This is a genomic window from Staphylococcus massiliensis CCUG 55927, from assembly GCF_000298075.1.
GTDB lineage: Bacteria > Bacillota > Bacilli > Staphylococcales > Staphylococcaceae > Staphylococcus > Staphylococcus massiliensis.
Window position 1 is genome coordinate 1 of record NZ_JH815594.1, and the last position, 57,671, is coordinate 57,671.

Annotated in this window: 64 protein-coding genes and 1 pseudogene (1 of these 65 running past the window's edge); 8 read left to right on the forward strand and 57 right to left on the reverse strand. The window is 36.4% G+C overall.

Features of this window, described 5'->3' with window-relative positions; genetic code table 11:
• Window positions 1–344: 344 nt before the first annotated feature.
• The 7 genes from A33S_RS0108645 to A33S_RS0108675 form a co-directional block, all read right to left on the reverse strand.
• Entirely contained in the window at window positions 345–1,409 is a 1,065-nt protein-coding gene (locus A33S_RS0108645) for an Mrp/NBP35 family ATP-binding protein (RefSeq protein WP_017176748.1), read from the reverse strand.
• A 447-nt stretch (window positions 1,410–1,856) separates the two neighbouring features.
• Entirely contained in the window at window positions 1,857–3,305 is a 1,449-nt protein-coding gene (locus A33S_RS0108650) for an MDR family MFS transporter (RefSeq protein WP_017176749.1), read from the reverse strand.
• Window positions 3,306–3,381: 76 nt separating this feature from the next.
• Window positions 3,382–3,846, reverse strand: coding sequence for a SepA family multidrug efflux transporter (locus A33S_RS0108655; RefSeq protein ID WP_009384825.1), 465 nt, complete (start codon window positions 3,844–3,846; stop codon window positions 3,382–3,384).
• 69 nt (window positions 3,847–3,915) lie between these two features.
• A complete protein-coding gene (sdrM, locus tag A33S_RS0108660) occupies window positions 3,916–5,244 on the reverse strand; it encodes a multidrug efflux MFS transporter SdrM (RefSeq protein WP_017176750.1) in 1,329 nt (442 codons plus the stop codon).
• A gap of 131 nt (window positions 5,245–5,375) precedes the next feature.
• Window positions 5,376–6,065, reverse strand: coding sequence for a PAQR family membrane homeostasis protein TrhA (gene trhA, locus A33S_RS0108665; protein WP_009384830.1), 690 nt, complete (start codon window positions 6,063–6,065; stop codon window positions 5,376–5,378).
• A 16-nt stretch (window positions 6,066–6,081) separates the two neighbouring features.
• Window positions 6,082–7,269 carry a UTP--glucose-1-phosphate uridylyltransferase gene (locus A33S_RS0108670; protein ID WP_009384831.1) on the reverse strand — a complete coding sequence of 396 codons (1,188 nt, stop codon included), beginning with the start codon at window positions 7,267–7,269 and terminating at the stop codon, window positions 6,082–6,084.
• A gap of 92 nt (window positions 7,270–7,361) precedes the next feature.
• Window positions 7,362–7,877 carry a metal-dependent hydrolase gene (locus A33S_RS0108675; RefSeq protein ID WP_009384833.1) on the reverse strand — a complete coding sequence of 172 codons (516 nt, stop codon included), beginning with the start codon at window positions 7,875–7,877 and terminating at the stop codon, window positions 7,362–7,364.
• Between the two features lie 177 nt (window positions 7,878–8,054).
• Between A33S_RS0108675 and A33S_RS0108680 the strand changes: the two genes are divergently transcribed.
• Window positions 8,055–8,315: a SunI/YnzG family protein gene (locus A33S_RS0108680; protein WP_009384835.1), complete on the forward strand. Its 261-nt coding sequence runs from the start codon at window positions 8,055–8,057 to the stop codon at window positions 8,313–8,315.
• A 319-nt stretch (window positions 8,316–8,634) separates the two neighbouring features.
• Here the strand turns inward: A33S_RS0108680 and A33S_RS0108685 are convergent, their stop codons facing one another.
• From A33S_RS0108685 to A33S_RS0108710, 6 genes are all read right to left on the reverse strand, one after another.
• Complete coding sequence (locus A33S_RS0108685) at window positions 8,635–9,597, reverse strand: FecCD family ABC transporter permease (RefSeq protein WP_009384837.1); 963 nt, start codon at window positions 9,595–9,597, stop codon at window positions 8,635–8,637.
• Complete coding sequence (locus A33S_RS0108690; RefSeq protein ID WP_026048990.1) at window positions 9,594–10,625, reverse strand: FecCD family ABC transporter permease; 1,032 nt, start codon at window positions 10,623–10,625, stop codon at window positions 9,594–9,596. Before A33S_RS0108690 ends, A33S_RS0108685 begins: the two co-directional genes overlap by 4 nt.
• A 5-nt stretch (window positions 10,626–10,630) precedes the next feature.
• A complete protein-coding gene (locus A33S_RS0108695; protein WP_009384840.1) occupies window positions 10,631–11,617 on the reverse strand; it encodes an ABC transporter substrate-binding protein in 987 nt (328 codons plus the stop codon).
• Between the two features lie 63 nt (window positions 11,618–11,680).
• The gene (locus A33S_RS0108700; protein WP_009384842.1) at window positions 11,681–12,745 is read right to left on the reverse strand and encodes an alanine racemase; all 1,065 of its coding nucleotides are present in this window, start codon (window positions 12,743–12,745) and stop codon (window positions 11,681–11,683) included.
• Between the two features lies 1 nt (window position 12,746).
• Window positions 12,747–14,507 carry an IucA/IucC family protein gene (locus A33S_RS0108705; RefSeq protein ID WP_009384844.1) on the reverse strand — a complete coding sequence of 587 codons (1,761 nt, stop codon included), beginning with the start codon at window positions 14,505–14,507 and terminating at the stop codon, window positions 12,747–12,749.
• Complete coding sequence (locus A33S_RS0108710; protein ID WP_009384846.1) at window positions 14,491–15,675, reverse strand: MFS transporter; 1,185 nt, start codon at window positions 15,673–15,675, stop codon at window positions 14,491–14,493. Before A33S_RS0108710 ends, A33S_RS0108705 begins: the two co-directional genes overlap by 17 nt.
• A 103-nt stretch (window positions 15,676–15,778) precedes the next feature.
• Here A33S_RS0108710 and A33S_RS0108715 point away from each other — a divergent pair, with 103 nt between their 5' ends.
• Both A33S_RS0108715 and A33S_RS0108720 read left to right on the forward strand, forming a co-directional pair.
• The gene (locus tag A33S_RS0108715; protein WP_009384847.1) at window positions 15,779–17,749 is read left to right on the forward strand and encodes an IucA/IucC family protein; all 1,971 of its coding nucleotides are present in this window, start codon (window positions 15,779–15,781) and stop codon (window positions 17,747–17,749) included.
• Window positions 17,750–17,997: 248 nt separating this feature from the next.
• A complete protein-coding gene (locus A33S_RS0108720) occupies window positions 17,998–19,143 on the forward strand; it encodes an MFS transporter (protein ID WP_009384850.1) in 1,146 nt (381 codons plus the stop codon).
• Window positions 19,144–19,376: 233 nt separating this feature from the next.
• Here A33S_RS0108720 and A33S_RS11815 read toward each other — a convergent pair whose 3' ends face one another.
• Window positions 19,377–20,900, reverse strand: coding sequence for a BCCT family transporter (locus tag A33S_RS11815; protein ID WP_017176752.1), 1,524 nt, complete (start codon window positions 20,898–20,900; stop codon window positions 19,377–19,379).
• Between the two features lie 134 nt (window positions 20,901–21,034).
• On the opposite strand from A33S_RS11815, the gene A33S_RS0108730 reads away from it, so the two are divergent.
• Window positions 21,035–22,027, forward strand: a complete 993-nt coding sequence (locus tag A33S_RS0108730; protein ID WP_017176753.1) for an MsnO8 family LLM class oxidoreductase — start codon at window positions 21,035–21,037, stop codon at window positions 22,025–22,027.
• A 122-nt stretch (window positions 22,028–22,149) separates the two neighbouring features.
• On the opposite strand, the gene A33S_RS0108735 is transcribed toward A33S_RS0108730, so the two are convergent.
• From A33S_RS0108735 to A33S_RS0108935, 40 genes and pseudogenes are all read right to left on the reverse strand, one after another.
• Complete coding sequence (locus A33S_RS0108735) at window positions 22,150–23,481, reverse strand: RNA-binding domain-containing protein (RefSeq protein WP_009384856.1); 1,332 nt, start codon at window positions 23,479–23,481, stop codon at window positions 22,150–22,152.
• Window positions 23,482–23,600: 119 nt separating this feature from the next.
• A pseudogene (locus tag A33S_RS0108740) lies at window positions 23,601–24,374 on the reverse strand (ATP-binding protein); the annotation flags it as partial.
• 698 nt (window positions 24,375–25,072) lie between these two features.
• Complete coding sequence (locus A33S_RS0108750; RefSeq protein ID WP_009384859.1) at window positions 25,073–25,909, reverse strand: hypothetical protein; 837 nt, start codon at window positions 25,907–25,909, stop codon at window positions 25,073–25,075.
• 840 nt (window positions 25,910–26,749) lie between these two features.
• Window positions 26,750–27,142, reverse strand: coding sequence for a 30S ribosomal protein S9 (gene rpsI, locus A33S_RS0108755; RefSeq protein ID WP_009382744.1), 393 nt, complete (start codon window positions 27,140–27,142; stop codon window positions 26,750–26,752).
• Window positions 27,143–27,161: 19 nt separating this feature from the next.
• Window positions 27,162–27,599: a 50S ribosomal protein L13 gene (gene rplM, locus A33S_RS0108760; protein ID WP_009382745.1), complete on the reverse strand. Its 438-nt coding sequence runs from the start codon at window positions 27,597–27,599 to the stop codon at window positions 27,162–27,164.
• Between the two features lie 213 nt (window positions 27,600–27,812).
• Window positions 27,813–28,616 carry a tRNA pseudouridine(38-40) synthase TruA gene (truA, locus tag A33S_RS0108765; protein WP_009382747.1) on the reverse strand — a complete coding sequence of 268 codons (804 nt, stop codon included), beginning with the start codon at window positions 28,614–28,616 and terminating at the stop codon, window positions 27,813–27,815.
• A gap of 3 nt (window positions 28,617–28,619) precedes the next feature.
• Complete coding sequence (locus A33S_RS0108770; protein ID WP_009382748.1) at window positions 28,620–29,426, reverse strand: energy-coupling factor transporter transmembrane component T family protein; 807 nt, start codon at window positions 29,424–29,426, stop codon at window positions 28,620–28,622.
• Entirely contained in the window at window positions 29,416–30,282 is an 867-nt protein-coding gene (locus tag A33S_RS0108775) for an energy-coupling factor transporter ATPase (protein ID WP_009382749.1), read from the reverse strand. Before A33S_RS0108775 ends, A33S_RS0108770 begins: the two co-directional genes overlap by 11 nt.
• The gene (locus tag A33S_RS0108780; protein WP_009382750.1) at window positions 30,279–31,088 is read right to left on the reverse strand and encodes an energy-coupling factor transporter ATPase; all 810 of its coding nucleotides are present in this window, start codon (window positions 31,086–31,088) and stop codon (window positions 30,279–30,281) included. Before A33S_RS0108780 ends, A33S_RS0108775 begins: the two co-directional genes overlap by 4 nt.
• A gap of 378 nt (window positions 31,089–31,466) precedes the next feature.
• Window positions 31,467–31,835 (reverse strand): 50S ribosomal protein L17, encoded by a 369-nt coding sequence (rplQ, locus tag A33S_RS0108785; RefSeq protein WP_009382752.1) that lies wholly within the window; start codon window positions 31,833–31,835, stop codon window positions 31,467–31,469.
• Between the two features lie 16 nt (window positions 31,836–31,851).
• Window positions 31,852–32,796, reverse strand: coding sequence for a DNA-directed RNA polymerase subunit alpha (locus A33S_RS0108790; protein ID WP_009382754.1), 945 nt, complete (start codon window positions 32,794–32,796; stop codon window positions 31,852–31,854).
• Between the two features lie 75 nt (window positions 32,797–32,871).
• On the reverse strand, window positions 32,872–33,261 hold the full coding sequence (gene rpsK / locus A33S_RS0108795; RefSeq protein WP_009382756.1) for a 30S ribosomal protein S11: 390 nt from the start codon (window positions 33,259–33,261) through the stop codon (window positions 32,872–32,874).
• A 23-nt stretch (window positions 33,262–33,284) separates the two neighbouring features.
• Window positions 33,285–33,650, reverse strand: coding sequence for a 30S ribosomal protein S13 (gene rpsM / locus A33S_RS0108800; protein WP_009382758.1), 366 nt, complete (start codon window positions 33,648–33,650; stop codon window positions 33,285–33,287).
• 22 nt (window positions 33,651–33,672) lie between these two features.
• Window positions 33,673–33,786 (reverse strand): 50S ribosomal protein L36, encoded by a 114-nt coding sequence (gene rpmJ, locus A33S_RS0108805; protein ID WP_002482634.1) that lies wholly within the window; start codon window positions 33,784–33,786, stop codon window positions 33,673–33,675.
• A 31-nt stretch (window positions 33,787–33,817) separates the two neighbouring features.
• Window positions 33,818–34,036, reverse strand: coding sequence for a translation initiation factor IF-1 (infA, locus tag A33S_RS0108810; RefSeq protein ID WP_001118443.1), 219 nt, complete (start codon window positions 34,034–34,036; stop codon window positions 33,818–33,820).
• A 217-nt stretch (window positions 34,037–34,253) separates the two neighbouring features.
• Window positions 34,254–34,904, reverse strand: a complete 651-nt coding sequence (locus A33S_RS0108815; RefSeq protein ID WP_009382762.1) for an adenylate kinase — start codon at window positions 34,902–34,904, stop codon at window positions 34,254–34,256.
• A gap of 18 nt (window positions 34,905–34,922) precedes the next feature.
• Window positions 34,923–36,218, reverse strand: coding sequence for a preprotein translocase subunit SecY (gene secY, locus A33S_RS0108820; protein WP_009382764.1), 1,296 nt, complete (start codon window positions 36,216–36,218; stop codon window positions 34,923–34,925).
• Entirely contained in the window at window positions 36,218–36,658 is a 441-nt protein-coding gene (gene rplO, locus A33S_RS0108825) for a 50S ribosomal protein L15 (protein ID WP_009382766.1), read from the reverse strand. The genes secY and rplO overlap by 1 nt, the downstream gene beginning before the upstream one ends.
• Window positions 36,659–36,674: 16 nt before the next feature.
• Window positions 36,675–36,854, reverse strand: a complete 180-nt coding sequence (gene rpmD, locus A33S_RS0108830; protein ID WP_009382768.1) for a 50S ribosomal protein L30 — start codon at window positions 36,852–36,854, stop codon at window positions 36,675–36,677.
• Between the two features lie 16 nt (window positions 36,855–36,870).
• A complete protein-coding gene (gene rpsE / locus A33S_RS0108835) occupies window positions 36,871–37,371 on the reverse strand; it encodes a 30S ribosomal protein S5 (protein ID WP_009382770.1) in 501 nt (166 codons plus the stop codon).
• Between the two features lie 20 nt (window positions 37,372–37,391).
• A complete protein-coding gene (rplR, locus tag A33S_RS0108840; protein ID WP_009382772.1) occupies window positions 37,392–37,754 on the reverse strand; it encodes a 50S ribosomal protein L18 in 363 nt (120 codons plus the stop codon).
• A 31-nt stretch (window positions 37,755–37,785) separates the two neighbouring features.
• Window positions 37,786–38,322 carry a 50S ribosomal protein L6 gene (gene rplF, locus A33S_RS0108845; protein ID WP_009382774.1) on the reverse strand — a complete coding sequence of 179 codons (537 nt, stop codon included), beginning with the start codon at window positions 38,320–38,322 and terminating at the stop codon, window positions 37,786–37,788.
• A gap of 28 nt (window positions 38,323–38,350) precedes the next feature.
• Window positions 38,351–38,749 carry a 30S ribosomal protein S8 gene (gene rpsH / locus A33S_RS0108850; RefSeq protein WP_009382776.1) on the reverse strand — a complete coding sequence of 133 codons (399 nt, stop codon included), beginning with the start codon at window positions 38,747–38,749 and terminating at the stop codon, window positions 38,351–38,353.
• Window positions 38,750–38,781: 32 nt separating this feature from the next.
• Entirely contained in the window at window positions 38,782–38,967 is a 186-nt protein-coding gene (locus A33S_RS0108855; protein ID WP_009382778.1) for a type Z 30S ribosomal protein S14, read from the reverse strand.
• 22 nt (window positions 38,968–38,989) lie between these two features.
• On the reverse strand, window positions 38,990–39,529 hold the full coding sequence (rplE, locus tag A33S_RS0108860) for a 50S ribosomal protein L5 (RefSeq protein WP_017176754.1): 540 nt from the start codon (window positions 39,527–39,529) through the stop codon (window positions 38,990–38,992).
• A gap of 22 nt (window positions 39,530–39,551) precedes the next feature.
• Complete coding sequence (rplX, locus tag A33S_RS0108865; protein ID WP_009382784.1) at window positions 39,552–39,872, reverse strand: 50S ribosomal protein L24; 321 nt, start codon at window positions 39,870–39,872, stop codon at window positions 39,552–39,554.
• 36 nt (window positions 39,873–39,908) lie between these two features.
• Window positions 39,909–40,277, reverse strand: coding sequence for a 50S ribosomal protein L14 (rplN, locus tag A33S_RS0108870; RefSeq protein ID WP_009382786.1), 369 nt, complete (start codon window positions 40,275–40,277; stop codon window positions 39,909–39,911).
• A gap of 29 nt (window positions 40,278–40,306) precedes the next feature.
• On the reverse strand, window positions 40,307–40,570 hold the full coding sequence (gene rpsQ, locus A33S_RS0108875; RefSeq protein ID WP_009382788.1) for a 30S ribosomal protein S17: 264 nt from the start codon (window positions 40,568–40,570) through the stop codon (window positions 40,307–40,309).
• 25 nt (window positions 40,571–40,595) lie between these two features.
• Window positions 40,596–40,805, reverse strand: a complete 210-nt coding sequence (gene rpmC / locus A33S_RS0108880) for a 50S ribosomal protein L29 (RefSeq protein ID WP_009382790.1) — start codon at window positions 40,803–40,805, stop codon at window positions 40,596–40,598.
• On the reverse strand, window positions 40,795–41,229 hold the full coding sequence (gene rplP, locus A33S_RS0108885) for a 50S ribosomal protein L16 (protein WP_009382791.1): 435 nt from the start codon (window positions 41,227–41,229) through the stop codon (window positions 40,795–40,797). The genes rpmC and rplP overlap by 11 nt, the downstream gene beginning before the upstream one ends.
• 2 nt (window positions 41,230–41,231) lie before the next feature.
• Window positions 41,232–41,885: a 30S ribosomal protein S3 gene (rpsC, locus tag A33S_RS0108890; protein WP_009382793.1), complete on the reverse strand. Its 654-nt coding sequence runs from the start codon at window positions 41,883–41,885 to the stop codon at window positions 41,232–41,234.
• Window positions 41,886–41,908: 23 nt separating this feature from the next.
• On the reverse strand, window positions 41,909–42,262 hold the full coding sequence (gene rplV, locus A33S_RS0108895) for a 50S ribosomal protein L22 (RefSeq protein WP_009382794.1): 354 nt from the start codon (window positions 42,260–42,262) through the stop codon (window positions 41,909–41,911).
• Window positions 42,263–42,290: 28 nt separating this feature from the next.
• Window positions 42,291–42,569 carry a 30S ribosomal protein S19 gene (rpsS, locus tag A33S_RS0108900; RefSeq protein WP_009382795.1) on the reverse strand — a complete coding sequence of 93 codons (279 nt, stop codon included), beginning with the start codon at window positions 42,567–42,569 and terminating at the stop codon, window positions 42,291–42,293.
• Window positions 42,570–42,633: 64 nt separating this feature from the next.
• Window positions 42,634–43,467, reverse strand: coding sequence for a 50S ribosomal protein L2 (gene rplB / locus A33S_RS0108905; RefSeq protein ID WP_009382796.1), 834 nt, complete (start codon window positions 43,465–43,467; stop codon window positions 42,634–42,636).
• 29 nt (window positions 43,468–43,496) lie between these two features.
• Entirely contained in the window at window positions 43,497–43,772 is a 276-nt protein-coding gene (gene rplW / locus A33S_RS0108910; RefSeq protein WP_002484859.1) for a 50S ribosomal protein L23, read from the reverse strand.
• Entirely contained in the window at window positions 43,772–44,395 is a 624-nt protein-coding gene (gene rplD, locus A33S_RS0108915; RefSeq protein WP_009382800.1) for a 50S ribosomal protein L4, read from the reverse strand. The genes rplW and rplD overlap by 1 nt, the downstream gene beginning before the upstream one ends.
• Before the next feature lie 26 nt (window positions 44,396–44,421).
• Window positions 44,422–45,084 (reverse strand): 50S ribosomal protein L3, encoded by a 663-nt coding sequence (gene rplC, locus A33S_RS0108920; protein ID WP_009382801.1) that lies wholly within the window; start codon window positions 45,082–45,084, stop codon window positions 44,422–44,424.
• Window positions 45,085–45,111: 27 nt separating this feature from the next.
• Window positions 45,112–45,420, reverse strand: coding sequence for a 30S ribosomal protein S10 (gene rpsJ / locus A33S_RS0108925; RefSeq protein WP_001118667.1), 309 nt, complete (start codon window positions 45,418–45,420; stop codon window positions 45,112–45,114).
• 385 nt (window positions 45,421–45,805) lie between these two features.
• A complete protein-coding gene (locus tag A33S_RS0108930; RefSeq protein ID WP_017176755.1) occupies window positions 45,806–47,140 on the reverse strand; it encodes an NCS2 family permease in 1,335 nt (444 codons plus the stop codon).
• A gap of 80 nt (window positions 47,141–47,220) precedes the next feature.
• Complete coding sequence (locus tag A33S_RS0108935) at window positions 47,221–49,356, reverse strand: DNA topoisomerase III (RefSeq protein WP_009382803.1); 2,136 nt, start codon at window positions 49,354–49,356, stop codon at window positions 47,221–47,223.
• Window positions 49,357–49,495: 139 nt separating this feature from the next.
• Between A33S_RS0108935 and A33S_RS0108940 the strand changes: the two genes are divergently transcribed.
• From A33S_RS0108940 to mspA, 3 genes are all read left to right on the forward strand, one after another.
• Window positions 49,496–50,374, forward strand: coding sequence for a GNAT family N-acetyltransferase (locus tag A33S_RS0108940; RefSeq protein ID WP_009382805.1), 879 nt, complete (start codon window positions 49,496–49,498; stop codon window positions 50,372–50,374).
• 84 nt (window positions 50,375–50,458) lie between these two features.
• On the forward strand, window positions 50,459–50,632 hold the full coding sequence (locus tag A33S_RS12420; protein WP_009382807.1) for an SE1832 family protein: 174 nt from the start codon (window positions 50,459–50,461) through the stop codon (window positions 50,630–50,632).
• 64 nt (window positions 50,633–50,696) lie between these two features.
• Window positions 50,697–51,017, forward strand: coding sequence for a membrane stabilizing protein MspA (gene mspA / locus A33S_RS0108950; protein ID WP_009382809.1), 321 nt, complete (start codon window positions 50,697–50,699; stop codon window positions 51,015–51,017).
• Window positions 51,018–51,155: 138 nt separating this feature from the next.
• On the opposite strand, the gene A33S_RS0108955 is transcribed toward mspA, so the two are convergent.
• The 3 genes from A33S_RS0108955 to A33S_RS0108965 all read right to left on the reverse strand — a co-directional run bounded on the left by A33S_RS0108955 (window position 51,156) and on the right by A33S_RS0108965 (window position 57,227).
• Complete coding sequence (locus A33S_RS0108955) at window positions 51,156–54,773, reverse strand: efflux RND transporter permease subunit (RefSeq protein WP_017176756.1); 3,618 nt, start codon at window positions 54,771–54,773, stop codon at window positions 51,156–51,158.
• Between the two features lie 95 nt (window positions 54,774–54,868).
• Entirely contained in the window at window positions 54,869–56,119 is a 1,251-nt protein-coding gene (locus A33S_RS0108960) for a lipid II:glycine glycyltransferase FemX (RefSeq protein WP_009382811.1), read from the reverse strand.
• Window positions 56,120–56,462: 343 nt separating this feature from the next.
• Window positions 56,463–57,227 carry a VOC family protein gene (locus tag A33S_RS0108965; RefSeq protein ID WP_017176757.1) on the reverse strand — a complete coding sequence of 255 codons (765 nt, stop codon included), beginning with the start codon at window positions 57,225–57,227 and terminating at the stop codon, window positions 56,463–56,465.
• Window positions 57,228–57,397: 170 nt separating this feature from the next.
• Here A33S_RS0108965 and A33S_RS0108970 point away from each other — a divergent pair, with 170 nt between their 5' ends.
• Window positions 57,398–57,671, forward strand: partial view of a MarR family winged helix-turn-helix transcriptional regulator gene (locus A33S_RS0108970; protein ID WP_009382814.1) — the 5' portion only. Its footprint extends 155 nt past the window's final position; only the first 274 of its 429 coding nucleotides appear in the window; it begins with the start codon at window positions 57,398–57,400; its stop codon lies off the right edge, out of view.

Here is a 57,671-nt window from a genome sequence, read left to right on the forward strand (position 1 = left end):
TTCTTAAGTGATATATATTATATCACATTTACAATTAATTTACAAAATTAATAGCACGTTTATTAATATAATATATATTTAATATTAATGCAAGGGTTAATTTTACACCCTTTATTAAGTGAGTCGTTTGAAAAAAGCGACTTTTATATCGTAACAACTTTGCAATACAAAGTCAATAACTTTTTTAAAACTTATTAAAGCAACTCATTAGCGAGTTATGCTTTCTTTAGCTCACAAGAAATTATTCTATCAGATAATCATAAAAAATCAAGGGCTTATTTTAATTTTTTCAAACTAAAATAAACCCTTGTCTATAACAAAACGATTAACTTGTAATTCAAGCGTTACTTAGTAGTCGCTTTAATCACTTTTTTCGCGATATCTTGATAAATACCACCTAAAGTATCTTGAGGTTGGTAAACAGATGGAGAGAAATCTTTAGGATCCCATGATGGTTGTTCTAATGGCAGTTCTCCTAATAAATCCGTACCAAGTTCTTTTGCTAACTTAGCACCCCCACCTTTACCAAAGACATATTCTTTATTGCCAGTTTCTTTACTTTGGAAGTAAGACATATTTTCAATAACACCAATAATTGAGTGATCTGTATGTCTTGCCATCGCGCCTGCTCTAGCTGCTACAAATGCAGCAGTAGGATGCGGTGTCGTAACGATAATTTCTTTACTTGATGGTAGCATTGTATGAACATCTAGCGCCACATCACCTGTACCTGGAGGTAAATCAAGGATTAAGTAATCTAATTCGCCCCATTTAACTTCTGTGAAGAAGTTTGTAAGCATTTTACCTAACATCGGGCCTCTCCAAATAACTGGAGCGTTTTCTTCAACGAAAAATGCCATTGAGATGACTTTAACGCCATGTCTTGTTACTGGTAGGACTTCTTTTCCTTCAATTTCAGGTTTTTCATCGATACCCATCATATCAGGCACGCTGAACCCGTAAATATCTGCATCGATTAAACCAACATTTTTGCCTTCGCGAGCTAATGAAACAGCTAAGTTAACTGCAACTGTTGATTTACCTACGCCACCTTTACCAGAAGCAATCGCAATAAATTCAACTGGATTGTCTTTTGATAAAAGTCCTTCTATCGTAAGGTTTTCATCTTTAATGTTACCTCTATAGGCTTCAACCTTTTCGGCTGGTAATTCTTCAAAGCGGATACCTACTGTTTTAGCACCGTTCTCTTTAAGTGTATCTACAATCTCCATTTGAAGATCTAATTGTAATTGACCACCTAGTTGCGCCATTGCAACTTTGACACTTACGTGTTCTTTTTCTTCCTTTACGGAAACTTCTAATATACCTTCAGTTTCTTTTAAAGGGACCTCTAGGATTGGATCTTTGATTTCGCCAACAAGCGATTTCACTTGTTCAACTGTTAACACTTTGCAACTCCCCTTTTCATATGTAAATCGTATTTCAATTTTAACAGAATACCCACTATATGACTAAACATTGATTTTTAATTTAATCACCATTTATAAATATATCATAAGTTTTACTCAATCGTGTCATTTATTCCCATGAAAAGCCCTTTGTATCCATATATCTTTTCAAAGCCCTTTGGACCCATACATCTTTTTGAAAGACCTTCAGAACGAATTGTCCTTTATAAACCCTCTTTGAATGATACGCCTTAAAAATAAACGCTTAGTATCAAAGTGTATTTTATAAAAGCCCTTAGTATCGTACCGATATATCTTTTAGAAAATTTATGACCATGATGCTTTTTTACCCAATTAGGCATGTTTGATTGAAAGGGCTTTTCAAAAGGGATAAAAAAAGGCCCCGAATGATTCATCAGTAAAGATCATTCAGGGCTTTAAAGCTTATTAAATTTGACGCGTATTCACATTTGTTTGGTTAGGATCACGGTCTTTAATATAGAACGACATGATGAGACCGATCGTAACAAGTATTGATGTAATAATAAACGCGAGACTAATACCGGAAGAGACCGCTTCACGGTATGCCATGTGTTCTGAGATTTGACCGTTGTGATCGGGCTTTGCTAACTTCATACCAATCGACATGATTGTAACCATAAGTGCTGTACCAATCGAACTTGAAATGATACGCGCTGAGTTCATGATAGCTGTACCATGCGAGATATCTTTACTTTCGAGTGCATTAATACCTGCTGTGTTGAGCGGCATCATGAGTAATGCAATCGAGAACATACGGATACCGTAAATGACAACTAAATACCAGAACGGTGTATAAACATCTAAGAAGATGTGCAAGATGGTTGTTATAGTTAAAATAACGAAACCAGTAATGACGAGTCTACGTGCCCCGTATTTATCAAAAATCTTACCTGTGACGAGTGACATTGCGCCGTTAATAATCGCGCCTGGTAAAATGACGATACCTGAAAGCATGGCTGAAAGTCCTAATGAATTTTGAACGTACATCGGTACGAGTAAGGCTGGACCTACCATAGCTGTAAATACAATGACGGACGTGATTGTCGTAAGCGTGAATGCGCGATTTTTGAAAACGCGCAAGTTTAATAAAGGATTACGTATACGTAATTGTCTTTTCACGAAGATGTAAATAATGATGATACTTATAACGAGTGATATCAGTACGATTGGGTTGAAGAACCCTAAGTTACCGGCACTACTGAATGCATAAAGCATGATACCGAAACCTACAGTTGAATAAACCACTGAGATACGATCAAGTTTAGGGTCTTTGGTTTCACTATAGTTTGTTATAAACAGTGCACCTAGGATATAACAAATTGCGGCTGTAATCACGACCACGAAGAATGGTGTTCGCCAACTGTATTGATCGACTAAAAAGCCTGATAACGTAGGACTTATAGCAGGTGCGAATTGGATAACTAAACCTGCTAGACCCATGGCAAAGCCGCGTTTGTCTCTAGGGAATAGTGTAAATAATGTGAACTGCATGAGAGGCATTAGGACGCCCGCACCCATAGCTTGAATAACGCGCGCTATCATTAAGATTAAAAAGTTAGGTGCAAATGCGGCAATGACTGAACCGAGTAAGAATGCACCCATTGATAAAAGATATAAGGTCTTCGATTTAACTTTATCCATTAAATAAGCTGTAAGTGGAACCATGATACCGTTTACCAGCATAAATCCAGTAACAAGCCATTGCGACGTGTTCTCGTCAACATGCAAGCCTTTCATAATTGCTGGTAGTGCTGTATTGAGTAAAGTCTGGTTGAGTATAGCCACAAACGCACTTAATAACATAACCCCAACGATTAAATTTCGTTGCTTTGTAGAAATGGAATGAGCGTTCATGAAAGTCACCCCTCCGAATGTGTGTCTATAAATATCTATTCTAAGTAATTAAAGTTAGCATATCAAAGTTTTGGCTTTATTTACGTTTGCGATTGAGATTCTCACTATCTGGATAAAAGATTTCCTTGAATATATACAGTAGTCCGGATATGACAAGAATTACCCAAAAGTCGATATCAATGTCTTTATAATGTATATGGATGATAAAGAAAAACATCGTCGTACTCACAACATAGGCAAGTAAATGGAAGGTAAGCCCTTGGAAATAAGGGCTATGAGATAACTTCTTACGAAACGTTTCCATTAAATATTCTATTGAATAAAACACAATATATCCAAATACAATATAACTACCATAATAGTAAAGGTTCTGATAGAAGCCTTTATTAAAGCTAAACTCTGCCAGTTTAAAATAAATCAATATCCTACTTAAACCATACAATCCAAAGCCTAGAAAAGTTAAAAAGATGGCTCCGGAAATCAAAAATATTAAACAGATAATGAGCGTCGCAATTAAATCATGCATATTAAACCTTCTCATTATCATTCTCCTTTTACATTTCACGTGTTCTTAAGTACTTATCATTATACCTTAGTTATATGAATTGGATTAATGTTTTGTATCTAATTTTACAAGTGACCATATCACGATTAAGAAGATGCAGATTAAGATCACTGTAGCCGCGATATTCTGCATGGAAAGTGAAAACAACATTAAAGGTATACCATACACATACCCCATTAGCGTCGAACCAATGGCGTTACCTAAATTTTTTGTCAGAATATATAAAGACATCATACGTTTCATTTGTGATTTCGACGATTCTTCTTGGATGATCACGCTATCTTTCGTATAAACCGTACCAAAACTTGCACCTGATAACGTGAGTATAGCAGCTACGAGTAATGGATAATGCGCTGAGAAGATAAATAGCACAGAACATATAATCATTGTGGTGAAAGCACCTAAATATAAAGCTTTAAGCGTTAACTTCGCCTCAATTTTATTTAATACGAATGTGATGGTCATCCAAGCTAATGAAATTGGGAAGACGGTTAACCCACTTTGAATGGGTGATAACCCTTTATCTTCTTGTAAATAGATCGGCATATACACTGAAAAGCCCATTAAAACAATCGAGAACACAAAGTCTGTAAAGAACGCTAAGTTAATACGCTTTGAAAACTCTTGAACTGGTATAAATGGCGCATGGTGTTTCTGCTCCGTTTTAACTAAGGCGATAAATGTTACTATAAATAGGATAAAACCTAAGATATTAAGCCATAACATACCTGTTGTTAGGATAGCCATAAGTAAGAAACCGATTAATGCGTAAAGTAAAATGATACCTTTATAATCAAGTTTATTCTTAACGATGGTTTCATTTTCAAAATGGTACGTAAATAAAACGATGATAAACGCGATGATTGCGATTGGAATATTAATGTAGAAGAGCCAATGCCATGAAGCGATTTCTAAAATAAAGCCTCCGAGTAAGGGTCCAACTAGACTTGCGACACCCCACATACTGCCAACGACACCCATTACTTTATATCGAAGTGGAATATCAAATGCTAATTTCGGAATGATTTGCGTCAGTGACATGAGTACGCCGGAACCTAGACCCTGGATAAAGCGAGAAAGAATTAAAATCGCAAAGTTAGGACTTAAGCCCGCAAATAAACTACCGAGTGTGAACAAGATCAAACCACCGATTGTGACGTATATAACTTTAGATCTTGAGAAGATTTCACCTATGATAGGTGTCGCTAATACCATGGCGATAAAGTAAACCGCAAAGACTAGCGATATTTGACCTTCAATATGTAAATATTCTTTCATAGATGGCAACGCTAACGTAATGATTGACGTTTCAATCGCAGCCATAAACATGATGAGTAATAATGAAATAACGATTAATAACGATCTTAACTTCATCATTCATACCCCTAACTTCAAAATTTTACTTAACCTTATGTAGCTTATCATTTTAAAAGTCCTAATAATATAGGAAAATGGTATGATTTTTAAAATCATACCATTTAAACAATTGCTTATTATATTGACGCTTACATGTAATACATGATTGCGATGTAATGAAATGATGAGGCTACAACGATAAATAGGTGCCAAATCATGTGGAAATAGGCACGGTGCTTTTGCGCATAAAACCAAGCACCTATCGTGTATGCGACACCACCTAATAAGATGTATATCAGAAATGCTATCGATGCTTTCTGAATAATAATTGGAATTAGTATGATCGACATCCAACCCATAACCATGTACATCGCCATACTAAATTTAGGGTTCACGTGAGTCGCTAATACCTTGTATAGAATACCAAATATCGTAATACCCCATAATATCGCGAGTACAGTCCAACCGAGCCAGCCACCTATCATAATGACAAGTATAGGTGTGTAAGTGCCGACTATTGAAATGAAAATCATACTGTGATCAATAATCCTTAACACATATTTATGCGTCGTTCTATTCTCCATCGTGTGATAAACCGTGGATGATAAGAACATTAAGAATATACTAATGACATATATTGATAAACATACGGCATGGGCTGTACCGCCATGAAGGTAGCTTTTAACAGCTACGTAAGGTAACAGACATAGGGCTATACATGCAAATACACCATGTGAAACGGAGTTCGCAACTTCTTCACCAAATGATAATTTGACCGTATCTTTAAAGTTTTTACGTTTTACTTTAATTTGCTTTTGTGTATTTACATGTTGTGTCATTCTGTAACACCTCGAATTAGATAATGTTCATGCGTTTTAAGTCATTTGTAGCAGTTTCAACACTATCTTTACCTTCTTTATTCTTAAGCGGACTGAATTCTTCTTCACGAGGTACTTGTAATGTTACGAATGATTTCGCATATTTAAAGATATCGAAATAGAACAATTCAAATTTAAGAGTAGGTTGTTTTACAACACCGAAATCTTCATCAAGTTGTTCTAATTGTTTGACTGCTAAATGATAAGGTAAAGGCTCTTGAACCGCGTCCTTAATGAACGATACTTTAAATGCATGGATACCTATGTTTGCATTATCAAATGAATTAGCAACAGATTCTTCTAATTCTGAGTATTCAAGTACAGTATCTTTGCCATCTTTTTGAACAAGACGTCCAACGCTTTCATTCTCTTTAGGTTTAATAGATTTCGTCGTAACATCTTTATTTTGTTCTGCCGTAAATCCAGCGAATACCGGATCTAGTACTTTGACTAAGACGTTATCGATATTGTTAACGAATAGGAATTCATTGCCATTATCAATAATTTGATCTAATAAACCTGCTTTTTTAAGCGCTTTGAAAATACCACCGTTACCATTAGGTGTTTCCATAATTTCGCCGTCTTTACTTAGAACAAGTTGACCTTCTTCACTTAACGCAACAATACTTTCTTGTTTAAAGAAATGAATATGCGCACTATCATAACCGAAATAGTTTTGTTCTTCAAAGAATTTCTTCGTTTCAATATCATTAATATCACTTGTCATAATGTACCAATCAAGTGTGTAACCTGATTCTTCACGTAGTTGAAGTAATTGTTTCGCTTGAAGTTCAAATAAGCTAACGCCTTCAATCGTAAATGAACCTTTAGGACCTTTATATCCTAAGCGTGTACCTTGACCGCCGGCCATAAGAATAACCGCAAATTTACCTTCTTTAATGGCTTGAAGTCCTTTTTTGTAAAAGTCCTCTTGAGTGGCATCGTCCATTTCAGCTTTAACATCATAAGCTACTTCATTAATTTCAGATACATCATCAATTGTACGTCGATTTACATATACGTCTTGGTATAGCTCTTGAATGCCTTCTAAATCAAGTTCTTCTAATTTATGATGTAACGCATCTTTTTCTTTTTGACTCATCATTTTTTCAAATTCAACTAAATGTTGTTGGTTATATTTTTCTAAATCTTCTACATTTACCATGTATAAACGCCTCCACACTTTTATATGTGATTTTATTGATACCTTAACAAAAGTATCATATCAGAATACTAAATAACAACTATCAGACTATTTTATGAGAAAAAGATATGTTGAATATTCAGATATTGGTGAATATAGTCTTTAAAGAAAATATATAACGTTACAGCTGAAAATGTAGACGCTAAAGATAAGTCCACCGTGCCACCCGTCTTAAATTGAAACGGAAATTTGACCGAAATGGGTATTGGATATAAAAGCTTTACTCCTCTTTTCGTTAACATATCCAATATGATATGCGAACAAATTCCACCAATAATTGGAAAGACATAGTAATTTGGTGTATGTATGAAATTAAGTAAAACATAGATAATCCCCATAAATAAGAGGGAATGCGTAAATGTTCGGTGACCGAACACTGTTCGAATCACAAAACTTAACAGTTTAAATTTACGACCAACCTTGCTACTTGCGTGACAAATGTCTGGTAGTAAGCTCGACAAAGCAGCAAGTGTCATAATAGTTGTTGATACAAAGATGTCTTCTTTAAAATATTGAATACTAAGTGCGCCTACGAACATACCGCAGGCTAAATGTGTTTTTCCTGTCATATCACTTGCTCCTTTACGCTAGAGTATAACATAAAATATACGAACAAGCGAACGTATTTTCGCTTTTAAATAGTATGACATATTTTCATAATATGGTAACACAATTATCTTGAATAGATGCGTAACTATGGGGTATCATAAAAGTATATTCAATATTTATTAAAGGATGTGTCTTTAATGGCAATGACAGTAAAGAAGAACGATAAAGAAGTTCGTATTCAATGGAGAGTAGCTGACATTCGTATCCCTAATGAGGATATTGTTAATGTATCTGAAGACCAAGACATTCACGCAACACCGGACTTAGATGATGAACAAATCTCTCGTATCGGTACTACTTTTGGCAAAACGAATCGTGTAATTATTGATACTAAGGATCATGAATATATTATTTATACTTTAAACGATAAGAAAGTGTATAACGAAGTGACGAAATAGTTATCTAAATAACTTTGGTTGCTCTTACTTTCCTTTAACAGCATGCTTTCCTGTAAAGTCCAACTCGTATTTTTAATACGGTAGCTGGACTTACTAAGAAGCTCAGGCTTCTTTGTTCATGAGAAAGAGCCCCGGCTTCCTTAGCTTGATAATTTGCTTGCGCAAATTTCTGTGCCGGGGCCCCACCCCTAGGAGTCAGCTGTTAGGAAATTAATTTATGTTAAATAATTAGCAACTGAATAAGGCACTTCTTCATAATTTAAGGGTCTGTACAAATACCGACTGTTTCGGATTTGTACAGACCCTTTTTTTAATTGATTTACATTTTTCTTAAGATATATAAGAAATATGGTGCGCCGACGATGGCGATAATAACACCAACAGGTATATCTAGTGGTGGATGGATACCTCTGGCTAAAGCATCCGATACGATAATGAGTAATGCACCGATTAATCCTGACATCGTAACAATATGAATATGACGATGCCCAACAATACCACGTGCAATATGAGGTGCAATTAAGCCTAGGAAACTAAGTCCACCGACAACTGCAATAGATGCACCTGAAAGCATAACAGCAAGTAATAATAAGACCATCTTAATTTGACGTGTTTTAGCACCGAGACCAATAGCAACTTCATCACCTAGATTTAATATATCTAGCTTTTTACTAAAGTAAATGATGAGCGGTACCGTAATAATGAACCATGGCAAGATGGCATATACATAATCCATAGAACGTCCAAACAAGCTACCTGTTAACCAAACAAGCGCGATGTTTGCTTCCATAGGATGACGAATCAGAAGGAATTGTACGATTGCCATCGCAATAGCCCCTATTGCCATACCGATAAGTGCTAACCTTGATCCATTAATACCTTTCCACGAAATTAGAAATGATAATAAGATACTGACGAGTAACGCGCCAATAAACGATGCAACTGGTAACGCAAATAACGGTGCAGCTGGGAATAAGATAATGACGATAACTGCTGTTAAACTGGCACCTTTCGTAATACCGATGACATCAGGTGATGCGAGTGGATTTCGAACGACACCTTGAATCACTGCACCTGATATCGCAATCGCAGCACCAACTATGAATCCAAGTAATAATCGCGGAATGCGATACTCTTTTAAGATAAAACTAGAATTATTAAATAACTCTTGAATCACCTTAACCGGTGACATATAAACGGCACCGAAACCGAGTGATAGTAATGAGAAGATTAATAACAATGTGATGACAACGATATATTTAAACTTTAAGCTATGTGTCATTTTTGCTTCACTCCTCTCATTGTAATACCTAAGAAGTACAACGCTCCGATGAATGAAGTCACGATACCTACAGGTGATTCAAATGGGAAAGCGATAAGACGACTAAGCACATCTGATATTAAGAGTAAATCAGCACCCATAACCATTGATAAAGAGATAATCGTGAAATAGTTATGACTGACGTAATATTTTACAATGTGCGGCACGATTAATCCGATAAACCCAATTGGACCAGCTATCGAAACAGACGTACCTGCTAAAATCACAACTAAAATACCGATTATAATACGAATCACTTTTGTATTTTGACCAAGACCTCTTGATAATTGGTCACCAAGTTCTAAGATCGTGATTTGTCGACTGAAAAGTAACGTGAATATTAAAGCGATTGCCATCCATGGTAAAACGGATAATAATGCTGGCCATTTAATCGTATATAGAGAACCAACGAGCCAGAACATAATATCAAACGTGGCATCTTCATTTAATAAAATAATACCTTGAGTCAAGCTTGAGAAGAATAAATGAATCGTCATACCTGCTAATGCAAGTTTTATTGGAGTCATACCTTTAGTAGTATCAGATAATAAATACACAGCTAAACCACCAAGAAATGCACCAATAAATGCGAACAGTACTTTACCTGTAGCTAGTGACGGTAATAATGTACTGATTAATACAACAACAAATGAGGCACTCGCGTTAACACCGAATATTTGTGGTGAAGCAAGCGGGTTTCGTGTTAATGCTTGCATCAGTACCCCAGCTACAGCTAATGAAGCACCAATACATATACCTGCTAACATTCGAGGCATTCGAACATTATGTATTAAAAAGGTTGATTTATTTTGTGCACCATTTGTAAAGTATTGCCAAAAGTCATTAAACGTAATACTAGAAGAACCAATACTTAAGTTTAAATAAATGGCAACAAAAAGAAAGCACACACTCACAAGAAATGTGAGTGTCGTGCGTCTTTTTTGTTTTATTTCTATTTGATTGTGAATGTGAGGATGTTTCATAATCATTCACCTTACTTTTCTTTTTTAGAGATTTCAACTAACTCTTTCGCAATTTCTTCAGAAGAGATTAAACCTCTGAATTTAGACCATGTTTGACGATCTACAGTATGAACATTGTCGTTTTGAACAGCGTCTAAACGCTTCCAAACTTTGTCTTGTTCCATTTTCTTAAGTGCTGGATCGTCTTCACCTTTAACCATTAAAAACATTCTCTTAGGATTAACTTCAGAAAGTTGTTCTGAATTCATTTGAAGGTATGGTGAATTTAAATATTCAGGTAATTTATCAGATACGTCTTTATTTAACGCTTCTTTAAATCCAAGTTCACGTAAGAATTCACCTACGTATGATTTATCTGAATGCGCATAAACACCTGACTCAGTAACAGTACCTGGAAGGACTGTCTTTTCTTTATCCATTGTAATTTGTTTTTTCAATTTGTCAATTTTAGCTTTGTGGTCTTTTAAGCGTTGTTCAGCTTTGTCTTCTTTAGATAAAGCTTTACCAATTGTTTTGAACGCTTCTAAGTTTTGTTTATAGCCACTATCTAAACTTGGTAACATGATTGTAGGTGCGATTTTGTTTAATTCTTTATAAACGTTCTTATGTCTATTGCTGTCTGCAATAATTAAGTCCGGTTTTGTTTCACTAATCACTTCTATGTTAGGTTGCTTTCTTGAACCTACAGACTTATAGTCACCTACTTTATCACGAAGCGGTTCGATAATATTTTCTTTCTTACCGTCATCAGCAATACCTACAGGTTTTACACCTAAAGCCACTAATGCATCTACGAAAGAATATTCTAATGCGACAACTTTTTTAGGATTTTTAGGTACTTTAGTTGTACCACCATCGTGCTTGATTTCAACACCTTCTTTAGGTTCTGCTTTTTTAGAGCCACCTTTAGAACCTGAATCACTCACACTTCCGCAAGCTGTAACGAAAGTAAGTAAAAATACTAATGAAATAATACCAATCAATTTCATCTTATTCATTTGTCTATCTCCTTGCTATTATATTTACCTACACTCTTATCTTATTGATAACGATTATCAATGTCAATAGTTATTTTTATTCAGGATTGGACTTTGCTCTAATTGTTCATTTAATAAAGCAAGTCCTCTATCTCTTAAGTAGACTTTATCAATGAGATTCGTATTCATAAGTTGTGCCATCGCTTGATAATCTAGTCCGAACTGAATCGTGTCTCCAACCTGATAACTGTCATCGTGATGTAAATCAACCATGAGATGATCACTTGTCGCGCCAATAATCGAAATATTGTGGTGCAGCGGGTGTATGTGATTCATCCACGTATCTATCGTGCCAATATCTAGAATCGCTTGTAGAAATTGCTGACGTTGTCGATTGATTCTGGGTTTAATTTCTATAATTTGTGCATTTAAAGTTATCGTGTTCTGATACAACGTTTGAATCGGTTTATCAGTATTTGTATCTACACCTCTAAAGAGCGTCTCACCTACACGAAGTTCATTAATGCGGCCTAAATCACCTTGTTCGAGTAATGGTAATACACTCGAATTACCACCTGATATGACCTTCATATGAAGTCCAGTTGCTTGTTCAAGTTGGTCTATAAACTGGTGCATCATTTCAATATCATGCATATCGGCTTGTATAGGGTTAAAGCACATGAAATTAAATGCTAAACCACTAAGTTCGATATGCGACATGCGCTTGATCTCTTCAATATAATGTAACACGTCGTAGGTATGTACACCTTCACGTCCATCTTTCCAGTCTACCATTAACAATATACGATGTTTCTTATTTAATCGCTTAGCAGCTTCATTGAGCTTTTCAATGGTAGATAACTCAGTTTGAATACTCATTTCACAATGTTCAATCGTTTCTTTATATTGAAAAGCATTGGGTGAACGCAACAGAATAAAGGATTGATACGGTTCCTGCTGCTTGATATTAGATAACCTCGATTCAGCAAAATGACTTAAACCAACTTGGTTAAGTGCCTGAATAATTTCTTGATCGCTACCAACACCTTTAACAACAGGCGTGAAATGGATGTGATTCTGTTCAAGTTTCTGCTTGATGACATGTGCATTATATTGAATTTCTGATAGATTTATCGATATATAGGCCATATTAAGTCACCTCTTTTCGTATCGGATTCGCTATATCTACAGTAATGTATTTCTTAACTTTACCTTCCATACGCATATTCATTAGTGCTTTAACCGTTATGACGTCACCGAATAAAATATCACTTAAAGCTTGAGCATGTTGTTGATCAAAGTCGATGGACTGTTCAACGACATCACGAACAATATCAAACAGTGCTTGTTCATTTACATCATCGTACTGACTGAAGTGGTGAATCAATTCCCCAAGCTGATTTTGAATGACAGCATGTTGGAATTTATGAACAACACCCTCAATATCTTCAGATAATAATGAAGTATTCGTAATTTCAATGGAAGGAACACGGTTTTGTAAAGTAGGTAAATGAATTCTTGAACCACCTAAATCCCTAACAATAAACGTCATGTCCCCATTTTGTTGTAAGTTAACGATTGTATTCTGCATATGCGCTTCGAGTGCGATACCGTACGTTTGAATATATGAAATAAGCGGTGGAATTAATGTTTCAGCGTATGTTTGGATAAAGTTTGCGATCGTATCTTTGTTCAGAGCGTCCTCGCACCATTTAATGAAACTATCAACTGTAACCGCTTCGTCAATCGGATTCTCATTCACTAGTGCTGCCGTTACCATAGTAATACCCGCTTCACCAAGATCTGGACGCTTTCTTATGATATAACCTAAGCTTTTCGCGATATCTTCTTCTGCATCCGCGTGTAAGCCGTATGGTTCCATAGCAACTTTTAAATTTGGATAAATATCTAACATGTCTTGGAGTTGATAACTGAGATGCGGCCCGTCTACAGTCGTCACTGTTGATACAGTTCGAATGGCACTCGTCGCTTGAACTTTAACGGGTAACTTCACATGATAAGGCTTTCCAATTAAATCCATCGTTCTGAACGATAGCGTTGCCTTAGAATCAACCGTAAATGGTGTTGGTACTAGTTGTTTCTCTTTTATCCAGTTTGAAAAGGCATCTATAATGACATGCTCATATTGCCAAGGATGCACAAAGACAATATGATAATCTGAAAGTTCTAATTGAAGCGGTTCAAGAAACGTCTCTAGCGGCTTTTTATATTCTGGAAGCACCTGATCTAAAATAAATGATTCATGGCCTTCGATATTCGTTTCGGTCGCTTTATCTTTAGCAATTAACATTAACTTTAAAGGAATAACCTTTTCAAACTCAGGCGCGTAAGCTCTGATTTCATCTTCAGTTAACGGTAATTTCGTCTTAGACAGCGGGTGTGTTGTATGGCCTTCAAACACAAGACTTTCTGAATACGTTAGTGGGTCGAAGTCTGTTGAATGTGCCATGTGTTGTAAGTAGACAAAGAAGTTAATACCCATTGGTAGTTGAGAGAATTTCAGCGTTGACGTAAATAAAGATTTACGATTATAAAAGGATTCATAAGTAAGTTCAAATGCGTCTCGACCATGTTTCAATTCTTTGATAAAACGTTCATTGAATGGAATATCGAATTTGGTTTGTAAGCATAAAATGAAAGCTTCTAGCTGATCAATTTGAATACTTTCATCATCATGCTGATATACAGGCACTGATGTAAAGACATATCGCTTAAACTGAGAACGATAGTTATAGGCTACCTTTAGATGATGTTGTTGATATGAAATGGTAAGCATATGGTCATCATCTCGAATGACCGTTCCCTCTTGATAGATTGATTCTTTTACAAGTGCATTTATAATTCGATAAATCACATTTAAGTTAGCTTGTAATTTAATATCCGCTTTCATGCTTTCGTCCTCCAAGGAATTCTTTATTTCTTAAACTAAAGGTAACCGCGATGATTAATGTGAGCAGTCCCATAATAATAAACGTATACGTGATGCCAATCCATTCTGTAGATAAACTCATAAGTAAACTACCGAGCGGAATCATACCACGGTCCATCATAACGACGCTTAATAATTTACCTCGATTTTCTTTAGATACTTGATTTTGAAAGTAGATGCGATTTGTAGTTCTCGCCCACTGACTAAATAATCCAGCTAAAAAGATACATCCAAATAAAATAATTGGATTCGGAAATACGACCATCATTAAACTGATACCGAATATCGCTGAACTCACATAATAAACAAATGAAGTGTGCACATTTTTAAGTAATTTTGGTAACACTAAAGTTGCCAAGATGCCACCTACAGCGCTAAACGTCATCGCAATACCAAATATTGAAGCACTATCTGGGAAGTTTTTATCAGTTAAAATTGGTAATAATGTGGTATAAGAAAAACCAGTTGCCATTATTAATAATGATGTCACGAAAATGGATCGTGCATTGGCATGATCTTTAAAGTATTGAATCGTATCTTTAAATGAAAATGGATTCTTCTTAGCAATTTCTTTATTAACAGTAAAGCTTAATGGTAAACATAACATCACCGCCGCAAAGTAACAGACTGCTTGGCATAAGAATGCGAGGGTCGCATCATGTGACGCAATAATAACCCCTGAAACTGCCGGTCCAATAGAACGACAGATATTTATAATAAAAGAGTGATAACTCACTGCTTTAGAAACAGGTAACGTAGTGGATAAATCTGGTAATACAGCTTGTCTAACGGGTGTTTCAACTGCACTTAGCGTACCGCGTAAAAATGAATAAATAAGCAGTATGGTCATTGGGACCTTATCCATACTCATACTACAAATAAATAACAATGCGGTAACGACAAGAGACGATGTAATCGTAATCTTAATTAAGTTTCCCCTATTGTGTCGGTCAGCAAGCTTGCCAGCCCAAATACTTAATAGAAGTATGGGGGCGAGTCGAAATAAGTTTATGAGTCCTAGGTAAACTGCATTTTCATAGGTATCAAAGACGTACCAGTTTAATGCAATTTGCCCAATCCAATTCCCTAGGAAAAGGAAAAAGGACCCTGTAAAAAACCATTTTGTCATGTAGTTATCACCTATCTTTTTAATTGATAACGATTCTCATTTTCGCTAATATGGATTATACAAATTTTAAATTAATTTGTAAAACAAATAATCGAGGTGCTTTATGAAAAATATAGACAATCCACAACAAACCGAACAAATTGACGTTTTTGATGAAGAATTACATACATATAACTATTTGAATTCATTTAATGTTCAATGGGCACTTTCTTTTTGTGAACATCTTAAAACGGCTAGAGATAAAATTAACCAACGCTTGATAACGTCTATTTATCGTGAAAATCTCGTTAAAGGTTACGACAATAGTCAGATTAAAGCGACTAAAGATACAGACCTGAACGATCTTGTTTCTCAAGATGATGTATTAATTATAGATTTCCCGAAAAGCGATATTTTACTACATGCGCCCATTAGAGGTGAATTTGCGTTTAACAGAGTGGAAGTAGAGGGACCTTTCTATATACAAAGTAAGGATAATCACCAATTTACACGTGTCCTGCATCCTGAAGTCGTGCTGAACTTTATTCTCACTGAAACGCCAGAACTTAAGAATGATGCGAGTGCACAATTTAGAAGTGATATGGAGAATAGTGTCGCGAACCTCGCGCTTGCTATAAGTTATCGTGACCTTAACTTTAAAGATCAAGATGAGACATTACTCACTATTTTAAAGGCCTCGGAAGATAGTTACCTAAAATCAGAACAATTCGTCTATGAAGGTCACCCGCTTCATCCTGGTGCGAAGTTGCGTAAAGGTATGACTCCAGAAGCAGTTATCAAATATTCATCAGAATTTAATCAACCTATCCCATTAAAGTTTTTACTTGTCAAAGACACACATACGCGTAAACAAACGTATGAACAAAGCTTCAACGACTATGTCTTTAGTATGTTTGATGGCTTGAAAGAGCAGGCACTTGAAGTAATAAGCGAGGATGAGTTGTCACATTATGACGTTATGGTCGTGCACCCTTGGCAGCACGCGCACATCCTTGAAAAGGACTATCAAAGAGAACTCGAACATCACGACATACTTGAAGTACCTTACGAGGTAACGTACTATGCCGGATTATCATTTAGAACATTAATGCCAAAGTACCCTATTACAACGCCTCATATTAAATTATCGACTAACGTGCATATTACAGGTGAAATTCGAACGATGTCTGAACAAACGACGTATAACGGACCACTTGTAACAGAAATTATCAATCAAATCATGGAAGATGAACAAATTTTTCATAACATTAACGCCGAACCAATTAACGAGGTAGCGGGTATACATTTTTATGACAAAGAAGATCAAGGTGAGCATCAGACGATACGAAGCGAGCAGCTCGGTAGTTTATTTAGAGAAAACTTATATCACCAAGTTTCAAAAGATCAACTGCCTATTATCCCTTCAGCACTTGTATCCTATCAACCGAATCAACCTGAAACGCTTATCGTGTCTTTAGTTAAAACCTATCAGAATCAACAAGGTATTGAAGATTATGATAAAGCAAGTATTGAATGGATGCGCACGTATGCCAAACCACTAATTGATATGGTAATTCCGCTATTGATTAAATATGGGATTGCCCTTGAAGCCCACTTACAAAACACGATTGCAGTATTTAATTCGAAAGGGCTTTTAGATAAGATGCTTATTCGTGACTTTGAAGGACTACGTATTGATAGGAAGCAACTCAATGATATGGGATTTGATACGAGTCATTTCCACGAAGCATCACGTATTCTAACTGATAGTAAAACATCGGTATTTAACAAGGCCTTCTACTCAACGATTCAGAATCATCTAGGTGAACTTGTTTTAACGATTGTCGATGAAGTCAATGATAAAAAGGCGCAACAAACATTGGAGTCACAAATTTGGCGCGAAATTAGCCAGCAAATTGAAGCGAAATTATCAGAGATTGAGACGCTTGATCCATCCTTCTCAGAGGAACGTTTAACGCAGTTTCGTGAGATCTTCTTTAATGACGTCATTGATTATAAATGCGTAACAACAATGCGTTTAGAGGATCAATCACATGAATATTCGTATGTGAAAGTTGATAATCCGTTAGCTTAGGCTATCTATAAAAATAAGAACTCAGGTCTTGGACACTTGTTCAATCATAGCAAGTGTTCAAGGCTTTTTTTATGAATAGCTCACGGATGTGCACAGTTGACCTACACCCTTTCCAAAAGAAATCGACTTTATTGAAGCGGTTCGCGGGCGTGGCTTTTCAAGAAGACGTGGCATGTTCGCTATCGCTTTATCATATGGAATATACTACAATATGTTTTGGGACATTCAAGTATAAGGAGATACATAATATGACATTAATGCGTACAATTACCTTTATATTAAGTATCTTTCTCGTTGGAATGGTCGAAATGGTAGTCGCAGGCATCATGAACTTGATGAGCCAAGACTTACATGTATCAGAAGCGCTCATCGGGCAACTCGTAACGATTTACGCGCTCACATTTGCGATTACTGGACCATTTTTAGTCAAAGTTACAGAAAAATATAATCCGAAGACCGTACTTTTATGGACGTTAGGTTTCTTTATCCTAGGTAATTTAATTATTACGATTTCACCAAATTTCTACATCTTAATTATCGGACGTATCTTATCTTCCGCAGCGGCAGCACTGATTGTAGTGAGGATTCTAGCACTCACAGTCGTACTCACTACTCCGAAAAATCGCGGTAAGATGTTAGGTATTGTTTATACCGGGTTTAGCGGTTCGAACGTCTTTGGCGTTCCAATTGGTACCGTTATTGGAGACGCGATTGGTTGGCGCTTCACGTTCCTACTAATCGTCGTCATCAGTATGTTAACGAGTATATTATTACTCATTTACCTTCCCGCAAACCTTAAGACGAAGCCTGAAACAAATCATGAACACGGCACCGTGATTAAATCTAAGTCTGAAATTGCGAAGTATATCTTAATTACATTCTTAGTGTTAACCGCGAACGCTGTAACATACATTTATATTAACCCACTGATTCATTCAGGCGGTCACGATATGAACTTTATTTCACTCAGCTTATTTATTATCGGTATTGCAGGTATTCTCGGAACTGCATTAGGCGGTTTCTTAACAGATAAGTTATCGAGTAAGTTGTGGTTACTCATTGCGATGGTCGGCTTTACGCTTGCGATGATCGGCGTGCACTTTGCGCTCGAAACATCTATCTTGTTAATGATCATCTTCTTCATTTGGCACATCACCGAATGGAGTACGAACCCTGCCGTACAAACTGGGTTGATTCAACAAATTGAAGGCGATTCAAGCCAGGTTATGAGTTGGAACATGTCGAGCTTGAACGCAGGTATCGGCTTTGGTGCGATGCTTGGCGGTTTCGTCGTAACGACATTCGATGTACACACGACCATCTTCGTTTCAACAGCGATAAGTATTCTATCCGTTTTATTAATCCTCTCTTTGAAAAGCCCTAAAAAAGCATAAGTTCATTTATCGAGACGTGTCTACTTCCGAGTAGGCACGTTTTTTCTGCCCTTTCTTGAAAAGCCCTCTAAGCAAACGGCGCGTATCGAATGAAGAATAAGTTTTTTGGGCTCTACGTCAAATTCGGTTGGTGACCTCATTCGAGGTCATTAGCCGAATTTATTATAGAGCCGTTTTTTGTCGCAACTAAAAATAGCAGGAACCTTGTTGAAGATTCCTGCCATTACGATACATTATGATTTATATTTTTCTCGTTTTTGTTTAGAATAGCGCGGTCGTTCTTCATTTAAAGCCCTGAGTAAGGACCACATCATCAGTATAATGATAATTGAGAATGGTAATGCCGCGATAATGAGTAAGTTCTGGATAGCAGTGATACCACCTGTATATAACATAATAAGTCCGAATAAAGCGAGGATAATACCCCACGTGACTTTTACAAGAGAAGATGGTTGAATGTCACCTTTAGAACTTAACATACCGAGTACGTACGTTGCGGAGTCGGCCGATGTGATAAAGAATATCGCGATAACAGCGAGTGTGATGATACTTAGAATCATACCCATCGGTAACTCTTGGAACATCGCGAATGTCGTTGTTTCTGTCGCTTGTTCAGATAGCTTAACGTGTTTTTCCTTCTGAAGATAAAGGGCTGAAGCACCGAATACCGTAAAGAACATGAAACAAACGAGTGATGGTACGAATAATACGCCGACGATAAATTCTTTGATTGTGCGACCTCGTGATACGCGGGCGATAAAGATACCTACGAATGGTGCCCAAGATATCCACCAAGCCCAGTAGAAGATTGTCCAAGAACGTACCCATTTAAGCTTCTCGCCACCGTTAATTGGAATACGTAAACTCATGCCAAAGAAATTCGCAATGTAGTCACCTAACGTATTCGCAAACATGTTTAGGATATATAGTGTCGGGCCTAATAAGAATACGAGAATGAGCACTACGAAGGCAAGGACCATATTAATATTACTTAAGAATTTGATCCCTTTATTAATGCCTGACCATGCGGACCATGTGAAAAAGATTGCCGCGATGACAGTTATGATGAGTTGTACCGTGAAGTTCGAAGGAATATCGAATAAGAACTTCAGACCTTCGTTGATTTGAAGAGCACTAAAGCCAACTGTTGCTGCTACACCGGTAATGGTTGCGATAATCGCTAGAATATCAATGATACTACCGAGTGGACCTTGCATAAGCTTCTTACCGAATAATGGTGTTAACGTTGCACTTACAAGTCCTGGATAACCACGGTGGAAACTAAAATAAGCAAATACTAAAGCAACAATGCCGTATACAGCCCAAGCATGAATTCCCCAATGAAAGAATGAGAATCTTAAGCCGTCGTTGATTGCTTCTTGCGTACCTGCTTTATGTAGTGGCGTCATTTTAAAGGCGTGACTTAATGGTTCAGCTGTCGTCCAGAATACAAGTCCTATACCCATTCCGCCACTGAATAACATCGCAAACCATGAGCCTAGTGAAAACTCTGGTTCTTCGCCTTCCTTTCCTAAAGTGATGGAACTATATCTTGAGAATAGTAAATAGATACAAACGATTAGAATGACTAACATGAGTAGTAGGTAATACCAACTAAAGTTAATCGCGATAAATTCTGTTACTGCAGTGGTACCCTTCTCAAGTTGTTTCGGCATGATGATACCTGCAATAACGAAAATTAAACAAATTAAAGCAGAAATCCAAAACGTAACCGTTAATGATTTCTTCTTCGTCATAATCCATACACGCTCCTTTTCTATATAGGTCACATACCCTTCTGACGCGATATTAAGCCTTTTCACAACCTTTATAACTCGTAGAAATACACTTATCGTGATATGCTTTAAACAACATGTAAAAAGGAGGTCTTATGGTGATATTAAATATACTAGATTATGCGCCAGTGTTTGAAGATCGCACGTCGCGTGAAGCGATCGATCATAGTATTGAACTTTCGAAACATGCGGATACTTTAAAGCTTAAACGCTACTGGTTTGCAGAACATCATAAGGTCTATTCGGTAGGTTCAAGTGCACCTGAAATGTTGATGATGGCTGCATTAGAACAAACGAAACGCATTAAAATCGGTTCAGGTGGCATTATGTTGCCGCACTATAGTCCTTATAAAATTAGTGAAATCTTTAAGACGCTTGAAGCGCGTCATCCAAATCGAACGGACTTAGGTATTGGACGTTCACCGAGCTTTAAGAAGGTGAATCAAGCTTTAAACGAGCATAAGGCACAAACCATTAACTTCTCGCAACAACTGATTGATGTGCAAAAATTCCTAACAGATGATACGGAGACGAAACACCGCTTCAAGCAATTGATTGCAACACCGAAAACTCATACGATGCCTGAGATGTGGTTACTTGGACAAAGTAAAGAAAGTGCAAAGCGTGCTGGTGAACTAGGTCTTTATTTCGCTTCATTCCATTTTAGAAAGCATGACCTAGGCTTACGCCAAACAATTGAAACGTATAAGAAACATTTTAGACTTCATCATCCCGATCGTAAGCCGTGTGCGATGATTGCGACATTTGTGATTGTGAATGAAGATTTAGACAAAGTTAAGGCTTTAGAGGAACCCTTTCACTTATGGTTACAACGTATTAATTATCTAGACCAACCTGAATTTTATCCTTCTATGTCGTATATGGCTGAGCGTGGCTTTTCAAATCGGGAAATTGAGAAAATGAAACAAAATGCAGAACGCGTGGTTACGGGGAATAAGGCGCAGGTTGAAGCGGAACTTAAGGATATGGAACAATTTTATGGCGTTGATGAATTGTTGATCTTGCCGCATATTTATGGTGAGGAGAATCGTTTCGAAGCTTTAAGTTTATTAGATGAGATGATGTAAAGAAAGCATATATCGTGTGTGACAGTGGTCATGACATGGTATATGCTTATTTAGATGTTAGAGGATTTGTATGTAAAATGCATGATTCATATAGCGTCGCAAAAGGAAGTATGTTTCTTCGTTTAAAACTTACTCAAATGCATTTTGAGCTTGTTTACTATTTTGTTTATAGCTCCAAAACGTACATATCCATCATTCTTGAGTAGCGATGATTTAAGATCAGATTTGGTTGTTAGAGTTAATTTAACTCGATCTGGTGTGAAGGACTCTTCTATGACAGGATCTAACCATTGATGTTTATGCCAAACTTGATGAATAAATTCTAAACCATATCCAGCGCGTTCTCCATAGCCAATTAAACCGAACATCCGAGCTAACGTTTGATTTCTAATGTCGCTCGTACCTCCTCGAATAGCCTTTTCAAGGGGGATGCGAAAGACGCCATGATTGATGAATGTAAAGGACGTATCGTTCTTCTCTATAATGATGTTCCCATTCTGGTTGAAATCGGCGTGGATGATTGTATTCAGCAGTGCCTCGCGGATGGCTATGTGAACGTCGGTTTCGAGTTTACGGCTCAAACAATCATCGTTGAGCTGAAATGGAACTGGAAGATTGTCTAATAATTTCGGTGCCACTTTATGAAAGTAATCGAAGAGATTTCCTGACCAATCACCCGTTTGTGAGGTGATACGATTATCCCAGCGTTGGTTAGTACCAATTCTGACATGCTCTCTATAATCCATAAAGTAGTGACTGAATTGAGTTACGATATGGTACTCTTCACCAAACATCAATAAACCTGCCGCAGTAAGTCCCGCTTCATGCGTTTCTTGGTTCTCACGATAACCTCCGATTCTTTTAAGAAACTCCAAATCCGTTAAATCATTCCAAATATGGGTTGGGTTAAGGTTTGTGAATCTTTGACGATAGCGCTTTAAGCTTTCATCGTGAACATGCGTTAAGTTGAAGCCATGGATAATTTGATGGTCACGTACTAAATTCGTTGATTCAGCAATCATCGTATCGATTTCTTGTTTGGTACATCTGTAATCCCCTTCAAAGTTACGGCGGTATGTACCAATATACGGATTAGGATTAATTGAAACCGGCTTTTGTTGTCTAAGGGCACGAGGTACATGAATAATCAATAAAGATTTGCCATTTATTCTTAAAGGATACACATCGTCACTTTGTAAGATATTTAAACTTACGTGACTACTATTGATGTGATCCCAAAATTGTTTCTGTAGCTTAACCACGTCTATACCATCTACATTTTCATAGGATTGATTCACTTCTTTAAGTCCAATGATGATTATACCTCCATTAGAATTCGCAAACGCTGAATACGTTGGCCAAATATCTTTTGGTAAACCACCTAAACCAAGTTTGCATTCTAGTTCCGCACCCTCGCCTCTTTGAATGTACTTTAATAATTGTTTCTTGTTCATCACGGCACCCCCCCTTTTTTGAAAAGTCATTTTAAATATTATAGCATGAAATAAAATAATTATATTATATAAAAGAGGTCTCTAAATGAAAAATCCTCCCTGGAATTTTAAGGGAGGATTTTTCTTAATTTACGTTCCTTAATATTATTTCTAAGAGTCAGACATACTGAATTGTGATATGGCTCAGAATATATGGGTTCATTCATAAAGTTTTCTTTCATAACACTATATATACGTTCTACTCCATTTTTAGATTCTCGATCCCCCTTATTTAAACGAATTGAAGCAGCTAACTTAGGATTGCGAGAATAGCGTTCATCTCTGATATTTGCTAATGAAATAGCGTCTGGAAATGCTCCAGGACTAATAATTTCCAACCTATCATCGAACATTTTTATACGAATATGATCACCAATATTCTCATATTTGCGATGAATGATTGCATTAATCATACCTTCAAACCATGCAAATTCTGGGTACTCAACAAGCGTTACGAATTTACCTTCTTTACCTAAGAACGTGTAGTCACGAAGTTGCGTTTTTATAAATGCTTTAGCTTCTCTAATTGCAGTTGGCAATGCTTTGTCGAAAGTCACATCTTTTACAACATTCAATCGAGCTCCTGACGTTTCTTTCGTTCCCTCATATCTAGTGAAACGAATTAGAGCGCTTGGTAGATAAACACTAATATTATCACTAAATAATAGTAGTCCTACTATAGTTAACTTCCCTTGGCGCATAAAACCTCGTGCTTTTAAAAAATTTTCGGTATTAACATGAGTTCCTAGCAGTTGTTTAAATTCGGCTACACGTTCATAGTTAACATCTTTTATTGAAGACAATTCAACTAGCTCGTCTTCAAAACGTCTTGAACCTCGGTCGTTTTCCATGTTTTGCGCCAAATTATAGTTGACCATACCCATCCCTCGCTAAAGCTTATTAAGATTTATTATAGCACGATTCAAATTTATTTAATGTAAACCATATGTATGCGTTTCCTTATACTTTATAAGAAAACACATATAGTAACAACTGTAGTATGACTTATCAATATACTAGTTATGCGTACACTTAAATTACAACGATAAATCTGATAATACGAAAAAAAACACCTCCCATCCTTCGAGAAGTGCTTAATAATATATTACGTAACACAAATTTTTACGCCTACTAACTCTCAGCAACTTTAGCAGAAATTTAATTTTTTAAAGATTGAGGTTAACTACATGGGGGTTTAGAACCTATTTCTGTGTATAATAGAACTTCGAGCTACACGTTTCTCATATTCAACCTGTTAAAGTTTTTCACTAATTAGCTTCGTAACCATAGTTAAATAGTATTTAATATACTTAATCTTAAAGCTCTTATGGGGTATCACTGTTAATTCATATATTGAGCATTTCTATATAAAATTTACTTTTCATTAAATGAATCATCTACTTTACCTATTGAAAAAATTTTCCATTGAGCAAATCTATTTCTTTTAACAAAAGTTATAAATGTTGCTTCAACCTGTTGAGGCTTGGTTACTACAAAACCATATTCGACTTGTTTTAAAATCGGTAACCAAGCAACATTTTTCTTATAATTATTATTGGATATTATCACTAAACCCCCATTCTTCACCTAATGCTAGGATAAAGTTTTTAGTTTGAATAAAATCTCCCCAATCATTAAGAGTAGGTTTATAAACAAATCTTTTTGCATCTTTATACGAGTCCCTTTCATCCTGGAAAAACTGAAAAAAATCAATTACTAATTTTATTAACTTAAGGTCTTCTTTATCGAAACTATTTTTAAAATTGGACTCATCCATAGCTACTCTTTCACCAATCAAATTTCCCCAATATCCATCTTCAAGTAGATTGTTGTATTTCTCATACTTCTTATCTCTTATAACTATAGCTTTATTAAGAGGCAATTCTTCTATAGAGGCGATATCCATTTTACTATTTATAAAATTAAATAACTCAATAATAATAGTTTCCATTTCTGAAATAAAACCATCTAAAAAATTTATTCTCGAATTATTCGTTGAACTTTGTAATCTCTGTATTCTATCACTATCAGCATGTAGATATAGTCCATAAATAATATCTTCTAGAACTTCAATTTGGTTATACCTGTTCCCCTTTGCATCTACTTGAATAATAGACCCTTCATAAATCTTTTTATATTTATCTTTTAAATTTTGAAGATAATATTTGTCATCCTTATAAATTAGGGATAGTTTATCTATAATTTTTCCTAAATGAACATTATCACTCCTAGTAAGATATTTTCTTAAAAGCATAGATTTAACTTTAATGACTATATCAAAACTAACTTGTTGTTTAAGTTCATTAAATAATTTATTAAATTCTAAGTATTCCTGAGTAGTAATAATAAATAAAGAAATTTCATCATATCGCACTGTTCTTTTACTCAATTAGTTCACCTTACTCCTTATGATATATATTTAATAAGATTTTTTCTAAAAAGCTTATTTATATAATATATACTTAACTATGGGTTCTGTCTTTAGATGAGAATGCAGTAATAAAATGGACTATATTAATATCCCTATATCTGAATTATGCAATTTTAACTTGACATGTATAGTACTTTTACTTATTCCAACTAAATTACTATTAGTTTTATGATAAATATTGGATAAGTCAACGATTTTGGTTTTCATACGATTTTTAAAACTATTAACCTTATAATTTTATCCTACTTATCTTCAACTAAAACAATCATTCCATGATCATAAAAGTCAACTCTATTATACTACATAGAAAATTACTACATTCTTCTTAAATTTTCTATGTAGTTTGAGGCTTATTTAGATTTTACTGTTTATCAATAATGTATTTTCCTCTATCTCGGTTAGAAATTGTTTATATAAATTTAGCCTCAATCATAAGACAATAAATTTCACTCTTATATATACAAGCATTATTTAGTTAGGGTAATAATTAGTTTCTAAATATTATGAGCAATTTGGGTGGCAATTACATCAATTTGCTTTACTATCATAGCTACACTTGAGTAAATATATTATTATGAACTATTTAAAGTTAGATTATATTAGGCTCTGCTAAATTTTAAGAAAACAGATATTTTATTATTACATCATTTAAGCTAAGTAAGCATTTAAAAGATAAAAAAGCACTCCTCGGAACTTCCGAGAAGTGCTTTAAACGTATTTTTAATTGAAACACAAATCGCTGACGCAACTTGCGTACCAAATCTGTAAGCGAACAAATTCGCAACAGTTTGGGCAAAATTAACGTTTTGAGAATTGTGGTGAACGACGTGCTTTTTTAAGGCCTGGTTTCTTACGTTCTTTCATACGAGGGTCACGAGTTAATAAACCAGCGCGTTTTAATGAACCTCTGTATTCTGGGTCTGCTTCTAATAATGCACGTGCGATACCGTGACGGATAGCTTGTGCTTGTCCAGTGAAACCACCACCGTGAACGTTAACTAATACGTCATAGTTACCTTTTGTTTCAGTAACTTCGAATGGTTGGTTTAAGTCTAAGATTAATGATTCGAATGGTAAGTAGTCACGTACGTCACGATCGTTTACTTTGATGTTACCTTCACCAGGTACTAAACGTACACGTGCTACTGAGTTTTTACGACGGCCTGTGCCTCTATATTCAACTTGTGCCAATGTAATTTCCTCCTTCTAATTAACCACGTAACTCGTAGTTTTCTGGTTGTTGTGCAGCGTGTGGATGTTCAGCGCCACCATATACAAATAACTTTTTACCTTGTTTGTCGCCTAACTTAGTTCCTGGTAACATACCTTTGATTGAAGTTTCTAATAAACGTTCTGGGTTTGTGCGACGTAATTCACCAGCAGTGATTGATTTTAAACCACCTGGGTGATTTGAGTGACGGTAGTAAATTTTATCTTGTTCTTTATTACCTGTGAATTCGATTTCACCAGCGTTGATGATGATTACGTAGTCTCCGCAATCAACGTGTGGTGTATAAGTTACTTTATTTTTCCCGCGTAAAATAGATGCTACTTCTGATGATAAACGACCTAATGTTTGGCCTTTTGCATCAATAACATACCATTTGCGCTCAATATTTGATTCATTAGCCATAAATGTTTGACGCATAATATTGTCCTCCTAAATTAAATGAACTCTGTTTAAACTCAAATATCCTTAACGAATTTATGAATACATGATTTTAATTTTAGATTTGTTAACTGTTGTTCGTCCTGCTTATATATCTTGTAACACAATAAGTTTGCCGGGGCTTATCGTGGGGTGATATAAAACAATACCGTCATCTATAGTATAATTTTTAGCCCTTTTTGTCAATGGTATCTAATTATTTTGTGTTGATTTTTTATAATGAATTTCGATGTCTTCACCGTAATCCTGAATCAATGCTTCATCCGAAAGATAGATCTTTTCAAGATAGAGACCTTCGGGCGGAGCAGTATGTGGAACCGCATTACGATCCTTTAATTCAAGCAAACGATTGACATCATTAGGATGACGTTTGCCTTTCCCTACTTCAATGAGAAAGGCCACGATCACACGTACCATATTATATAAGAATCCTGAGCCGGCAATGACGTAATCAAAGCCTTCTTCAGTCTCAATAATCTCACTTCTATAAATCGTACGTTCCTTACTCACGACCTCTGTCTTCTGTGAACAAAAGCCTGTGAAGTCATGCGTACCTATAAAGTGCTTAGCAGCTTCTTGCATCGCTTTAAGGTCTAAATCTTCTTTGACAAATGTCTTTAATCCATATTGAAAAGGATTGATGTGATCTTGGTGATACGTGCGATACCGGTACATTTTGCCTACACAATCATACCTACAATGAAAGTCATCGGATATAATTGTGACATCATTAACATGAATATCGTGAGGTAACGCACTATTCATGGCATACTGCCACTTCTCTTCGGATATATTTAAAGGCGTATCAAAATGAAAATATTGTTCTATCGCATGTACACCACGGTCTGTACGACTTGAAGGGTGAATTCTCACATGTCTTTTATGCATGCGTTTAAGAATCTTTTCAAATTGCTGCTGGATTGTACGGCCTTCATTTTGAATCTGAAAACCCAGATATCCGCCACCGTGGTAACTAATATTGACTAATACACGCATGACTTACACTCCTAAAAATTTTAATACTAAAATTGCGGCTACAATCGGAATGATCGTGAGTAACACGAACGTATCTTTGAGTTGCCACTTTAAGTGACGATAGCTCGTTCGTTCTTTTTTAGAATCATATCCTCGTACTTCCATTGCAATCGCAAGGTCTTCAGCGCGTTGGAAACTTGAAATGAACAATGGAATCAGTAATGGAATAAATGCTTTTAAACGTGTAATGAAATTCCCACTGTTGATGTCTGAACCACGTGACTTTTGCGCAAGTATGATCTTCTCAAGCTCTTCCATTAACGTTGGAATAAATCTTAAGGCAATCGACATCATCATACTAATCGCGTTCACTGGTACTTTGAGTCGTTTAAGCGGCGATAATAAGCGTTCAATAGCATCTGTTAGTGAAATTGGGCTCGTCGTTAACGTTAAGATTGTAGAGACAATTACAACGAATGCTAGACGCAGTACGATATACGTACCTTCAAGTATACCTTGTTGGTAAATTGAAAGGATACCCCATTCAAATAAACGTTTACCGCCTTTAGTTAAGAAAACGTGCATCAAGAACGTAAAGATCAAGAAGACGAAGATAGGCGTTAGGCCTTTTAACAAGAAAGGCAATTTAATGTCAGCAAGCTTCACCATAATCCCAATTACGATCAATACAATAAGGAATTGCGGGAACGAGTGACATAGGAATATCGCTATCATAAACAAGATCGTGAAGATGAGTTTCATTCTTGGGTCTAAACGGTGGATGATCGTATCGTTTGGTAAATATCTACCGATAATCATTTTATCTTTCATGAGAACGTCTCCAATCGTTATACATGTCTACAAACGCCTCTTCAGTTAACGCAATATCCGGAAAGTTCATGTGATATTTCGCCTCAATATCGTACTGAAGCTTCACAACATCAGGTAGATCCAAATGCAGTTTCTGGACTTCCTCAGGGTGTTTAAACAATTCTCGCGGCGTGCACGACTTCACAAGCGTACCACCTTGCATCACTTTAATCTCATCCGCATACTGACTCACTAAGTTCATCTCATGCGACACGAAGATAATCGTCTTCTGTTGTTCTAATTGCAATTGCTTAAAGAACGTCATCAACTGATACTGACTCTTTGGGTCTAAGCCCGCAGTCGGTTCATCCAAGATAATCACGTCTGGATCGCTCGATAACACGGACGCAATCGCTACCTTACGCATCTGACCACCAGATAACTGGAATGGACTCTTTTCCATCACATCCGTTGAAAAGCCCAACGTTCTTAACAAATGCTTTGACTTTTTACGCGCATTTTCAAGATTCATACCAAAGTTCTTAGGACCAAATAACACCTCATGCTCAACCGTATCTTCGAATAGCTGAGACTCAGGGAATTGAAACACCATACCGATATGTTTACGATACGGTTTAATATACTTATCCTTCGTTTTCGCTGTCACTTTCAAATCACCAAGCATAATATACCCTGATGTAGGTTTCAGAAGACCGTTTAATTGCTGAATCAACGTTGATTTACCTGATCCCGTCTTACCTACAATGGCATAAAACTTGCCACTTTCAAAGGTACCTGACACATCTTTAAGAGCTTGGTATTCGTAAGGTGTATGTTGTTGGTACGTATAGGAAACTTGAGAAAGTGTTATATTCATAATCGTTCCACCAACCGTTCATACGTACAATTTTCGATATCAAGATCGAGTAAATCTCGTATACGAAACGTAAAAGGAAGCGTTAAACCTATAGACTTGAGTTGCTCAGCATCTTTGAAAACGTCATTCATCGTACCAACTTGATGCACTTGACCTTGATTCATTACAATGATGCGGTCAGCTTCTAAAGTCTCATTAAGGTCATGCGTAATAGAAATAACCGTCATACCTTCTTCTTCCTTTAGGGTAGATACCAGTTTAAGGATGTCTTGTTTGCCCTCAGGATCTAACATCGCAGTAGACTCGTCTAAGATAATGATATCTGGTTTTAAGGCTAAGATACCTGCTATAGCGACACGCTCTTTCTGGCCGCCTGAGAGGCTCTCAGGTTCATGATAACGTTTATCATACATGCCGACCTTCTTGAGCACATCATCTACTGTAGCACGCATTTCATCATGAGGTACCGCATAATTCTCAAGACCAAAGGCTACGTCGTAAGCGACCGTCGAACCAACAAATTGGTTATCGGGATTCTGAAACACGATACCTACTTGTTCTCGCATAGTTTTGAGTGATGCTTTATCATGTATATCACCATTGATCTTGATAGTACCTTCATTGACAGTTTCGATCCCAACAATAAGTTTCGCAATCGTAGACTTACCTGAACCGTTATGACCAACGATACTCGTCCAACTGCCTTTAGGAACTTCAAAACTCACATCTTTCAATATATGACGCGCATCGCCTTGATAGGAGAACGTTACATTTTCAAATGCGACAGCTGGTTCCGTCCTACACATAAAGGTTTCCCCTTCCTACTTTATACTCACTTCACCATTTTACATGATTCCTTCAAACATGTATATCGCGTGAGTGAAATCATGTCTTTTTCTTTTCACATAGGAAAAGAGAGGTGTTAAAGTTGAAACAACGTTTAACCCGCGCAAGATTGATATTGAAGATGTACGAGCTACTTTAAGACAAATAAAATAGACGTGGGCACGCCAACGCGCCACGTCTCTGAACATAAAAAAGCGCGCACCCCATCACATGAGTTCACGCTTTAAATAGTTATTAAGTTAGATGGGGTACTCTGAGCTAGACAATATTTGTATGTGGCAAACATTATCGTTGCACTCATTTGCTTTATAATGTAGTAGTATGTGTATTTATGAGAATTAAACTAATTCGATGATTACTGATTCTGCACCGTCACCGCGACGTGGACCTACTTTAAGGATACGAGTGTAACCACCTTGACGGTCAGTGTAACGTTCAGCGATTTCGCCGAATAATTTTTGTAATACGCTTTGAGTTGATTCATCTTCGTTTAAGATTTCAACGTCACGTAAAGTTTTAGCTGCTTGACGACGTGAAGCTAAGTCACCTTTTTTACCTAAAGTGATTAATTTATCAACAACACCACGAAGTTCTTTCGCGCGTGCTTCAGTTGTTTCAATACGTTCGTTAACAATTAAAGAAGTTGCTAAGTCACGTAACATTGCTTTACGTTGATCTGAAGTACGACCTAATTTTCTGTAACCCATGAGTTAACCTCCTTTATCAATCTTCTTTTCTAAGACCTAAACCTAAGTCTTCTAATTTATATTTAACTTCTTCTAAAGATTTACGTCCTAAGTTACGGACTTTCCTCATGTCAGCTTCTGATTTATCCGCTAACTCTTGAACTGTATTAATACCAGCTCGTTTTAAGCAGTTATATGAACGTACTGATAAGTCTAATTCTTCAATAGACATTTCAAGTACTTTTTCTTTTTGATCTTCTTCTTTTTCAATCATGATTTCAGCATTTTGCACTTCGTCAGTTAATCCAACAAAGATGTTTAAATGCTCAGTCATAATTTTAGCTGCTAATGAAACTGACTCTTGTGGTGTAATAGAACCGTCAGTCCATACATCTAAAGTAAGCTTATCAAAATCACTGCTTTGTCCTACACGTGTGTTTTCAACTGTATAATTTACGCGTTCAACAGGTGAATAAAGTGAGTCGATTGGAATTACGCCAATTGGTAAATCACTTGTATTATTCTGATCTGCAAGTGCGTAACCTCTACCTTTATTAGCAACTAGACGAACCTTTAAGTGTCCACCTTTTGATACTGTTGCAAGTTTAATCTCAGGATTTAAGATTTCAACATCGCTGTCGTGCATAATATCGCTTGCAGTAACTTCGCCTTCTTCTTTTACATCGATTTCAAGTGTTTTTTCTTCCTCAGAATAAATCTTAAGCGCTAACTTTTTGATATTCATAATGATTGTTGATACATCTTCAACTACATTATCAATTGCTGAGAATTCGTGTAAAACACCCTCAATTTCAATGTATTTAACGGCCGCACCTGGTAATGAAGATAGTAGGATACGACGTAAGGAGTTTCCTAGTGTAGTACCGTAGCCACGTTCAAGTGGTTCAACAACGAACTTACCGAATTTAGCATCATCACTAACTTCAATTGTTTCAATTCTAGGTTTTTCAATTTCAATCATTTATTATTATCCTCCTTAAGTACGTCGACTTGAATTTATACTGTCTTTTCTGCAATTTGTGACAACAACAATATATTATACGCGACGACGTTTTGGTGGACGGCAACCATTGTGAGGTACTGGCGTAACGTCTTTAATCGCAGTTACTTCTAATCCTGCAGATTGTAACGCACGAATCGCTGATTCACGACCTGGACCAGGACCCTTTACAGTTACTTCTACAGATTTTAAACCATGTTCCATTGCTGTTTTAGATGCAGTTTCAGAAGCCATTTGAGCAGCAAATGGAGTTGATTTCTTAGAACCTTTGAAACCTAGTGCACCTGCAGATGACCATGATAATGCATTACCAAATTCATCTGTGATTGTTACGATTGTATTGTTGAATGTTGAACGGATGTGCGCAACACCGTTTTCAATATTCTTTTTCACTTTACGTTTACGTGATACTTGTTTACGTGCCATGAGTTATTTGCCTCCTTTACTTATTATTTTTTCTTGTTAGCTACAGTTTTAACTGGGCCTTTACGCGTACGCGCGTTGTTTTTAGTTTTTTGACCACGAACTGGTAAACCACGACGGTGACGGATACCACGGTAAGATGAGATTTCCATTAAACGTTTGATGTTTAAGTTGTTCTCACGACGTAAGTCACCTTCTACTTTATAACCGTCTACTACTTCACGGATACGTTGTAATTCGTCGTCAGTTAAATCTTTAGTTCTTGTTTCAACTGAAACGTCAGCTTCTTTAACGATTTGTTCAGCTAAAGATTTACCGATACCATAAATGTATGTTAATGAAATAACGATACGTTTGTCACGTGGGACATCAATTCCTGCAATACGTGCCATATTAATTTACACCTCTCTTTTATTAACCTTGTCTTTGTTTATGCTTAGGGTTACTACAAATTACCATTACTTTACCTTTACGTTTAATAACTTTACATTTTTCGCAAATAGGTTTTACTGATGGTCTTACTTTCATTTTTATACCTCCCTATATGTTGGAGTGACGATTATTTATAACGATAAGTGATGCGACCGCGTGTTAAATCGTACGGTGACATTTCCACTGTTACTTTGTCGCCAGGTAGAATACGGATATAATTCATACGAATTTTACCACTTACATGTGCTAAAATCTCATGACCATTTTCCAATTCTACTTTAAACATTGCATTCGGTAAAGTATCTAATACAGTACCTTCAAGTTCAATTACATCTTGTTTAGCCATTGATCATTTCCCCCTTTTATTCGGTAGTATGGATAACATTATCTAGTTATAAACGACCTATTGGTGCTATCTCGTGATCAATCATTCAAATTACATAGACAAACTACGGAAATCATCAATTATCGTTATTGCCTTTTGTCACTCAATTAATATTCGTTGTGCTTAATTAAAATAACATTGTCATTCATGATTCACTTAATCGATAGCGCTCAGTTGCTTATTTAAGTTCTTCTAAGATAGAAATAACATCTTCTGTTACTTCGTTAATATCTTTAGAACCATCAATATCTTTTACAAGGTTTTGCTCTTTGTAAAAGTCTAAAATCGGTTTAGTTTGTTTGATGTTAACTTCTAAACGATTTGCAACTGTTTCAGGGTTATCATCTTCACGTTGATAAAGTTTACCGCCATCATTATCACAGATACCTTCGACTTTTGGAGGATTGAATACAAGATGGTAAGTCTCACCACAAATCTCACAAATACGACGACCTGTAAGACGGTTCATTAATTCTTCTTCTTGAACCTTAATGTTGATGACAGCATCAAGCTCTCTATCAAGTTCTTTTAATATTTTACTTAATGCTTCTGCTTGTTCAATTGTACGAGGAAATCCATCTAATAAAAATCCCTTTTTCGCATCGTCTTCAGAAATACGATCTTTAACGATACCTACAGTAACTTCATCAGGAACAAGTTCACCGCGATCAATGTATGACTTAGCTTCTTTACCAAGCTCAGTCTCTTCTTTGATTGCTTTACGGAACATATCGCCTGTAGAAATGTGAGGGATAGGATACTTTTTAATAATTTCACTCGCTTGAGTTCCTTTACCTGCACCAGGTAACCCCATTAAAATGATATTCATAAATGCCCTCCTACTAAATTATCTTCTTCCAAAGCCTTTATATTCTTTTTGACCTACTTGAGCTTCTAAGCTCTTCATCGTTTCAATTGCAACACCAATTACGATAAGTAAACTTGTACCACCAAGCTGTAAAGATTGAGGTAAATTCATAAGTTTAGTACCTAAGATTGGTAGAATTGAAATCGCTGCTAAGAAGATAGAACCTACAAAAGTCAAACGATAAAGTACTTTAGTGATATATTTTTTAGTTTGCTCTCCTGGACGAATACCAGGTACATAACTGCCTTGTTTTTGAAGGTTTTCTGCCATTTTCTCTGGATTAACTTGTACGAAAGCATAGAAATATGTGAAAGCAATAATAAGAATCACATACACAATCATTCCGACATTATGAGATGGATCTGCATAATCTGAAATCTTTTGTGCCCATGCTGCATCTGGGAAGAACATCGTTAATGTTCTTGGTAACAAGAAGAATGCCATAGCGAAAATGACTGGAATAACCCCAGCAGAGTTTACTTTTAATGGTAAGTACGTTGCATTAGAACCAAGGCGTTGCTGACCAGTTTGTTTCTTTGCATATTGAATTGGTATTTTACGAATCGCTTGTAACACATAAATTGCACCGATTGTTAATAAAATCATACCAAGGATAAGTCCTAGGACTTTTAACCAAGCCATAGACGTATCATCCTGACCTACGAAGGCCTGTTGATAGAATTGAATTAACGATGCAGGTAGTGTAGATAAAATACCAGCAAAGATGATGATTGAGATACCATTACCAACACCATGTTGAGTAATTTGCTCACCTAACCACATTAAAAATGCAGTACCAGTCGTTAATACAATCGCAATGAGTAAATAACTCCAAATTGTATTATCTGTAATTAACTGACCTTTAAGGTAGTTATTGAACTGGAACGACATACCTATAGATTGTATAAATGCAAGTACGATTGCAAAGTAACGTGTTACGTTGTTAATTTTACGACGTCCTACGTCACCTTGTTCAGCCCATTCCTTAAACTTAGGAACGATATCCATTTGAAGTAACTGCATAACAATTGATGCTGTAATGTAAGGCATTATACCCATTGCAAAAATGGAAAAGTTCTTCAAGGCACCGCCACCGAATGTATTCATTAAATCAGTGACACCTTGAGAACCTTGTTTACTATCAAAGGCATCAGGGTTGACACCAGGTGCTGGAATATAAGTACCTAACTTAAAAATAACTAACATTGCGAGAGTAAAAAAGATCTTGTTACGAACTTCTTTAGTTTTAAAGAAGTTCACAAGCGTTTGAAACATTAGATCACCTCGTGAGCTCCGCCTTTCGCTTCGATAGCTTCTTTAGCTGAAGCTGAGAATTTATGAGCCTTTACTGTTAATTTTCTTTCTAATGAACCATTACCTAAAACTTTTACGCCTGATTTTTCATTTTTAACTACGCCTGTTTCGATTAATAATTCAGGTGTAACTTCAGTACCATCTTCAAACTTGTTAAGTTGGTCTAAGTTAACAATAGCATATTCTTTACTGTTAATGTTAGTAAAACCACGTTTAGGGATTCTACGGAATAATGGTAATTGACCACCTTCGAAACCTGGTCTTAATTTACCACCTGAACGTGCTTTTTGACCTTTTTGACCGCGGCCACTTGTTTTACCGTTACCTGTTGCAGCACCACGACCTACGCGGTTACGTACTTTACGTGATCCTTCAGCTGGTTTTAACTCATGTAATTTCATTTCGGCACCTCCTTAATTATTTTTCTTCAACTGATACTAAATGACTTACTTTGTTGATTTGCCCACGAATAGCTGGGTTATCTTCAACAACTACTGTTGAATTCGTCTTTTTTAATCCTAAAGCTTCAACTGTTTTGCGTTGAGTCTCAGGACGACCAATTACGCTACGAGTGAGGGTAATTTGTAATTTAGCCATAACTTATTTTCCCTCCTTAATTATATAGTTCTTCAACTGTTTTTCCACGTAATTTTGCTACGTCTTCAGCATTTTTAAGGTTCTGTAAACCGTTAATAGTAGCGCGAACCATATTAATAGGAGTATTAGAACCTAATGATTTACTTAGAATGTCAGTGATACCTGCTAATTCTAGTACGGCACGAACTGGTCCACCTGCAATAACACCTGTACCAGGCGCTGCTGGTTTCATTAAAACACTTCCTGAACCGAAACGTCCAGTGATAATGTGTGGAGTTGTACCTTCAACACGTGGAACTGTAACTAATTCTTTCTTAGCATCTTCTACTGCTTTTTTGATCGCTTCTGGTACCTCTTGTGCTTTACCAGTACCGAAACCTACACGACCATTTTTGTCACCCACAACTACAAGTGCAGTGAAACGGAAACTACGTCCACCTTTAACAACTTTTGCAACACGGTTAATCGTAACAACGCGTTCTTCGAATTCTTTGTTTTGTTCTTCTCTGCGAGCCATCTTAAGTGTCCCTCCTTTAATTAAAATTGTAATCCATTTTCGCGTGCAGCATTTGCTAATGCTTCAACACGTCCGTGGTATAAGTAACCACCACGATCGAATACGACTTCTGTAATATTCTTTTCAGTTGCTTTTTTAGCAACCATTTCGCCAACTTTAGAAGCTAACTCAACTTTAGTAGCTGATTCACTTGCTACGTCTTTGTCTTGTGTAGAAGCTTGAACTAAAGTAACGCCTTTAATGTCATCAATAATTTGTGCGTAGATGTGCTTGTTTGAACGGTATACGTTTAAACGTGGTTTTTCAGCTGTTCCGTTTAATTTAGAACGAACACGAGCATGTCTTTTTAAACGCACTTTATTCTTATCAATTTTGCTGATCATGTCCATACTCCTTTCTTTAGAAAGTTATTTATTATTTACCAGTTTTACCTTCTTTACGACGAACATATTCGCCTTGGTAACGGATACCTTTACCTTTGTAAGGTTCAGGTGGTCTGATATCACGGATACGAGATGCAGTAGCACCAACTTGTTCCTTAGACACACCAGCTACTTTAACTGTCGTGTTTTTCTCAACTTCGAAGCTAATACCGTCTTCAGCTTTAACTTCTACTGGGTGAGAGTAACCAACGTTTAATACAAGGTTAGTACCTTGCATTTGAGCACGGTAACCTACACCAACAAGTTCAAGTGTTTTTTCAAAACCTTTTGAAACACCTTGTACCATATTGTTAATTAACGCACGAGTTGTACCATGGTTAGTTCTATCTTTAATAGAATCTGATGGTCTTACAACTTCTAATGTGTTTTCTTCTTGTTTATAAGTCATTTCTGGACTAAGTTCTTTTGTTAATTCACCTTTAGGACCTTTAACAGTCACAACGTTTTTATCGATAGTTACTGTAACGTCACTTGGAATTTCAATAATTTTCTTACCGACACGGCTCATGAAATGGCACCTCCTTATTTTCTAATTATTACCAAATGTATGCGATTACTTCGCCACCAATGTTACGTTTTCTTGCTTCTTTATCAGTTAATACACCTTCAGAAGTAGAAACTAATGCAATACCTAAACCGTTAAGTACTTTTGGTACTTCGTCAGCTTTAGCATATACACGTAAACCTGGTTTTGAAATACGTTTTAAGCCTGTGATTACACGTTCATTGTTTTGACCATATTTAAGGAATAAACGAATTACACCTTGCTTATCGTCTTCAACAAATTCAACGTTTTTGATGAAACCTTCGTTTTTAAGGATTTCAGCGATTTCTTTTTTAATATTTGATGCAGGTAACTCTAATTTGTCATGGCGAACCATGTTAGCGTTTCTCACGCGAGTTAACATATCTGCGATTGGATCTGACATTGTCATAATTTGTTGCCTCCTTTCAAACCTTTAATATATTACCAGCTTGCTTTACGTACGCCAGGAATTTGCCCTTTATAAGCTAATTCACGGAAACAAATACGGCAAAGCTTGAATTTACGATATACAGAGTGTGGACGTCCGCAACGTTCACAACGCGTATACTCACGAACTTGGAACTTTTGTTTACGTTGTTGCTTAGCAACCATTGATTTTTTAGCCACTTAATTAGCCTCCTTTTAGAGATTATTTTTGAAATGGCATACCGAATTGTGTTAACAATTCACGAGCTTCCTCGTCAGTGTTAGCAGTTGTTACGATAACGATATCCATTCCGCGTACTTTACTTACTTTATCGTAGTCAATTTCAGGGAAAATTAATTGTTCTTTGATACCTAATGTGTAGTTACCGCGACCGTCGAATGCTTTCTTAGAAACACCTTGGAAGTCACGTACACGTGGTAATGATGCTGAGATTAATTTATCGAAGAATTCATACATTCTTTCGCCGCGAAGTGTTACTTTTGCACCGATTGGCATACCTTCACGTAAACGGAATGTCGCAACTGATTTCTTCGCTTTTGTAACTAAAGGTTTTTGACCAGTGATTGCTTCTAACTCTTCAACAGCGATATCTAACGCTTTAGAGTTTTGAACTGCATCACCAACACCCATGTTTACAACGATTTTTTCAATTTTTGGTACTTGCATTACAGAACTGTAATCAAACGTTTTAACTAAGTTCTGAGTAATTTCAGAGTTGAATTTTTCTTTTAAACGGTTCAAAGTGGATCCTCCTTTCAGCTAATTATTTATTATTAGATTTGATTTCTTCGCCTGATTTTTTAGCGATACGAACTTTTTTACCATCAACAAATTTATAACCAACACGTGTAGGTTCATTTGTTTTAGGGTCTAATAATTGTACGTTAGAAACATGAATTGCTGCTTCTGTTTCTAAGATTCCACCTTCTGGATTTAATTGAGTTGGTTTTTGGTGTTTTTTGATAACGTTAACACCTTCCACAACGACACGGTCATTTTTAGGTTCAGTTGCTACGACTTTACCTGATTTACCTTTGTCTTTACCTGCGATAACTTTTACGTTGTCACCTTTTTTGATATGCATGTGGGCACCTCCTTAAAATGTAAATGTTTATTTAAATTATAGTACTTCTGGTGCTAATGAGATAATCTTCATGTAGTTACCTTCACGTAACTCACGCGCAACTGGTCCAAAGATACGAGTACCACGTGGACCTTTGTCATCACGAATGATTACACATGCATTTTCATCAAATTTAATATAAGATCCGTCTTTACGACGTACGCCTGATTTCGTACGAACAACAACAGCTTTAACAACTTCGCCTTTTTTAACAACGCCACCTGGTGTTGCATTTTTAACTGAACATACAATTACGTCGCCGATGTTAGCTGTTTTACGACCAGATCCACCTAGTACTTTAATAGTAAGTACTTCACGTGCACCAGAGTTGTCTGCTACTTTTAAACGTGTTTCTTGTTGGATCATAAGTTAAACCTCCCTTATCTTTTAAGTGATTAAATAATTACTGATTCTTCAACAATTTCTACTAAACGAAAACGTTTTGTTGCAGATAAAGGACGAGTTTCTTGAATCTTAACGATATCGCCTAATTTAGCTGAATTGTTTTCATCATGTGTTTTGTATTTTTTAGAGTATTTTACGCGTTTACCATATAACTTATGAGTCTTGTATGTTTCAACTAAAACAGTAACAGTTTTGTCCATTTTATCTGAAACTACTCTACCGATATATACTTTACGATCGTTTCTTTCAGTCACTTTAGTAACCTCCTCTTTCAATTAATTATTGATTGGCCTTACTTTCATTAAGTTCTCTTTCACGAGCGACAGTTTTTAGACGTGCGATAGTTTTCTTAACTGTACGTATACGTGCAGTTTCCTCTAATTGACCTGTAGCTAACTGAAAGCGTAGGTTAAAAAGTTCTTCTTTGGAAGATTTGATTTGTTCTTCGATTTCTGAAGTGGTTAAGTCTCTAATTTCCTTAGCTTTCATTTGTTTCACCACCCAATTCTTCACGTTTTACAAACTTCGTTTTAACTGGAAGTTTGTGACTTGCTAAACGTAATGCTTCACGAGCTACTTCTTCATCTACACCGGCAACTTCAAATAAGATTCTGCCTGGTTTTACTACTGCAATCCAACCTTCTACTGAACCTTTACCAGCACCCATACGTACTTCTAAAGGTTTTTGAGTGTAAGGTGTATGAGGGAAAATTTTGATCCATACTTTCCCGCCACGTTTCATGTAACGCGTCATTGCAATACGAGCTGATTCGATTTGACGAGATGTGATCCATGATGTTGTTGTTGATTGTAAACCATACTCACCAAATGCTACATAGTTACCGCCTTTTGAACGACCAGTAGTGTCCGGACGATGTTGACGACGATATTTAACACGTTTTGGTAATAACATTATTATTTTCCTCCTTCACTAGTAGTCTTAGTAGGAAGAACTTCTCCACGATAAATCCATACTTTGATACCTAACTTACCGTAAGTTGTATCTGCTTCAGCATGTGCATAATCGATGTCAGCACGAAGTGTATGAAGTGGAACAGTTCCTTCTGAATAACGTTCAGCACGAGCGATGTCAGCTCCGCCTAAACGACCTGATACTTGAGTTTTAACACCTTTAGCGCCTAACTTCATTGCTCTACCGATTGCTTGTTTTTGAACACGACGGAATGAAGCACGGTTTTCTAATTGGCGTGCGATGTTTTCAGCAACTAAGCGCGCGTTTAAATCAACTTTTTTGATTTCAACAACGTTGATGTGAACACGTTTGTTAGTTAATGAATTTAATTTGTTACGTAATTTTTCGATTTCTGAACCGCCTTTACCGATCACCATACCTGGCTTACCAGTGTGAATAGCGATGTTAATACGGTTAGCAGCACGTTCGATTTCAACATGAGATACTGCTGCGTCTTTTAATGCGTTATCAATGAATTTACGGATTTTTAAATCTTCGTGTAAGTGTACTGAGAAGTCTTTTTCTGCATACCATTTAGCTTCCCAATCACGGATAACTCCGACACGAAGTCCGATAGGATTAATTTTTTGACCCACTGTATTCCCTCCTTAAATATTTATTAAGCTTCTTTAGCTTCTTCGTTACCATCACTTACTACTAAAGTAATGTGACTAGTACGTTTATTGATTGCGCTTGCGCTACCTTGAGCACGTGGGCGGAAACGTTTTAATGTTGGTCCTTCGTTAGCATAAGCTTCTTTAACAACTAATTCATCAGTATTCATACCATAGTTGTGTTCAGCGTTAGCTAAAGCGGACATTAATAATTTTTCTACTACAGGTGATGACGCTTTGTTAGTTAATTTTAAAATAGCCATCGCTTCGCCTGCTTTTTTACCTCTGATTAGGTCTAATACTAATCGAACTTTACGAGGTGCGATTCTTATTGTTCTAGCAACCGCTTTTGCTTCCATTTGAATTTCCTCCTCTTCTGATTAGAAATTATCTTCTAGTTTTTTTGTCGTCAGCTGCATGTCCTTTGAATGTACGAGTTGGAGCGAATTCACCTAATTTGTGACCAACCATATCCTCAGTTACATAAACAGGTACATGTTTACGTCCATCATACACAGCGAATGTGTGCCCAATAAAGTTAGGGAAAATAGTTGAACGACGTGACCATGTTTTGATTACTTGTTTCTTTTCATTACCTTCTTGCGCTTCTACTTTGTTCATTAAATGCGCATCGACGAAAGGTCCCTTTTTAATACTACGAGCCATTGTGGCGCCTCCCTTCTTATTTGGTGCGTGCAGCCGCTAAGCCGCACACATTAATAAGTTTTTATTATTTACGTTTACGTCTACGTACGATAAGTTTATCTGATGATTTCTTACCACGACGAGTTTTCTTACCAAGAGTTGGTTTACCCCATGGTGACATTGGTGATGGAAGACCGATTGGAGCTCTACCTTCACCACCACCGTGTGGGTGATCGTTAGGGTTCATTACAGAACCACGAACTGTAGGACGTTTACCTAACCATCTAGAACGGCCGGCTTTACCAACGTTAACAAGTTCATGTTGAATGTTACCAACTTGACCGATTGTAGCACGGCAAGCTGAAAGAATCATACGTACTTCACCAGAACGAAGTCTTACTAATACGTATTTACCTTCTTTACCAAGTACTTGTGCGCTTGCACCTGCTGAACGTGCTAATTGTCCACCTTTACCTGGTTTTAATTCGATATTGTGGATTACTGTACCTACTGGGATGTTAGAAAGTGGTAATGCGTTACCTACTTTGATATCTGCTTCAGTACCGTTTTGGATTTCTTGTCCTACTTCTAAGTTTTTAGGCGCGATGATATAACGTTTCTCACCATCTGCGTATACTAATAATGCAATATTAGCTGAACGGTTTGGATCGTATTGAATTGATTCAACTTTTGCAGTGATTCCGTCTTTGTTACGTTTGAAGTCGATCACACGATATTTACGTTTGTGACCGCCGCCGTGATGGCGTACTGTTAATTTACCTTGGTTGTTACGTCCCGCTCTTTTCGGTAGCGGTTGTAATAATGACTTTTCAGGCTTTGTAGAAGTAATTTCAGCAAAGTCTAATGTAGTCATATTACGACGACCATTAGTTATTGGCTTATATTTTTTAAGAGCCATTGTCGCTTACCTCCTTATTGGTATATTTATTAGTTAAATAGATCGATTGATCCTTCTTTTAATTTCACGATTGCTTTACGTCTTTTGTTTGCATAGCCTTGGTAACGGCCCATACGTTTTTTCTTAGGTTTATAGTTGATGATGTTTACGCTATCAACTTTTACATCGAAGATTTCTTCAACAGCGATTTTAACTTGTGTCTTGTTAGCACGAGTATCAACATCAAATGTGTATTTATCCTCTGCCATTGCTTCTGATGATTTCTCAGTAATTACGGGGCGCTTAAGAACGTCTCTTGCTTCCATTATCCGAGCACCTCCTCAACTTTTTTCGCAGCTGATTCAGTGATTAAAACACTGTCAGCACTTGTCATATCTAATACGTTTAAACCTTCTGGAGTTGTGATTTGAACGCCTTGGATGTTACGTGCTGATAATTCAACGTTTACATCTTCTGCTTCTGTAACAACTAATACTTTCTTGTTTAAGTCTAAGTTAGTTAAAGTTGTTTTGAATTCTTTTGTTTTAGGTGCTTCTAAGTTAAAGCCATCAACAATTTTGAATTCATTTTCTTGTACTTTGAAAGATAATGCAGAACGTAATGCTAAACGACGCATTTTCTTAGGCATTTTGTACGCATAGCTTCTTGGTGTTGGACCGAATACGATACCACCACCACGCCATTGTGGCGCACGGATTGTACCTTGACGTGCACGTCCTGTACCTTTTTGTCTCCATGGTTTCTTTCCGCCACCACGTACTGCAGAACGGTTTTTAACTGAGTGCGTACCTTGGCGTAAAGAAGCGCGTTGTAAGTTAATTGCTTCGAAAAGCACACTTTCGTTTGGTTCAATTGCAAATACTGCATCGTTTAATTCAACAGAACCTGCTTTAGAACCATCTACTTTTAATACATCATAATTTGCCATTATGTTTTCCTCCTTTCGCCTCGTAATTATTGATTACCTTTTTTGATTGAAGTTTTGATTTCTACTAAACCTTTTTTAGGTCCTGGTACGTTACCTTTAACAAGGATAACTTTATTTTCAGCGTCTACTGATACAACTTCTAAGTTTTGAACAGTTACTGTATTACCACCCATACGGCCTGGTAATTTTTGTCCTTTGAATACTTTAGCTGGGTCAGCTGCCATACCTACAGAACCTGGTGATCTATGGAAATGAGAACCGTGAGCCATTGGTCCACGACCTTGGTTATGACGCTTGATTGCACCTTGGAAACCTTTACCTTTAGAAACGCCTGTTACATCAATAACGTCTCCTGCTTCAAATGTATCTACTGAGACTTCTTGACCTACTTCGTATTCATCAACGTTAATGTTTCTGAATTCACGAATGAAGCGCTTAGGTGCTGATTCAGCTTTTTTAGCGTGACCTTCAGCTGGTTTATTCGCATATTTATTAGATTTGCTATCTTTTTTGTATGCTTGTTTGTCTTCAAAACCGATTTGGATTGCATTGTATCCGTCGATTTCTTCAGTTTTCTTTTGTAATACTACGTTCTCTTTTGCTTCTACTACTGTTACAGGGATTAAGTCACCGTTTTCTCCGAAAACTTGTGTCATCCCGATTTTTCTTCCTAAGATTCCTTTGGTCATCGAAAGTCCACCTCCTAAAATTCTTTATTATAATTTGATTTCGATGTCTACACCAGATGGTAAGTTTAAGCCCATAAGAGCATCAACTGTTTTTGGTGTTGGGTTAACAATATCGATTAAACGTTTATGAGTACGTTGTTCGAATTGTTCACGTGAATCTTTGTACTTATGAACCGCACGAATGATTGTGTAAACTGATTTTTCAGTTGGTAATGGGATTGGACCAGAAACATCTGCTCCTGAACGTTTTGCTGTTTCAACAATCTTTTCTGCTGATTGATCGATTACACGGTGATCATAAGCTTTTAATCTGATACGGATTTTTTGTTTTGCCATAATTTTCCCTCCTTATTCGTCTACTATTTAAGTGATAGACTTCTCCACGAAAACTATCTTACACAACGCCATGGCAAAGCGGCCGGGTGTGTCAGTAACCTTTCGCTTCATCGCTAATTAAAGTCCAACATTAGACATGTTACATGAATTCATTGCATTATGCAAGTGGTTCATCAAACTTTTATATCTTGTCTAACACATACCACATCATTGTACTTTAAATTAAATTAGAGTTCAACCTTAACTAGTGATTTTTTCTACTTTTTGATGATTTTTAATACACTTGTAACACGCATAAACTTTACACATTAATTATATACACGTTGAAAGTATAAAAAAACAGGTCGAGGGTAATTTTTCCCTCAACCTGTTTCTTCTATTAGAATTAACCATGTACAAAGACAAAGTATAAGATAAATAGAAGCATTAAAACATACATAATAGGATGAATCTCTTTATGTCTTTTAGTTATTAACATTGTAATCGGATAGAAAATAAAGCCACACGCAATACCTGTAGCAATTGAGTATGATAATGGCATCATAATAATCGTTACAAATGCCGGTACTGCAACTTCAAATTTTCTCCAATTGATTTCTGATAAGTTACCTGCCATTAGTACACCTACTACAACAAGCGCTGGCGCTGTAACAGCACTTGTAACAATACTCATTAGTGGACTGAAGAATAAAGCAAGTAAGAAACATAACCCTGTTATCACACTCGCAAAACCTGTACGCGCACCTACTGCAACACCTGAAGTTGATTCGATGTAAGACGTTGTTGTTGTCGTACCTATAATAGAACCAATAATTGTAGCAATTGAATCTGAGAATAATGCACGACCTGCACGAGGTAACTTATTATCTTTCATAATATTTGCTTGTGTTGCGACCGCTACGATCGTACCTGCAGTATCGAAGAAGTCGATAAATAAGAACGTTAAGATGACAACTAAGAACTTAATAGAAAATAATTGACTTGGATCGCCAAATGTTTCAAATGCAGCACCGAAAGTAGGCTCAATACTCGGAATTTTACCGACAATACCTGAAGGTGCTTCAATAAGTCCTGTTAATAACCCTAAAATAGCGGTAGCACACATACCAAGGAATATCGCACCTGGTATTTTACGTGCATATAACACAACGGTAATTGTGATACCAAAGATTGCTAGTAGAACTTGGCCACTCGTTAAATGCCCTAGTGTTACTAATGTAGCATCTTGTTTAACGATAATGCCTGCACCTTGTAAACCTACGAAAGTGATAAATAAACCTATCCCGGCGGTTACCGCCATTTTCATTTCAAAAGGAATCGCATTTATAATGGTCTCCCTTAAGCCAGTGACGGTGAGTATCGCGAATATAATACCGGAACAAAGAACGCCTGTTAAACCCGTTTGCCATGGGATACCCATTGTAAGTACAACTGTAAAAGCGAAGAATGCATTGAGTCCCATACCAGGCGCTAAAGCGATAGGATAATTCGCAAATAACCCCATAAACATACAGCCGATAAATGCCGCTAAAGCTGTCGCTACGAATATCGCGCCTTGATCCATTCTCATACTATCTGGAATGTCTTTAATACCTGCTAAACTTAAAACCTGTGGATTGACTGCTAATATGTACGCCATCGAAAGGAAAGTGGTTAACCCACCTAAAATCTCACGTTTGAAGTTCGTACCATGCTCATCAAATTGGAAGTATCGTTTCAAAATTAACGCTCCTTTTTATTAAAATACCTAGTTATTCTATAACCAAATGAGACGTTTGGCAATAACCGTAATTAAATTTCTTATAAATCTAATCCCTTAAGCGCATCTTTAAACGGGTTATTCTCAAGCTTTTCTTCCTTCATATACTTACGCATATCTTTCTTTTGAACCTTATCCTTACCTTTACGTTTCAGACGTTGATTCATCTTCTCTTGCGTTTCACTAAATCCACATACACATCGATAAGTAGCGCTCGATCCCTTACCAAATCGCGTTAACTTCTTCTTACAATTTGGACATCTCGCATTTGTCTTTTGCTGAACGTTCTTCTTCGTCTTACAAGAAGGGTCTTGGCACACAAGAGCTTGTCCGTTCTTCGTCTTAATCTTAATCATAAACTTACCACAAGTCGGACATTCAGTTGTCGTTAAATTATCATGCTTGTACGTTGCATCACTTTGCTTAATCTCACTCACAATTTGCTTCGTAAACGACGTCATTTCTTTCATAAAGACATCTTTTTTCAGCTTGCCCTTTTCAATCTGTACAAGTTTATCTTCCCAAGTTGCAGTGAGTACCGGAGACGTTAATTGATGCGGAGCTAAATCTAATATTTGTCTACCCTTTTGCGTAACATAAATGCGGCCGCTTCGATCCTCTATCGCATGCATATTGAACAACTTATCAATAATATCCGCACGCGTCGCAACCGTTCCAATACCGCCCGTTTCCTTCAACACTTTCGCATGACTCTTATCCTTCAAGTCAAAGAACTTCTGAGGATTTTCCATCGCTTTAAGCAGCGTTCCTTCATTAAAGTATGGTGGCGGCGTTGTTTCATGTTGTTGAATCTGTAACGTATCAATTTTAAACGTATCGCCCTCTTTAATGCCCCCCTTTGAAAAGCCCTTTCCTAAATTTTCGTTGTGAATAGCCTTGAATCCTAATTCAACAGGAATTTGATCTTTAAATTTAAACGTCTCTTGACCAACTTTCAACGTCATTTCAGTTTCTTCATATATATACGGTTTTAAAAGCACTTCAAGAAAACGTGTCGCAATGAGCATATAAACTTTAGTTTCACGTGGTGATAATACGTTCATATCAGGTCTAATTTCTGTAGGTACAATGGCATGGTGATCGGAAACCTTGTTATCGTTGATACATTTAAAGTCTCCATTAAAATCAGTACGCGCACGTTGTTTAGCAATATCTTTTAACTCTGTCGCATATAAAGCCTCTACACGTTCTTTAAGCGTGTCCTTCATATCACGCGTAAGATAATTGGAATCCGTTCTCGGATACGTCACAAGCTTATGACGTTCATATAGCGTTTGAAGTGTGTTCAACGTTTCTTTAGCACCCATTTTATATCTTGCATAAGCCGCTTGTTGTAAATCCGTTAAACTAAATAACGCTTGAGGATATGTTTTCTTTTGTTTCTGAGTCACGCGTTCTATCGTACCTGTTTGACCTTTTAAACCTTCAACAAGTGACTCAAGTTTCGTTTTATCAAAGCAGCGTTTCTGCATGTCATATTCAAAGGTTTGATGATTAACCTGAGTTGAGAGTGTATAGTAATGACGCTTTTCAAAATGTTTGATTTCATCTTGGCGCATCTTTACTAACTGAATGGTTGGTGTTTGAACACGTCCTAAAGATAGTTGCGCACCAAACTTAGTAGTTAACGCTCTTGTCGCATTTATGCCTACGATCCAGTCTGCTTCACTTCTTGCAAGGGCGGAAGCATATAGTGATTGATATTGACGTCCATCTTTGAGCTGTTTAAATCCTTGTTTAATCGCTTTAGGTGTAACAGAACTTACCCAAAAGCGTTTAATAGGCTTCTTAACGCCTGCTTTGTCAATAATCAAACGCGCGACTAACTCACCTTCACGACCAGCGTCAGTCGCTATAATAATTTCTTTAACATCTTTACGATGCATCAAATTCTTAATCGTATAAAATTGCTTCTTAGATTTCGGAATTAAAATCGACTTCATGTATTTAGGCAATATAGGTAGATCATTTAACGCCCATTTCTGATAGCGCTTATCATAGTGCTCAGGGTCAGCGTTCGTTACTAAGTGTCCAAACGCCCATGTAATAATGTACTGTTGGTTCTCGATATAACCACCCTTCTCTTGACGCGCGTTTAATGCCTTAGCGATATCTTTACCTACAGAGGGCTTTTCCGCGAGAATTAAAGATTTCATATGGCACTCCTCCTTATAAATGATTGCTTTACGAAATTTTATAACTTTCATATTGTAACACGTTATCTAGGACTGATGCTTTCATTTCCCTAGAAAAATACTTATAATGTAGTAAATGAGACTTGTTAAGGGGGCAATTATGACGATTACTCAAGTTACAGATATTGATCAAGTTGTTGACTTTATCCATCGTGAAAAGGTAGCGCATCAATCTTATACAAATAAACTCCCAGAAGATAAAGAAAGTTTAAAAACATTTATCCAAGTATTATCTAAAGAAATCGATTTGTACGCCCATACATCAGAAGGCGATATTCAAATGATGATGGTGTTAATACCTTATCGAGAAGACCATTTCAAAGTGATTGGTCCGATATTAAAGGATGGTTATACATTAGACCAAGATACATTTAAAGGGCTTTTCAAAGAGATGACCGCGCAATTTAGTAATGAAACGGTGTATTACTTTGCTTATGAAAAGGAAAATCAATGGATTAAGCTACTCATGAAAGGTATCGGCGCATCTTATGTGTTTACGGATTATTATTTATATGCGAATAAGGATGTTGATGCCTCAGACAACCAGCATTTGATTGTTGACTATAAAAAGGCTTATTATAAACATTTTAATCAATTGCACAAGAAAACGTTCTCACCAGATGATATGACGACGGATGAGATATTGGCGTCATTAGATGAACATCATAAGTTATATATGTACATGTCAGAAGGTTTGGTAAAAGGTTACCTCTATCTTGTAATAGATGAAGAGACGCACAATGCGCAGATTAAATATTTCTCGTCTCACTCTGATTATCGTTTAAAAGGTATCGCATTTGATTTAATACGCCACGCGATTCATGTATCGCTAAATGAGTACGATATTCAGCATGTATATTTTAAAATTCGCAGTAAGAATTATCGACTTGTAGAACGCTTTAATGAACTTGGTTTTTATATTGATAAGGCATTTAAGAAGTTTAAACTCATGTCGAGTGACCTTGAAGACGAGCTTTAACATAGCTCTTCGGTTAATGTTACAATTAATTTGTGCGATTTGAATATGATTGATCGTTGAAAATGAAAACAAGGTGGTTTCAAAATGGATTTACATTCACAAATGGAAGAACTTAAAATGGATTATGTACGTTTACAGAATGACCTTGAGAAAAGAGAATCTGTAAATCAAGATATCGATCCGCTTGTACGTCAACTTGAAGCTTTAGAACAAGAAATTGCGGATGTACGTTCAAAAATACGTCAAAAAGAAAGCTAAAATGAACTATGAAGTTTGAATGTCACGTGCTAACATGAGAAGAGATTAGAAAGGACGTCATATCATGCAGTTATATCTTATTATTTTGCCGTTGTTGTATCTCATTGTTAGTTATCTAACGATATTTAGAATGAATAAAAAGATTACTGATATATTACGCATTATCATGAGCATCTTGTTACTCATTACTGTCGTATTGACTTTAATCCAATTTAGCATGAGTGCACTATGGATTGGACTTGTGCTCTTATTACTCATTGGTAATGTAGAAATTACAGCATTTAAAAATCATAAAGGCGACCGTAAAGGTGTAACCATTCTTAATCTCATGACAATAATGGCTACGGTTATATATATTTTATTAGTGATATTCGCCTTAAGATAAGTATTAATTGACCATCGAACGTATCGAGTTCGGTGGTCTTTTTATGTGTCATGTTCGCTAAGTAGTGTTAGGTCTATGATAGTTTTATATATGAAAAACCCCAGTGCCACGTCGGACACTGGGGTTTCTTATTTGCACCTATTTTTTCTTGCCTCTATCTGAACGTTTGTTGATGTTACCGTTCTCATCATAAACAGGACGTTTAGGTTTCTTAGGACGACGCTTACGTTGAGAACGTTTCTTGAACTCTGTAGGCGTTGACTCATGATTATCCACGATTGGATTATCTGTCTTAGGTTCCGCCTTCTTAGGTTCATTGTCAGGAACATCATCACGTTTTACAGATTTATGGTTCGGTGTAAATCGATCTTTATTGAAGTATTTTGTCTTAGGTTTCTTAGCTGTCGGTTCATCTTTAGGTGTTTCTTTAGGCGCTTCATCTTGTTTAGTTCTAGGTTGTTCTGAACGTGTATCTTTATCAGATTTACGGTTCTTATAATTGTCTTTCCAATTATTAAGTTTATCCGTAAATGATGATTTCGTACGATTACCGTTTGAAGCTTGACGATAGTTGTTTGAATCATCGTGGTTGTGTGTATCGTATGAACCACTAGTTGCTACTTTAGGACCTTGTTTCATGTACTTATTCTTTAATGAGAATAGTAATTCATAAATAACTGGTACTACTACAAGTGTTAGTAATGTAGATGATAATAAACCACCGATTACTGTAATTGCTAAACTTTTAGAGATAAGTACTGAACCATCTCCACCAAATAACATTGGTAGTAAAGCACCAATCGTAGCAATTGCTGTCATTAAGATTGGTCGAATACGTGTACCTGCTGCTTCGATAATCGCATCTCTACGATTTAAGCCTTCACGCTCTTTATTAATGATTCTATCTACCAATACGATGGCGTTAGTAACAACGATACCGATTAACATGAGTAAACCAATCATACTTGTTACGGATAACGTTTCGCCTGAGATTAATAAGCCGAATACCACACCAATTATTGTGAATGGTAATGAGAATAAAATTGTGAATGGCGCTAATGCACCTTTGAACGTGAGTACTAATACAAGGTAAACGATAATAATTGCTGCTGCCATAGCGACAAATAATTGTGAAAAGGCATCGCTAATATCTTCGTTTGTACCACCTAGTGAGATATCTACATTTTTAGGTGTTTCAATCTCATCAACTTTCTTCTTAGCAGCACCCGTTACACCACCAACGTCTTTCTCAGTAATTTCTGCTGAAATCGTGCTTGCGTAATCACCGTCATTTTTAACAATCTTACTTGGTGTCTGAGCTTTTTCAAGTTCAGAGATTTGAGATAGTGTAACATCTTTTCCTGTAGGTGAAGGTATTGATGTCTGGTTAAGTTTTTCTTCAGACCAATCTGTGTCTTTAGATTTCTTAATCTTTACGTCAATCTTATTACCGCCATCATCGACTTTAGCAACTTTTTGTTCCGGAATATTTTCATTCATTTGCATTGCAATAGAATTAGCTGATAATCCGAACTGAGCTGCTTTTTCTTGGTCGACTTTAACTTTGTATTGATCGTATGTTTCAGATAAATCTGATTTAACGTTTGCTAAGCCTTCAACATCTTTAACTTTCTTTTCAACTTTATCTACGGTGTCTTTGATTGCATCCCTTGAAGGACCACTTACTTGAACTTCTAATGATTTAGTTGAATTACCGTCACCCATGTCTTGGTTTTTCCAAGTACCATTATGATCAAATTTTTCAATTTCGTCTAAGACTCTTTGAGCCTCATTTTCGAAATCAGGTGTTTTCTTATCATAATCAACTAATAAAGCTGTATTATTTGTTTGACCAGTTGGGTCGTTAGGTGATGGTGCACCAACTGAGTACTGAACGTTTTCTACATGTTTCTTATCGTTCAAGAATTTCTGAGCTTCTTCTGCATTTTTAAGTACTTTTTCTTCAGGTTCACCTGGTTTAGGTTTATAAGATAATGTTAGGACTTTATTATCACCTGCAGATAAGTAACTTGTACCAATTGCGAAGACACCGATGACTGCACTTAGTAAGAGTAATCCTAAACTGATTAGTAATACGCGTTTCTTGTTGTTTAAACATTTTTTCAAGAAGTCTTGATATTTTCTACCAAGGTTTCCAAGTGTCTTTTCATTGCGGTCACGTTTCGCAAGTCCATTCTTGAAGAATGATGAACCTAACGCAGGCACTACCGTTAATGACACAAGTAATGATGCTAATAAACTGAATGCAATCGCAAGTGCGAATGGTTTGAACATTTCACCTACTTGACCAGAAACGAAGATTAAAGGTAAGAATACGACAACTGTAACGATTGTAGATGACATGATTGGTATAAACACTTCTTTAGTAGCATCTACAATGAGGTTATCGCCCTTCATTCGCTCTGTAGGTGAGGACAATCGCCTGTATATGTTTTCGATAACAACAATGGAGTCATCGATAACACGTCCGATTGCTATCGTTAAGGCACCGAGTGTCAGGATGTTGAGTGATACATCGCATAACTTCAATGCAACTAATGCAATCAGGATTGATAACGGAATCGATACAACTGATATTGCTGTTGTACTAATATTTCTTAAGAAGAATAAGATAACAACAATCGCTACGATAGAACCAAGAATTGCTTTTTCAATCATCGTTGTAAGTGAGTCTTGAATTGGTTTTGCTGTATCTCGAACGATTGTAGAGTTTAACTCTGGATGTTTATCTTCAATTTTCTTAATTTCATCTTTAACTTTATTTGCAACTTTAACTGTGTTCGCATCTTCTGATTTTGTGATTTGTACGTTTACCGCATCTTTACCATTTGTCTTAGAAATGGAATCACGTTCATCACCGATGTTAACTTCAGCTAATTCACTTAATGAAACTTTTTGGGCACTTGCTTCACCGCTACCGCCTGATGGGGCTTGGCCGCCTCCAGCGCCGCCTTCACCAGCAGTTGCTGTAGATGGCATTTGCTTAGCCATCGCGACTGGAATTTCTAAGTTTTCAATCTCAGATGGATCGTCAAAACTACCATCCACTATGATTGATTTTTCTTTATCATCAAATTGATATAATCCAAGAGGTGCTTTAGAACTAATTGATTTAATGTAATTACCAACTTGATTTTCATTTAAGCCTACTTCATTTAACTTATCTTTATCAAATTCTAATGTAACTTGCTTAGAAGTTTGACCATCGACTTGTGCTTTTTGAACACCGTCGACTGTTTCTAATTTAGGAACTAACTCTTCTTCGATTGTTTTAGAAACTTTCTTGAGGTCGCCTTCTTTGTTCGTAAAGGAGTGTACTAATACTGGGAGTGAATTCATGTTGAAGCGTGTTATTTCTGGCTCTTCCACACCTTCTCTAAAACTTAACTTCTCTACTTCTTTCTTGAGTTTAGATTCAACATTGTCTAAATCTACGCCTTTTTTGTATTCAACTGTTATGACCGAGGCGTTTTCTAAGGACTCTGACTTTACACTTTTGACATCCGACATGCCTTTTATCGCGTCATCCATCTTATCGCTGACTTCTTCACTAACTGTGTCAGGTGTGGCACCTGGCATTTTGGTTTGAACCGTTAATACAGGTGGTTCTGTATCTGGAAGCATTTCCATTCTAAGCTTTAAACTTGAGTAAACACCGCCCAATAAGATTAATAATGCCATGAGTATTAAAGCGAATTTATTGGAAAGTGAGAACCTTATCATTTTTCGGACCATTAAATTTCCTCCTATTTACTTAATACAAGCACACGATATATGTATACAAAAAGTTGTAATGAGACGCTCTTGAAGCGAAACATTACAACTACGTATTATTTTTTCTTCAATCTTCTTGAAACTTTGATCTTAGCATTCGTAAGCTTCGGCTTCACTTTTTCAATAAGTGCATATAGTGATGGATTTAATACATAATCAAATTCACCGATTTTCTCACTTAAATAAGTGCCCCACGTCTTTTTAAATGCCCATAAACCGTAGTGGTCTGAGTCTTTATCCGGATTATTATCCGTACCACCAAAGTCATACGACGTTGCACCTTTACTACGTGCGTACTGCATCATGTGAAATTGCATATGGTGGTTTGGTAGGAACTCACGGTAATCATTTGAAGATGCACCATATAAATAATATGACTTACGACCTGAGAACATGAGTAGCGCACCCGATAAGAAGATACCTTCAGGATGTTTCTTCTCAAGTGCTTCCATCTCTTCAATCAGTTCGTTCGTTTTACCTAATTTTTGATCAACGTCTTTAATTTTATTCAACGTCTTTTTATCTTGCTTCTTATCTTGAAGTTTCACTTTATCCTTAAGCATTTTATCCTTATCTTGATTTAAATCTTTCAACACAGGTTTAGGCTCTAATTTCACTAGGAAAAGCTCTGCATCGCCATCAGGATGAAGTGCATCATAAATCGTTTCAAAGTAAGAAACATCTCTTGTTAAGAAGCCATCACGTTCCCCAGTAATTTTCATGAGGTTCGCAAAAATAGGTAAGTCTTTACGCTCAGCACGAATCACCTTCGTACCACGCCTTAAACTTAGACGAACCTTAGAACGGTTACGACGCTCAAAGCTTTTAATTAAGTCATCATCAGATTGGTCAATATTCGTAATCATCGTCATACGCGGTTGAATGTAATCTTTAGATAAACCTTCTTTAAAGCCTTTATGTCTGAAACCTAAGTTCTTAAGGTTGCTTAATGCTTCTTGTCCCTTATCAACTTCCACATCAGGATCAATTTTGATTGCATACGCTTTTTCTTTCTTAGCAATCACACGCGTATACTTAAGTAAAGCTTCTAGAGATTCTTTATCACTGTAATCCGTGACGAATCCTCTCGATATGTAACACAACGTAAATGGAAGTTTGGGAATCTTTTTGAAAAGCATTTGTGCAACACCAGTAATTTCCCCTTTACGACCAACAGCTACTCGACGGGAATACCATCCAGTTAACCGCTTCGTTTCAGCCCATTTAGTAAGCTGTAATAGGTCACCATTGGGATGATTTTTAACAAATGCATCGTGTTGTTCATTTGTAATATTCATCTTTTCCATCAATCTTAACTCCTTTTCACTCACATATTTGAATTTCGGGCATAGGTGGTTGCAGTGATTAAACACCTAATGATTAGGAACGAAACATGTTACATGTTTTCATTCTTTAAAAGCCCTCAGTTACTTTACTGGCTACACAATTAAATATTGTTAATATATCTATATATTTGAGCGTACAAAGACGCAATATAAGGCGATTATAAATATTCAGTTAAAACTCTTATAAAATAATAATTTTTAAAGTATATTTAAATCAGCTTTCCTCTTATATTCTAACAACATTTTATTTATTTTCGTAACGATTAACATTATAACATTTATTTAGTCTTAAAATGATTAAAAATTAAGAATTGTAAGGCTCAAATCGGTAATTTCCAGCTCGAACACGAATGAGAAATGGTGCTTCTATATTTTTATCTTTTAAGACAACGGTTGTGATCTTATGAACCTTTGCGTCGGTGATCTCAAATTGGATGCCATCTGCCGTTTCCAATACCGACACATCATCATTCTCGCTGATAAAGGTCATCTTGAACCATTTTTGCCAATTCTTAACAATTTTATCCCGCTCTGGCGATTCTATTTTAATCGCACTTATTGATAGATGTTCTTGAAACTTATCTTCTAAGAGTGCTTGGCGCTCAGACTCAGGCTGATCCCATTGAATAAAGAACGGCAACTTAGAATTAAAGTTTTTATCATTTATGTAAAGCAGTTTCCACGTAATCTTTTGCCCTTTGTTACTTACACGAGACATCTCTAAAGGCCCTGTAACAATTAAACCTTCAGCTAACATTTCTTCCTTTAACTGCTCTATATCATCCGTTCTAAAACAGAGTCGTTTAAACCCTTGAGAGAATGACTCATGAACAAGTGTTGCTGCAAATGAGTGCTTTTGTTCTTCCGTCTTAGAAACTTCTTTTAATTTCTTCATATTATATACATCTAAATACTCTATATATCTCAAGTCGATATGTGACAACACATTATAAGTACCTAGATTTTGGTGCTTACCACCTTTTGTTAAAGCTAAAATATCACCTGGGTAATTAAAATTGTCTAGGTTCTCAATGTGATGAATCACATGATCAAACTGTATGTGTGACATAAAGGCGCCCCCTTTTTAATACCTCAATCATATCAAAAAGTGTTTTGTAACCCCAACAGATGATGTGCTCAACTTAAAAATTATTTTCAAGGTTGCTTCTCGTGCTCAAGAGGTTTAAAATACGATAAGTAATAGTTAGTAAAGCTAACTAATTTCTCTGGAGGTAAATGATGGATTACACACAAGTATTTGATAATTTCACACGTCTTTATAGACCCTATATTAAATATGTCACACCAATTCTAGAGCATTATGACCTACACACAGGACAGTGGTTAGTCCTTAAAGATATTGGTCAGCACGACCAAACGACGCTTGTCGACATTTCAAAACGTCGCTTCATTGAAAAGCCCACTACGCGTAAAATTTTAAAGGCATTAATTGAAAAAGATTATGTATGTATGACTCCTGGAGAAGATAAACGTAAGAAGTTGCTTTCACTTA

Excerpts from the sequence above, each read along its gene's own strand:
- A33S_RS0108650 (WP_017176749.1), bottom strand. The coding sequence starts at position 3,305 with ATGAACGCTCATTCCATTTCTACAAAGCAACGAAATTTAATCGTTGGG.
- A33S_RS0108655 (WP_009384825.1), bottom strand. The coding sequence starts at position 3,846 with ATGAGAAGGTTTAATATGCATGATTTAATTGCGACGCTCATTATCTGT.
- sdrM (WP_017176750.1), bottom strand. The coding sequence starts at position 5,244 with ATGAAGTTAAGATCGTTATTAATCGTTATTTCATTATTACTCATCATG.
- trhA (WP_009384830.1), bottom strand. The coding sequence starts at position 6,065 with ATGACACAACATGTAAATACACAAAAGCAAATTAAAGTAAAACGTAAA.
- A33S_RS0108670 (WP_009384831.1), bottom strand. The coding sequence starts at position 7,269 with ATGGTAAATGTAGAAGATTTAGAAAAATATAACCAACAACATTTAGTT.
- A33S_RS0108675 (WP_009384833.1), bottom strand. The coding sequence starts at position 7,877 with ATGACAGGAAAAACACATTTAGCCTGCGGTATGTTCGTAGGCGCACTT.
- A33S_RS0108680 (WP_009384835.1), top strand. The coding sequence starts at position 8,055 with ATGGCAATGACAGTAAAGAAGAACGATAAAGAAGTTCGTATTCAATGG.
- A33S_RS0108685 (WP_009384837.1), bottom strand. The coding sequence starts at position 9,597 with ATGACACATAGCTTAAAGTTTAAATATATCGTTGTCATCACATTGTTA.
- A33S_RS0108690 (WP_026048990.1), bottom strand. The coding sequence starts at position 10,625 with ATGATTATGAAACATCCTCACATTCACAATCAAATAGAAATAAAACAA.
- A33S_RS0108695 (WP_009384840.1), bottom strand. The coding sequence starts at position 11,617 with ATGAATAAGATGAAATTGATTGGTATTATTTCATTAGTATTTTTACTT.
- A33S_RS0108700 (WP_009384842.1), bottom strand. The coding sequence starts at position 12,745 with ATGGCCTATATATCGATAAATCTATCAGAAATTCAATATAATGCACAT.
- A33S_RS0108705 (WP_009384844.1), bottom strand. The coding sequence starts at position 14,507 with ATGAAAGCGGATATTAAATTACAAGCTAACTTAAATGTGATTTATCGA.
- A33S_RS0108710 (WP_009384846.1), bottom strand. The coding sequence starts at position 15,675 with ATGACAAAATGGTTTTTTACAGGGTCCTTTTTCCTTTTCCTAGGGAAT.
- A33S_RS0108715 (WP_009384847.1), top strand. The coding sequence starts at position 15,779 with ATGAAAAATATAGACAATCCACAACAAACCGAACAAATTGACGTTTTT.
- A33S_RS0108720 (WP_009384850.1), top strand. The coding sequence starts at position 17,998 with ATGACATTAATGCGTACAATTACCTTTATATTAAGTATCTTTCTCGTT.
- A33S_RS11815 (WP_017176752.1), bottom strand. The coding sequence starts at position 20,900 with ATGACGAAGAAGAAATCATTAACGGTTACGTTTTGGATTTCTGCTTTA.
- A33S_RS0108730 (WP_017176753.1), top strand. The coding sequence starts at position 21,035 with ATGGTGATATTAAATATACTAGATTATGCGCCAGTGTTTGAAGATCGC.
- A33S_RS0108735 (WP_009384856.1), bottom strand. The coding sequence starts at position 23,481 with ATGAACAAGAAACAATTATTAAAGTACATTCAAAGAGGCGAGGGTGCG.
- rplM (WP_009382745.1), bottom strand. The coding sequence starts at position 27,599 with ATGCGTCAAACATTTATGGCTAATGAATCAAATATTGAGCGCAAATGG.
- truA (WP_009382747.1), bottom strand. The coding sequence starts at position 28,616 with ATGCGTGTATTAGTCAATATTAGTTACCACGGTGGCGGATATCTGGGT.
- A33S_RS0108770 (WP_009382748.1), bottom strand. The coding sequence starts at position 29,426 with ATGAAAGATAAAATGATTATCGGTAGATATTTACCAAACGATACGATC.
- A33S_RS0108775 (WP_009382749.1), bottom strand. The coding sequence starts at position 30,282 with ATGAATATAACACTTTCTCAAGTTTCCTATACGTACCAACAACATACA.
- A33S_RS0108780 (WP_009382750.1), bottom strand. The coding sequence starts at position 31,088 with ATGTGTAGGACGGAACCAGCTGTCGCATTTGAAAATGTAACGTTCTCC.
- rplQ (WP_009382752.1), bottom strand. The coding sequence starts at position 31,835 with ATGGGTTACAGAAAATTAGGTCGTACTTCAGATCAACGTAAAGCAATG.
- A33S_RS0108790 (WP_009382754.1), bottom strand. The coding sequence starts at position 32,796 with ATGATTGAAATTGAAAAACCTAGAATTGAAACAATTGAAGTTAGTGAT.
- rpsK (WP_009382756.1), bottom strand. The coding sequence starts at position 33,261 with ATGGCACGTAAACAAGTATCACGTAAACGTAAAGTGAAAAAGAATATT.
- rpsM (WP_009382758.1), bottom strand. The coding sequence starts at position 33,650 with ATGGCACGTATTGCAGGAATTGATGTCCCACGTGACAAACGTATCGTT.
- rpmJ (WP_002482634.1), bottom strand. The coding sequence starts at position 33,786 with ATGAAAGTAAGACCATCAGTAAAACCTATTTGCGAAAAATGTAAAGTT.
- infA (WP_001118443.1), bottom strand. The coding sequence starts at position 34,036 with ATGGCTAAACAAGATGTAATTGAACTTGAAGGTACTGTATTAGATACT.
- A33S_RS0108815 (WP_009382762.1), bottom strand. The coding sequence starts at position 34,904 with ATGAATATCATTTTAATGGGGTTACCTGGTGCAGGTAAAGGAACTCAA.
- secY (WP_009382764.1), bottom strand. The coding sequence starts at position 36,218 with ATGTTTCAAACGCTTGTGAACTTCTTTAAAACTAAAGAAGTTCGTAAC.
- rplO (WP_009382766.1), bottom strand. The coding sequence starts at position 36,658 with ATGAAATTACATGAGTTAAAACCAGCTGAAGGATCACGTAAAGTACGT.
- rpmD (WP_009382768.1), bottom strand. The coding sequence starts at position 36,854 with ATGGCTAAATTACAAATTACCCTCACTCGTAGCGTAATTGGTCGTCCT.
- rpsE (WP_009382770.1), bottom strand. The coding sequence starts at position 37,371 with ATGGCTCGCAGAGAAGAACAAAACAAAGAATTCGAAGAACGCGTTGTT.
- rplR (WP_009382772.1), bottom strand. The coding sequence starts at position 37,754 with ATGATCAGCAAAATTGATAAGAATAAAGTGCGTTTAAAAAGACATGCT.
- rplF (WP_009382774.1), bottom strand. The coding sequence starts at position 38,322 with ATGAGCCGTGTCGGTAAGAAAATTATTGAAATTCCAAGTGACGTTACA.
- rpsH (WP_009382776.1), bottom strand. The coding sequence starts at position 38,749 with ATGACAATGTCAGATCCAATCGCAGATATGTTAACTCGCGTGAGAAAC.
- rplX (WP_009382784.1), bottom strand. The coding sequence starts at position 39,872 with ATGCATATCAAAAAAGGTGACAACGTAAAAGTTATCGCAGGTAAAGAC.
- rplN (WP_009382786.1), bottom strand. The coding sequence starts at position 40,277 with ATGATCCAACAAGAAACACGTTTAAAAGTAGCAGACAACTCTGGTGCA.
- rpmC (WP_009382790.1), bottom strand. The coding sequence starts at position 40,805 with ATGAAAGCTAAGGAAATTAGAGACTTAACCACTTCAGAAATCGAAGAA.
- rplP (WP_009382791.1), bottom strand. The coding sequence starts at position 41,229 with ATGTTATTACCAAAACGTGTTAAATATCGTCGTCAACATCGTCCGGAC.
- rplV (WP_009382794.1), bottom strand. The coding sequence starts at position 42,262 with ATGGAAGCAAAAGCGGTTGCTAGAACAATAAGAATCGCACCTCGTAAA.
- rpsS (WP_009382795.1), bottom strand. The coding sequence starts at position 42,569 with ATGGCTCGTAGTATTAAAAAGGGACCTTTCGTCGATGCGCATTTAATG.
- rplB (WP_009382796.1), bottom strand. The coding sequence starts at position 43,467 with ATGGCTCTTAAAAAATATAAGCCAATAACTAATGGTCGTCGTAATATG.
- rplW (WP_002484859.1), bottom strand. The coding sequence starts at position 43,772 with ATGGAAGCAAGAGACGTTCTTAAGCGCCCCGTAATTACTGAGAAATCA.
- rplD (WP_009382800.1), bottom strand. The coding sequence starts at position 44,395 with ATGGCAAATTATGATGTATTAAAAGTAGATGGTTCTAAAGCAGGTTCT.
- rplC (WP_009382801.1), bottom strand. The coding sequence starts at position 45,084 with ATGACCAAAGGAATCTTAGGAAGAAAAATCGGGATGACACAAGTTTTC.
- rpsJ (WP_001118667.1), bottom strand. The coding sequence starts at position 45,420 with ATGGCAAAACAAAAAATCCGTATCAGATTAAAAGCTTATGATCACCGT.
- A33S_RS0108935 (WP_009382803.1), bottom strand. The coding sequence starts at position 49,356 with ATGAAATCTTTAATTCTCGCGGAAAAGCCCTCTGTAGGTAAAGATATC.
- A33S_RS0108940 (WP_009382805.1), top strand. The coding sequence starts at position 49,496 with ATGACGATTACTCAAGTTACAGATATTGATCAAGTTGTTGACTTTATC.
- A33S_RS12420 (WP_009382807.1), top strand. The coding sequence starts at position 50,459 with ATGGATTTACATTCACAAATGGAAGAACTTAAAATGGATTATGTACGT.
- mspA (WP_009382809.1), top strand. The coding sequence starts at position 50,697 with ATGCAGTTATATCTTATTATTTTGCCGTTGTTGTATCTCATTGTTAGT.
- A33S_RS0108955 (WP_017176756.1), bottom strand. The coding sequence starts at position 54,773 with ATGGTCCGAAAAATGATAAGGTTCTCACTTTCCAATAAATTCGCTTTA.
- A33S_RS0108960 (WP_009382811.1), bottom strand. The coding sequence starts at position 56,119 with ATGGAAAAGATGAATATTACAAATGAACAACACGATGCATTTGTTAAA.
- A33S_RS0108965 (WP_017176757.1), bottom strand. The coding sequence starts at position 57,227 with ATGTCACACATACAGTTTGATCATGTGATTCATCACATTGAGAACCTA.